Below are 56530 nucleotides of genomic sequence, written 5' to 3'. Positions count from 1 at the left end.
GCACCAACGCACAGCTGCCGGGACGTGAGGTGGCCGGCAAGACCGGTACCACCGACGGCAACAAGTCCGCGTGGTTCGTCGGCTACACCCCGCAGCTGTCGACCGCGATCAGCATGTTCCGACTGGACGACAACGAGAACAGCAAGGCGCGCACCTTCCTCGAGATGTACGGAACGGGTGGCCAGAAGAAGATCCACGGCGCCTCGTTCCCGTCCGAGATCTGGCACGACTACATGCTCCAGGCACTGGAGGGACAGCCGGCGGTGGACTTCCCGGCGCCGAAGCCCATCGGTGTGGTCCTCAACGCGCCGACGCCGACCCCCACCCCGTCGGTCACGCAGAGTCAGAAGGCAAGCCCGACCCCCTCGCCCACGCCGAGCCGGACCCGGACCAGCCCGTCGCCTTCACCGAGTGACACCTGCGGGTTCTTCGGTTGCAGCGACGGCGGCAACGGCAACGGCGGCAACGGGAACGGCGGGACGGACGGGGGCATCACCCCGTCACCGTCGCCCAGCTTGTCCACCGGCGGAAACGGCGGGAACACCCGAGGCAACGGCAACGGAGGATTCTTCGGCGGCTCGGCCGGTTAGACCGGACCGAAGGTAAGGACTGCAAGCGAAGATCGAGAACTCGGGCCCCGGAATATTCCGGGGCCCGAGTTCTCGTGTGCAGACTGTGGTCTGGCCGGCCAGCTCGTCGTCGGCTGTGCCGAAGTCGGCTGTCCGGCCAAGGCACCTCGCCGTTGACGGCGAGGCCACCCAGGGTCTGAAATATCAGCTTTATTCGAGCTTCCCACTGATTGTCGGCACTCGCTCACATTATTGCCAAGGGCAGCCTCACATGTGTTTCCTTGAGATGCCCGGATATGCGCTTGACATGTCGCAGACAGTCTCTCTAAAGTCACAAAAAAGGTCAGTTGGGACGTCTAAAGACTCTCATTGTCTGGAGCGCGCCGCTGTTTTGGGCCAGACCGAGGTCCCGACGCGGCAACGACGCTGGAGGCTCCCAATCTGCATCACCGCGAGAAGGTTGAAGAAGTGACGAAAATCAAGACTGCAAAGTTTCTCGCCGTTGGCGTACTCGCGTCCACAGCTATCGGTCTTGTTGCCCCCAACGCGCTTGCCAGTAACGAGCCCAATTGGACGAAGGGCTGCCGTGGTTACTGGTACAGCACATCCGGGCACGGCTACTGCAAGGGCGCGACTGCCAATGGGTACTACAACGCAAAGTACGACTGTGCGAGTGAAGCGGACTCGAACGTCGGAGCCGTCCTCGGGCAAGGGTATGTGGGTAAGTTCAGTTCGTTTGAGTGCATCTTCTCCATCAATAGGACCACAGTTACCTACGGCTGAGCTGAGTCGGTAGTCAAACTCCTGGGGGCCGCTCCGGGAGCGGCCCCCCGCTGTCTGGAGACGTGTATTGTCCCCCACCTTCGTACGGCTCGAAGGACTTAGCCAAGGCTACGGCCGTCGCCGAGTCATTGACGGGCTGAATCTGACCATAGGTCCTGGAGTAACTGGCCTGCTCGGTCCCAACGGCGTTGGCAAGACCACGCTGCTGCGCACGCTCAGTACCGTCACGCCGCCTAAAGCCGGAAGCCTAGAGCTTTTCGGCGAGGAAATAAGGACAGAGGCAGCGGCGCGCCGCGCCCGTCGGAAAATTGGCTATCTTCCGCAGGATTTCGGCTACTATCCGAATTTTTCAGTTGCCGATTTCGTATACTATTGCGCATGGTTGCGTGAGATACCCGATAAACAGGCTGGGGAGGCCACTGATCGTGCGATAGCTTCAGTGGCTCTCGGTGATCGTGCCAGAGAAAAAATGAAGTCGCTTTCCGGTGGCATGCTCCGGCGTGCAGGAATTGCCGCTGCCATCGTAGGCGCCCCCCCACTGGTGCTTCTCGATGAGCCCACTGTGGGACTCGACCCTGAACAGCGACTGGACTTCCGAGAACTCATTCGTTCGCTCGCGCGTGAGGGAGTTGGGGTGTTGCTCAGCACCCATTTGGTGGAAGACGTGGGTGCGGCATGCGATAAGGTGCTCGTCCTGCACGGGGGGCAGATCAGGTATCAAGGCACCCCGAAGAAACTGGCTGAGATCGCTGTGGAATCAGCCCCTGGTGACAGTCCGCTCGAACGTGGATATATGACTGTTCTCGCGTCTGTTCGGGATGCCCAGAAAGCCGCTGTGTCGTGAAGGTCTATCGTATCGAATTGCGGCGCTCGCCGTTGCTAGCGGCTCTTCCCGTGCTCATTTTGGTGGACTTGGCAGTTCTGTTCGGCCGTTCACGCTATTGGATAGGTGTGTGGCCCGAAGCGAGTGTCGCCACCCAAGTCGTCACGTTGTTTCTCGGACCGGTTCTGGCAGCAGTCTCCGCATGGCAGGCGGGGCGAGCGTCACGTGCAAAGCTGCCCGAGTTCCTGCTTGCAGCTGCTCGCCCGTCCTGGCAGGTTGAGGCGGCTCGCTTGGCGGCCACTCTCACGATGGGATTCTTCTCCTACGTGCTCGGCGCCGTTGTGGCTGCGGTCGTTACATTTCCGGACGCCGGTGCAGGATTCCTCTGGCCGTCGTACTTTTTTCTGGGCGTTGCAACACTTACTTTGTTCGCTGCAGCGGGGCACCTCGCTGGCCGGTATTGGCCATCGCCTGCTTTCACACCCGTCATCTGTGCTCTAGGCGGGTTCGTGCTGCTGCTTTCCATCGGCCAAGGCTTCGGAATATTCGTGATCGCGGGTGCGCCGTCCGAGACGGTTCGTCCCCTACCTGTAGTACTGCGGCTATTGTTGGCGGCCCTGCTTGCTGCGTTGGCGGTCCTGGCTCCCGAACCGCCATACAAGACAGAGAAATTGAAAAGTCGTCCTCTTTCAGTCAGGCACCGTGGAGCCTTCTTTGGTGTCGCATCATGCTGTCTTGTCGTGCTTGCATCGTTCCCGATTGGTGGCCAGATACAAACGGAGAGGAAATCCGCAGAGGGGGAGATACTCTGTGATCGCGCGACGAGCACCGCACCCGAGGTGTGCGTCTGGCGGGAACACCGAAAATATCTCAGGGAGCTCACCGCAATGGCCGCGCGACTCCGCGGTGTACCTCAGTCCTGGGTGCGTACGCCCGCAACTTTTTATGAAGAAGGTCTCCGCCGAACGTCACACGGTGACCTTGGGTTTGACATTCCTGAAGGCCATGTGCGCGGTGCGGCTGTTGCCATGGCTGGGCAGGTTTCATCCCTCTCGTTCGGTGACTGTCTTCCTCCCGGGGACGCTGACCGAGCATGGGATGCGGTCAACCGCATCGACCTCTGGTTGGAGTACCGGGCCATGGGCGAGGATCCGCAGACGGCGGACGAAGGCATGCATGTGACAGGTGTTGGGGATGCCCAGGAGGCAGCGGCACATGCTGCTCAGTTGCCAGAGAATGATCAGCGCATTTGGGTTTCGCGGGAACGAGAGCAACTCCGGAAGGTTGGGTGCGCTGCTTGATACACCTGACACGCTCAACAGTTCTGCGGTACGTCCGGGCCCACCGGACAGCCCTGGCTCTCCTGGGGGTCACCGCAGTGGCTCTGCTCTCCGCGTTCCTGGGCGGGATTCGATTTTCAATCCCTTCCCTGGTCTCGGATAGTGCGTCGAGCGGAATCCCGTTCCGTCGCGAACTTCCTCTGCTTTCGGCTGTCTTTGTTGGTAGCTCACTGAACGGTGCCATGTCGGAGCAGGAAGTTATGGGTGGTCCGCGCATATACCGATTCCGAATGCTCTATTTCGCTGCCCTTACAGCAGTCGGGTGCGCTGTTTCATGGCTGATCGAATCCCTCGCGGTAGGCGCGGAACTCGGCGGCGTCTTCGTACGGTCGCTTCTTGTGTGGCTGGGGCTAGCTGTCGTTTCCGCGCGTCTACTAAGGCCGGAACTGATTTGGGTACTTCCGCTGGTTTCTGTATTCCCCATCGTGTGGTTGAGCGATGACGACGTATGGGATTGGACAGCAGCTTCTCTCACCAGTCCAATTGCCTGGACCACTGCCGTCCTTAGCCTGTTTACTGGGGTTGTGGCGTTTGAGGTGACGCAGTGGAGGATCCACGCTTTCCGGCTGCTCAGAAGTCGATGAGGGCAAGTGCCAACCTGTGTTCTGCGGTGAACACAGGCCGCAGCCGCATCGCCCCAGTGGCACAGTGAGATACGACGGCGCGCCAGGTGCGCCTCCAGCGCGTACGGCAGGATGTGCGACATGCCCAGTGCTGAATCGACGCAAGCGAGCGTGCACGAGCCCGACCCGGTGCGGCCGACCAGAGAGGACAAGGTCGCCGCGGCCGGGAGCGAGCTGATCGGCGGACCCGTCGGGCGGCGCGCCCTGCTCGGGACGTCCTGGTGGACTCCTGTACGGGTCGTCGCGCTGGTGGCGATCGGCATGTTCGCCCTCGGACTGGTCCAGAAGGCGCCCTGTTACCACAGTGGCTGGTTCTTCGGCGCCAGTTCGCAGTACACAAAGGCGTGCTATTCGGACATCCCGCACCTCTATCAGGGGCGCGGCTTCGCCGACGGGCTCGTGCCGTACTTCGACAAGCTCCCCGGCGACATGGACTACCTCGAATACCCGGTGCTGACCGGTGTCTTCATGGAGGTGGCCGCCTGGATCACGCCCGGCAGCGGCAGCATCCAGCAGCAGGAGCAGTGGTACTGGATGGTCAACGCTGGGATGCTGATGGTGTGCGCGGCCGTCATCGCCGTCTGCGTGGCCCGCACGCACGCCCGGCGGCCCTGGGACGGGCTGCTGGTCGCCCTGGCGCCGGCGTTCGCGCTGACCGCCACCATCAACTGGGACCTCCTGGCGGTCGCCCTGACGGCCGCCGCGATGCTGATGTGGTCCCGGAGCCGCCCGCTCGCCTTCGGCGTCCTGCTGGGGCTGGCCACCGCCGCCAAGCTCTATCCCGTCTTCCTGCTGGGACCGCTGCTCGTACTGTGCTGGCGGGCCGGCAAGTGGCGGGAGTACGGCAAGGCGGTCGGCGGCGCAGTCGTCGCCTGGCTGGTCGTGAACCTCCCCGTGATGCTGTTCGCCTTCGAGGGCTGGTCGAAGTTCTACCGGTTCAGCCAGGAGCGAGGCGTCGACTTCGGATCGTTCTGGCTGATCCTGGCCCAGAACTCCACCAACCCGCTCAGCACCGACACCGTCAACACCTTCGCCACGCTGCTCATGGTGCTGTGCTGCGGCGGCATCGCGGCGCTCGCCCTCATGGCCCCCCGGCGCCCGCGGTTCGCCCAGCTGGCCTTCCTGATCATCGCGGCGTTCATCGTGACCAACAAGGTGTACTCCCCTCAGTACGTGCTGTGGCTGGTGCCCCTGGCCGCGCTGGCCCGGCCGAAGTGGCGGGACTTCCTGATCTGGCAGGCGTGCGAGGTGGCGTACTTCCTGGGGATCTGGATGTACCTCGCTTACACGACCAGCGGGGACGCGCACAAAGGTCTGCCGACCGACGGCTACCACTGGGCCGTCGGCGTGCACCTGCTGGGAACGCTGTACCTGTGTGCGGTCGTCGTGCGCGACATCCTCATGCCGGAGCGGGACGTGGTGCGCAGGGCCGGGGACGACGATCCCTCGGGCGGTGTGCTGGACGGCGCGGAGGATGTCTTCGTCCTCGGCACCGCGGCCCATCCGCCGCGCCACGCGGCCCACTTCGCCGGACCGCAGGTGCAGTGGGGAAGTGGAGGCGGAGTGGCCTCGCCTGCAGAGCGTTCGCTCTGAGCGAACAGGCCTCCTGGCAGATCAAGTCGAAGGCCGTACACGAGGCTTGCCGTGTACGGCCTTTCGCGTGTCTGCGGGCTCTCAGCAGTCCATGAGGCGGTCGAACTGCGTCGTGGTGTGACGCAGATGGGCCACCAGTTCGTCGCCGACCTTCGGCTCCGGGGCGTCCGAGGGCACGAAGAGGATCGACACCTGCATGTGCGGCGGCTCCGCGAACCAGCGCTGCTTGCCACCCCAGACGAACGGAGAAAGGTTCCGGTTGACCGTGGCGAGGCCTGCCCGGGCCACACCCTTGGCGCGCGGCATGACGCCGTGCAGGGCCTTGGGGGCCTCCAGGCCAACCCCGTGCGACGTACCGCCCGCCACCACCACCAGGAAGCCGTCGGAGGCCGCCTTCTGCTGCCGGTAGCCGAAGCGGTCGCCCTTGGCGACCCGCGTGACGTCCAGGACGGCGCCGCGGTACTCGGTGGCCTCGTGGTCCCCGAGCCACAGTCGCGTGCCGATACGGGCGCGGAAGCGGGTCTGCGGGAACTGCTGCTGGAGCCGGGCGAGTTCCTCGGCCTTGAGGTGGCTGACGAACATCGTGTGCAGCGGCAGCCGGGCCGCGCGCAGCCGGTCCATCCAGCCGATGACCTCCTCGACGGCGTCAGAGCCGTCGGTGCGGTCCAGCGGCAGATGGATCGCGAAGCCCTCGAGCCGGACGTTCTCGATCGCGGCGTGCAGCTGCGGCAGCTCCTGCTCGCTGATGCCGTGCCGCTTCATCGAGGACATCACCTCGATGACCACACGGGCGCCCACCAGGCCGTAGACCCCGTCGATCGACGACACCGAGCGGACCACCCGGTCGGGCAGCGGCACCGGCTCCTCGCCGCGCCGGTACGGCGTCAGCACCAGCAGGTCACCGCCGAAGAAGTCCTTGATGCGCGCGGCCTCGTACGTCGTGCCGACGGCGAGGATGTCCGCGCCCAGCCGCGTGGCCTCCTCCGCCAGCCGCTCGTGCCCGAAGCCGTAGCCGTTGCCCTTGCAGACCGGGACGAGCCCCGGGAACTGCTCCTGCACGTGCTTGTGGTGCGCCCGCCAGCGCGCGGTGTCGACGTAGAGCGTGAGCGCCATGGCCGGACCTGGAACCTTTCTCGTGGCTGCGGTGTGTCACAGGGGTGGAAACTGCCGACGGTGTCGAAGCGGAGGACGCGAGCTCAGCGGCGCGACATGTAGATGTCGAGCGCCTTGTGGAGCAGCTTGTTCAGCGGGAAGTCCCACTCGCCGAGGTACTCGGCGGCCTGACCGCCGGTGCCCACCTTGAACTGGATCAGGCCGAAGAGGTGGTCGGTCTCGTCCAGCGAGTCGGAGATGCCGCGCAGATCGTAGACCGTGGCGCCGAGCGCGTAGGCGTCGCGCAGCATCCGCCACTGCATCGCGTTCGAGGGCCGGACCTCGCGCCCGATGTTGTCGGAGGCACCGTAGGAGTACCAGACGTGCCCGCCGACGATCAGCATCGTCGCGGCGGCGAGGTTCACGCCGTTGTGCCGGGCGAAGTACAGCCGCATGCGGTTGGGGTCCTCGGTGTTGAGGGCCGTCCACATGCGCTGGAAGTACGACAGCGGGCGGGGCCGGAAGTGGTCGCGCACGGCCGTGATCTCGTACAGCCGCTGCCACTCGGCGAGGTCCTGGTAGCCGCCCTGGACGACCTCGACACCGGCCTTCTCGGCCTTCTTGATGTTGCGGCGCCACAGCTGGTTGAAGTTCTTGTGGACCTCTTCCAGGGAGCGGTTGGCAAGGGGCACCTGGAAGACGTAGCGGGGCTGCACGTCGCCGAAGCCGGCGCCGCCGTCCTCGCCCTGCTGCCAGCCCATACGGCGCAGCTTGTCGGCGACCTCGAAGGCGCGCGGCTCGATGAAGTCGGCCTCCAGGTCACGCAGACGCTTCACATCGGGGTCCTGGATGCCCCTCTTGATGGTGTCGGAACCCCAGCGGCGGATCACGACCGGCGGGCCCATCTTCACCGAGAAGGCGCCCTGCTGCTTCAGGTGCGCCAGCATCGGCTGGATCCAGTCGTCGAGATTCGGCGCGAACCAGTTGATGACCGGGCCCTCGGGCAGGTAGGCGAGGTAACGCTTGATCTTGGGCAGCTGCCGGTAGAGGACGAGACCCGCGCCGACCATTTCACCGGTGCGGTCGTCGAACCAGCCGAGGTTCTCCGAGCGCCACTCCGCCTTGACGTCCGCCCATGCCGGAACCTGCATGTGACTCGCCGCGGGCAGGCTCTGGATGAAGGCCAGATGCTGCTCTCGACTGATGGTCCTCAGGGTCAGACTCATTCGGGGCGCTCCTCGGGCTGGCGTGTCCCCATGGGTACAGGGGCTCCGGCTCTCGCGCGAAGCCTACTGCGCCCGGGGTGCACCCCGACTGGCCGCACACCACCTTCCCCCCCGGCCTGCCGACCGTCGGGAGGGTGGATGTGCGGGATGGAGAAGGTCGGTATGTGTGGCTCAGCCGATGAGGCCACCCCATGCGATGCCGAGCCCGAAGCCGACCGCCGAGGCGCCGAGACCGATGATCAGCCCGAAGCGCTCACGTGTCGTCTCCGAGATCCACTGGCCGTACGCGCCGGTGAGGATGCCCACCAGGCCGGCCCAGGAGCTCAGCACGTGCATGCTGGGGAACCACGCCGCGATGACAGCCGTCAGCCCCAGCGCCAGGGTCACCGCGAGCAGGGTGTCCTGGAGCGGATGGGGCTTGCCGTCCGTGGCGAGCAGGCCGCCACCGGCGGTGTTGGGTCGCATCGTCTGTGCCATGGGGCACCTCCTGACGAAAGGCGGCGCATCGTAGCGCCATACACACCCGATGTGTCCAGGTTGACGGGTCCGGCGGCCCGATTTCAACCGGAAGCGGGTGTGCGGGTACTCTGTACCCTCTGCACCGGTGTCTGTCCAGGCGAGCCAAGGCGAAGCCTGGTGATTCCGTCGGCCGCCCCCGATTGTCAGTGGCGGCTGATTTACTTACGGGCACTGTTGCGTACGCATCACAACCCTCCTGCCACGGAACGACCGTGGCCGCTGAGTCCAAAGGAGGTGGGTTCCACATGCGTCACTACGAGGTGATGGTCATCCTCGACCCCGATCTCGAGGAGCGCTCTGTCTCCCCGCTGATCGAGAACTTCCTTTCTGTCGTCCGTGACGGTGGCGGAAAGGTCGAGAAGGTCGACACCTGGGGCCGTCGTCGTCTCGCGTACGAGATCAAGAAGAAGCCCGAGGGCATCTACTCGGTCATCGACCTGCAGGCCGAGCCTGCGGTCGTCAAGGAGCTCGACCGCCAGATGAACCTGAACGAGTCGGTCCTCCGGACCAAGGTCCTCCGCCCCGAGACCCACTGAGCCCTCCCGCTCGGCTGATCCCGGGATTCGAGTAGCAGCACAAGCAGCCAGCAGCACACCCGCCGAGAGGTTCCCCCATGGCAGGCGAGACCGTCATCACGGTCGTCGGCAATCTTGTCGACGACCCCGAGCTGCGCTTCACCCCCTCCGGTGCGGCGGTCGCGAAGTTCCGCGTCGCGTCCACGCCCCGCACCTTCGACCGCCAGACGAACGAGTGGAAGGACGGCGAGAGCCTCTTCCTGACCTGTTCTGTCTGGCGTCAGGCGGCGGAGAACGTCGCCGAGTCGCTTCAGCGAGGCATGCGCGTCATCGTGCAGGGCCGGCTGAAGCAGCGGTCCTACGAGGACCGCGAGGGTGTCAAGCGCACGGTCTACGAGCTGGACGTCGAGGAAGTCGGCGCCAGCCTGCGCAATGCCACGGCCAAGGTCACCAAGACTGCCGGCCGTGGTGGCCAGGGTGGTTACGGCGGCGGTGGCGGCCAGGGTGGCGGCCAGGGTGGCGGCCAGGGTGGCGGCGGCTGGGGCGGTGGCCCCGGTGGCGGCCAGCAGGGCGGCGCTCCTGCCGACGATCCGTGGGCGACCGGCGCTCCTGCCGGTGGCAACCAGGGCGGCGGCGGCTGGGGCGGCGGCTCCGGCGGCGGTGGCGGCTACTCGGACGAGCCCCCCTTCTAGGACTTCGGGCCGGTTCCTTCGGACCGGGCCGGGTCGAGGGCGGGTCGTACCCAAACTTCTTGATCACACAGGAGAAACACCATGGCGAAGCCGCCTGTGCGCAAGCCTAAGAAGAAGGTCTGCGCTTTCTGCAAGGACAAGGTCACGTACGTGGACTACAAGGACACGAACATGCTGCGGAAGTTCATTTCCGACCGCGGCAAGATCCGTGCCCGCCGCGTGACCGGCAACTGCACGCAGCATCAGCGTGACGTCGCCACGGCCGTCAAGAACAGCCGTGAGATGGCGCTGCTGCCCTACACGTCCACCGCGCGCTAAGGGAAGGGTGACCGACTCATGAAGATCATCCTCACCCACGAGGTCTCCGGCCTCGGCGCCGCGGGCGACGTCGTCGACGTCAAGGACGGTTACGCTCGCAACTACCTGATCCCGCGGAAGTTCGCTATCCGCTGGACCAAGGGTGGCGAGAAGGACGTCGAGCAGATTCGTCGTGCTCGCAAGATCCACGAGATCCAGACCATCGAGCAGGCCAACCAGGTCAAGGCTCAGCTCGAGGGCGTGAAGGTCCGCCTGGCCGTCCGCTCCGGCGACTCCGGCCGTCTCTTCGGTTCCGTCACCCCGGCCGACGTCGCCTCGGCGATCAAGGCTGCCGGCGGTCCCGAGGTCGACAAGCGCCGCATCGAGCTCGGTGCGCCGATCAAGACCCTGGGCGCCCACGAGACGTCCGTGCGTCTGCACCCCGAGGTTGCCGCCAAGGTCGCCATCGAGGTCGTCGCGGCCTGATCGCTGCGTCCGGCTGGAAAAGCTGGGAGGAGGGCCGTACCCGCTGGGTACGGCCCTCCTTCTTGCCTGCGGCGAGCCGGTCCGCGGCCCGAGGCGGCTGGGCGGACCGCATGTTTCACGTGAAACGGCGCGAATCCGGGGCGCTCTGATCGAGCGTTGAGACGGAAGCCGTCGCTGAGGCGGAAGACGTTGAGACGGAACCCGTCGAGACGGAAACTCCCGCTGGGACGGCAACCGCCGCCGTCGCGTTTCACGTGAAACGGTGCTCGCGTGCACCGGCGGCGGCTGGAGAAGCCTCAGGAGTCTCAGCGGGTTGCGCCCGTCACGAGCCACCGACCCGAGCGGGCGCGCAGCCAGAGCGTCAGCATCCGGATGGTCATCATCAGCGTCAATGCCGCCCAGAGTGCCGTGAGCCCGCCGCCGAGCACCGGTACGAGCAGGGCGGCCGGCGTGAACACCGCGAGGGTCAGCAGCATCGCCCAGGCCAGGTACGGGCCGTCGCCCGCGCCCATCAGCACTCCGTCCAGGACGAAGACGATGCCGCAGACCGGCTGGGAGAGGGCCACGACGATCAGTGCCGGGAGAGCAGTGCCCTTCACGGTGGAGTCGTCGGTGAACAGGGGAAGGAAGACCGGTCGGCTCACGATCACCAGAAAACCGAGCACCACGCCGACCGCGATGCCCCACTGCACCATGCGACGGCAGGCCTCGCGGGCTCCACGAGGGTCGTCGGCGCCGAGGTATCGCCCGATGATGGCCTGCCCGGCGATCGCGATGGCGTCGAGGGCGAAGGCGAGCAGGCTCCACAGCGACAGGATGATCTGGTGGGCGGCGATGTCCGCGTCACCGAGGCGGGCCGCGACGGCTGTGGCGATCATGAGGATCGCCCGCAGGGACAGAGTCCGGACGAGCAGAGGGACTCCGGCACGCGCTGAGGCCCTGATGCCGCCGGCGTCCGGACGCAGTGAGGCCGCGTGCCTACGGGCTCCGCGGACGACCACTACGAGGTAGACCGCGGCCATGCCGCACTGGGCGATGACAGTGCCCCAGGCCGAACCCGCGATGCCCAGACCGGCGCCGTAGACGAGGCCTACGTTGAGGGCGGCGTTGCCGACGAAGCCGGCGATGGCGACGTAGAGCGGCGTCCTGGTGTTCTGCAGTCCGCGCAGAACGCCCGTGGCGGCGAGCACGACGAGCATCGCCGGGATGCCCAGAGCGGAGATCCGCAGATAGGTGGTCGCGTACGGGGCCGCCGTGCGGGAGGCGCCGAACAGATCCACCAGCGCGGGAGCCGTGGGCAGGACGACCGCGATGACGGCGGCCCCCAGCAGCAGCGCCAGCCAGACTCCGTCCATGCCCTGACGGATGGCGGCCCGGAGGTCGCCTGCGCCCACCCGTCGGGCGACGGCGGCCGTGGTGGCGTAGGCGAGGAAGACGAAGACGCTCACCGCGGTCGTCAGGAGGGCCGAGGCCACGCCGAGTCCGGCCAACTGCGCCGTGCCGAGATGGCCGACGATCGCGCTGTCCGCCATGACGAAGAGCGGCTCGGCGACGAGTGCGCCGAAGGCCGGAACGGCCAGCGCGACGATCTCTCGGTCGTGTCGTCGCAGGGTGTCCGGGCGGCGGGCGGGAGCCAGTGTCATGAGCACCAATGTAATCGTCCACAGGTAAGAGATGCAAAGCCATACTGGCCCTTACTCGCGGTCTTGGTGCGTGCGCTTGTGCGCACCGTTCGAAGCGATCTTGGCCCGACTGGGGAAGTTTTTCTTCTGCACAGCCGGTGGATGGGAAATCCGCAGGTCAGGACGGCTCCGCTGAAAGTTGCGAGGGCTTGTTCACAGCGCTGTCCACCGAGTCGTGCACAGGTTTCGCGGAGTTCTCCACAGCATCCGGGCGCTCGTCCACATGGCCTGTGGATAACCAGATTGGCTGACGGTGCCGGGAGGCCTACCGTGGTCCGGCGCCCGCTCCGTCCGCCGGCTTCGAAACCGTCATAAACCTGACGCGCCAGAAGCGGAGCAGGGCCTCTCATTTGTCAGTGCCGTGCCGTAGAAAAGAGGGGCACGGCGAGGTCCGCTCGGCGGACGGGAGGAGGCCGCTCGGTGAGCATTTCCGAGCCCTTGGACGACCCGTGGGCCGACAGCGGACCCAGTGATCGTCTGCCCCCCTCCCGTCGGCACCCGGGCGGGGGCCGCGGCCGCGACGAGCAGCACGACCGGGGCCGGGACAACGGTGCGTGGGACGGCGCGAGCCCGTCCTTCGAACGGGTTCCGCCCCAGGATCTCGACGCCGAGCAGTCCGTCCTCGGCGGCATGCTGCTGTCCAAGGACGCCATCGCCGACGTCGTCGAGATCCTCAAGGGCCACGACTTCTACAAGCCCGCGCACGAGACCATCTACCAAGCGGTTCTCGACGTCTACGCCAAGGGGGAACCGGCCGACCCCATCACGATCGCCGCCGAGCTCACCAAGCGCGGCGAGATCAACAAGGTGGGCGGAGCCTCCTACCTGCACTCGCTGGTACAGACCGTGCCGACGGCGGCGAACGCCGCGTACTACGCCGAGATCGTCCACGAACGCGCCGTTCTGCGCCGCCTGGTCGAGGCCGGTACCCGCATCACCCAGATGGGATACGCGGCCGACGACGACGTCGACGAGATCGTCAACCGCGCCCAGGCCGAGATCTACGCGGTCACCGAGCAGCGCACCAGCGAGGACTACCTGCCGCTGGGCGACATCATGGAGGGTGCGCTCGACGAGATCGAGGCGATCGGCTCGCGCAGCGGGGAGATGACCGGTGTCCCCACGGGATTCACCGACTTCGACTCGCTGACGAACGGTCTGCACCCGGGGCAGATGATCGTCATCGCGGCGCGTCCCGCCATGGGTAAGTCGACGCTCGCGCTGGACTTCGCGCGGGCGGCGTCGATCAAGAACAATCTGCCGAGCGTCATCTTCTCGCTGGAGATGGGGCGGAACGAGATCGCGATGCGCCTGCTGTCCGCCGAGGCCCGCGTCGCCCTGCACCACATGCGGTCGGGCACGATGACGGACGAGGACTGGACACGGCTGGCCCGCCGGATGCCGGACGTCTCGGCCGCCCCGCTCTACATCGACGACTCCCCGAACCTGTCGATGATGGAGATCCGGGCCAAGTGCCGTCGGCTCAAGCAGCGCAACGACCTCAAGCTCGTCGTCATCGACTATCTCCAGCTGATGCAGTCCGGCGGCTCCAAGCGCGCCGAGAGCCGCCAGCAGGAGGTCTCGGACATGTCCCGTAACCTCAAGCTTCTCGCCAAGGAACTGGAGATCCCGGTCATCGCACTCTCCCAGCTCAACCGTGGTCCAGAGCAGCGCACCGACAAGAAGCCGATGGTCTCCGACCTGCGTGAGTCCGGTTCCATCGAGCAGGATGCCGACATGGTCATCCTGCTGCACCGCGAGGACGCCTACGAGAAGGAGTCGCCCCGCGCCGGCGAGGCAGACCTGATCGTGGCCAAGCACCGTAACGGCCCGACCGCGACGATCACGGTCGCCTTCCAGGGCCACTACTCGCGCTTCGTGGACATGGCGCAGACCTGATCGGGGCAGTCGGCCGTCCGTCCGGTGTGACGGTCCCGCCGCATCCGGGCACATGAGCTCGACGTACGCGGGCGCACCGGATGAACTGGGGGCATGACACCTCAGGATGAGCTGCTTCCCGCTACGCGCCGGGCCCTGTCGCACCGGATCGCCGTGGCCCAGACAGAAGGGCGGGCGCCGTCGCTCGTGGCGGCGGTCGTGCGCGAAGGCCGGACGGTCTGGCACGGCGCCCGGACGTCGGTGGACGGACATGGGCCCGACGAGAACACGCAGTACCGGATCGGCTCGATCACCAAGACCTTCACTGCCGTACTCGTCCTGCGGCTGCGTGACGAGGGCGTACTCGACCTGGGGGACCCGCTGGAGAAGCACCTGCCGGGCACCGGTGCGGGGGAGGCGACCCTCGCCGATCTGCTGGCACACACCGGCGGGCTGGCTGCCGAATCACCGGGCCCCTGGTGGGAGAGAACGTCCGGAGCGCTGCGGCCGGAACTCGTCGATGTACTGGGCGAGGATCCGTTCCGGCATCCCGTCGGTCGGAGGTTCCACTACTCCAACCCGGGTTACACCCTGCTGGGCGCGCTCGTCGAGGAGTTGCGCGGTGCTCCGTGGGAGGAGGTCCTTCGGCGGGAAGTGCTCCAGCCTCTCGGCCTGCATCGCACGACTGCGCGGCCCCAGGCGCCGCACGCGGGTGGCTGGGCGGTGCACCCGTGGGCCGATGTGATGTTGCCGGAACCCGCCGAGGATCTCGGCAGGATGGCTCCGGCCGGGCAACTCTGGTCGACGACAGGGGATTTGGCGCGCTTCGCGGCCTTCCTGGCCAAGGGCGACGACCGCGTGCTGAGCGCGGCGTCGCTGCGGGAAATGCGGACACCGGCGGCTGCGCACGAGACCCAGGACGTCGCGTCCGGGTACGCGTACTGCCTGGGGCTGGAGCTTCGGCGCTCGGGCGGACGGCTTCTTGTGGGGCACACCGGATCGCTGCCGGGTTTCCTCGCCTCGCTCACCATCTGCCTGGAAGACGATGTGGCCGCCGTCGTGCTGGCCAACTGCACGTCCGGGCCGATGCCGGCCGCGGTGGGCGCCGACCTGGTCCGAATCGTCGCCGAGGCCGAACCGCGCATCCCCGAACCCTGGCGGCCTCTGCGCCAGGTCGATCCGTCGGTCCTGGAGTTGACGGGCCAGTGGTACTGGGGGACGTACGGCTTCGCCCTCCGGCTGACCGCGAACGGGCTCGCTTCGCTGGAGCCGTTGTCCGGCAATGGCCGGCGTTCGCGGTTCCGGGCGAACGGTGACGGCACCTGGACAGGTCTGGAGGGGTACTACGCCGGAGAACTGCTGCGTCCCGTACGGCGATCGGACGGTTCCCTGAGCCACCTCGATCTCGGGTCGTTCGTTTTCACGCGTCAGCCGTACGACGAGAAGGCCGACGTGCCCGGGGGCGTGCATCCGCAGGGATGGCGGGGCATCGGGTAGGGCGGCCGGACGCACAATGGCCGGAGCGGTGGACGTTTCACGTGAAACGTCCACCCGGCACGTCAGAGCTTGAGTTTGAAGCCCACGTGTGACGCCGTGAAGCCGAGCCGTTCGTAGAAACGGTGGGCGTCGGTGCGGGTGTTGTCGGACGTCAGCTGGACCAGCCTGCAGTCCTGACGCCGTGATTCATCGATTGCCCACTCGATGAGCCGGGTGCCCAGGCCACTTCCGCGTTCGTCGGCGTGGATGCGCACGGCCTCGATGATCGAACGCGTGGCACCCCTGTGGGAGAGCCCGGGGATGAGTGTCAGCTGCAGGGTGCCGACGACATGGCCATCGCGCACCACCACCACGAGACGCTGGTTGGGATCCGCGGTCACCCGCTTCAGCGCCGCCAGGTACGGAGTCAGGTCGCCGGGTGACTCCCGTCGGGCGCCCAGGGGGTCGTCGGCGAGCATGTCCACGATCGCGGGGACATCCTCCGGGGTGGCGGGCCGTATCTCAAGATCCATGCTTCGCACCCTATGCGGCGGCAGCCGGGGTCGGCAGGGCTACGCGGACAGCGGTGCGTGGAGCGACTCCACCGCCCGCACCAGCGGTGCCAGTTCCGGGTTCTTCGCCGCCGCGTCGAGTGCCTCACGCAGAGCGGCGTCATTGGTCGGCCGAGCTTCCTCCAGGAGCTTCAGGCCCGCCTCGGTGACATTGGTGTAGATGCCCCGGCGGTCGGTGGGACACAGGTAGCGCTCGAGCAGCCCGCGGTCCTCCAGCCGGGTGACCAGCCGCGTGGTGGCGCTCTGACTGAGGACGACCGCGTCGGCGACCTGCTTCATCTGCAGATGACCTCCCTCGCCGTCGTGCTGCCGGCTGAGCACGTCGAGCAGGGAGTACTCGCGCACGCTCAGGTCGTGCCCGGCCTGCAGGGCGCGCTCGATGTGGGCCTCGATCCTGCCGTGCAGCAGAGCAAGGGCGGACCAGCCCTGGGCCAGGGCGGTGAGCGCTGGGTCCGTCGCTGTCATTGGCGTTTCCTCCGTCCCGGAGCGGCTGAATCCAGGATAGGGCAGCGTCGCAATAGCCTGCGTTTGCAGTTATACCGCGTCTGCAACTATTGTGGACGCACGCAAAGCGCACCTGCAATCTTCTGGGAAGGTGTACCCCCATGCCTCTCGCGCTTCTGGCCCTCGCGATCGGGGCCTTCGGGATCGGAACGACCGAATTCGTGATCATGGGCTTGCTGCCCGACGTCGGGAGCGACTTCGGGGTCTCCATCCCCACGGCCGGTCTCCTCGTGACCGGCTACGCGCTGGGCGTCATGTTCGGCGCGCCCCTGATGACCGCGCTCGGCAGCAGGATGTCCCGCAAGCGGATGCTGATGCTGCTGATGGCGCTGTTCGTCGTCGGAAACCTGGTGTCCGCACTCGCCCCCGCCTTCGCGGTGATGCTGATCGGCCGGGTGGTCGCCTCGCTCGCTCACGGGGCCTTCTTCGGCATTGGCTCGGTGGTCGCCGCCGGCCTGGTCGGCCCGGACAAGAAAGCCGGTGCCATAGCGATGATGTTCACAGGCCTGACCGTCGCCAACGTCGTCGGTGTCCCGCTCGGCACCCTGATCGGACAGTGGGCCGGCTGGCGCGTCACGTTCGGCATCGTCGCCGCCCTGGGCGTCGTCGGCCTGGTCGGCATCGCCCGGCTCGTCCCGGAGATGCCCAGGCCCCAGGGTGTCCACCTGCGCCACGAACTGGCCGCCTTCAAGAACGCTCAGGTCCTGCTCGCCATGGCGATGACCGTCCTCGGCTTCGGCGGTGTCTTCGCGGCCATCACCTACATCGCGCCGATGACGACCCACGTCACCGGCTTCGCCGACGGCTCCGTCACCTGGCTGCTGGTTCTCTTCGGCCTCGGCATGGTCGCGGGCAACCTCGTCGGTGGCAGGTTCGCCGACCGGGCGCTCATGCCCATGCTGTACGTCTCGCTGGGCCTCCTGGCCGTGGTCCTCGCACTCTTCACGGTCACCGCGCACAGCAAGGTGCTCGCGGCCGTCACGATCCTCCTGATCGGCGCCCTGGGCTTCGCCACCGTTCCACCGCTGCAAAAGCGCGTCCTCGACCAGGCACACGGCGCGCCGACGCTGGCCTCGGCCGTGAACATCGGCGCCTTCAACCTCGGCAACGCGCTGTCGGCCTGGCTCGGCGGTCTCGTCATCGCAGCGGGCTACGGCTACACCGCGCCCAACTGGGTCGGTGCCGTCCTCGCCGCGAGCGCCCTGGTCCTCGCCGTGGTCTCGGCCGCCCTGGAACGCCGGGCCGCCGCGCCCAGCACGGTCGTCGCCGGCGCCGCTGCGGCCGAACGGCCGGCCACCGTCCACCAGTGACCAAAGCCGGACCGGGCGCGGGGCCGAGGCCATCCCCGCGCCCGTCGGCTCGCCGCTTCCTCATGGCAATACCACCCCGCCACCCCGTCATGGCGACACCACAAGGAGAAACCCCATGAGCACGACCACCGCAGTCACCCCGCTGACCACCCAGGACGCCGAGCTCCTCATCACCGCCGCTCGTCGCGCCGCCGAGGCCTCCGGAGTCACGGTCAGCGTCACCGTGCTGGACGCCGGCGGCCACCTGCTCGCCTTCCGGCGCGACGACCGAGCCGTCCTGATCTCCGGGGAGACCAGCACCCGCAAGGCCTACACGGCCCTTCAGCTGGACACGCCCACGGCCGACCTCGTCGACGCCGTACAGCCGGGCGGCCCGTTCCACACGCTGCCCACCGCGCTCGACCGGCCGCTGCTGTTCATCGCGGGTGGTGTGCCCGTGCACCGTGGCGGTCGACTCATCGGCGCGATCGGCGTGGGCGGGGGCGCGCCGGAGCAGGACCACGCCTTCGCGGCCGCCGCTGTGGCAGCACTTGCCTGACACGGTGCTCGTGGCACGACCCTCAGCGACAGCAACGGCCGGGGCCGGCTCAGCCCGCCGCTACGGTCAGCGGAGCGAACCGGCGGGTCCAGTCGCCGGGCAGCTCGCCGATCCCGTACGTCATCACGTCGTTGAAGGCGACGGACTCAAGCCCGTGCTCCTTCACCCAGGCCAGCAGCTCCTCGTGGCGTACGTCGATGTCCGTGCGCAGCGGACGGCCGGTGTGGACGGCGAGCGAGGCAACGAGGGCCTTCGCCGTCTCGGTGTCCCGGGCGATCAGCGGGCCCACGACATGGGTGTCCATGTTGGGCCAGGCCGCCGCATAGCCGGTGATCCGGCCGCCGTCCTCGGCGACGCGCAGTTGTTCGGCGAACGCGGGCAGCCGGGTGATGAGAGGGGTGCGGTCGGTGCCGAACACCTCCTCGTCGAGGCGGATGATTCCGCCGAGGTCGTCGGCGGTGGCCGCACGCGTGTGAACATGTGGCTGCGGACCAGCAGGCGTGAAGCGGCCGCGCACCATCTGCGCCCGGCCGGTGACCTTGAAGCCGATTTCCTCGTAGAGCGGGCGGCCGTAGGGCGTCGCGTGCAGCGTCAGTGGTGTAGTGCCCATCATCGAGACGATGTGGTGCATCAACCGGCGTCCGACGCCTCGACGGGCGTGCCGCTCGGCGACGAGGACCATACCGATGGCGCCCAGGTCCGGACGGCCGTGCGGTCCGTACTCGGTGACGACGCATGCGGCGACGAGACCGCCGTCCGGATCGTCGATTCCGTATCCCGTCCCGGCCGTGAGGAGGAAGCCCCATTTGTGCTCCTCGCGCGGCCACCCCCGGTTCTCGGACAAGTCGGCGCAGGCGGTGAGATCGCGAAGCGTCAGACGGCGGATGGGCAGAGCGGCGGGCGAAGGAGTCGACACGCAGGTCAGGCTGTCCGACGGGTGCCCCCGGCGTCCACCTCTTTCGGAGGAGACGTACGTGGTTTTGGCCATGCCGTGGCCTTCGCCACAGTGCCTGGGCAGGTGGCGCCGTTTCACGTGAAACATTCCGGGCGGGCCCTGCCCGGTGCCCTCCGGCGTCAGCCCAGGTCAGGAGCGTGCATGGCCCGCACGCCCTCGATGTTTCCGTCCAGATAGTGCCGCAGCGACAAGGGGACGAGGTGGACGGAGGCGATGCCGACCCGGGTGAACGGCACCCGGACGATCTCGTACTCACCGGCGGGGGCGTCCACCTCGGGACCATGCCGGAGCGAGGTGTCCATGGACTCCAGATGGCAGACGAAGAAGTGCTGCACCTTGACGCCGGTCGCGCCGCCGTCCTCGGCGATGTGTTCCACGGTGTCCACGAAGCAGGGCACCACGTCAGTGATCTTGGCGCCGAGCTCCTCGTACACCTCGCGGTGCAGGGCGTCGACGACGGTCGTGTCCTCCGGCTCGACCCCACCACCGGGAGTGACCCAGTAGGGATCGACACCGGGCTTGGTGCGCTTGATCAGTATCAGGTCGTCACCATCGAGGAGAACGGCACGGGCGGTGCGCTTGACCACGGGTCGGACGGTCATGGGAAGAATGTGGCCCGGCAGGTTCCACGTGAAACATCGCGAAATGTCACCGGGTGAGCTCACCGGGTGACAGCCTTTCCGGCCGGGCTCAGCACCAGTCCGCGGCCGCCCGCAACAGCCACTCGTGGGCCCGGGCGATGTGCGGCATCGCCAAGGTGCCCGTGCGGGTCACCAGGAAGTACGTCCGCAACGGCGGTACCGCCGGTTCGTGCAGCGCCACGACGTCATGGCGCTTCAGAGCGGCGGCGCACAGATAGCGGGGCAACACCGCGAGCCCGGCGCCCGCGGCCGCACAGGCGAGGACCGCACGCAGGTCGGGAACGATCACGGTGCCCGAGGCGGTCGGCCGGGAGTCGAAGACCGAGGCCCAGTAGCGGGAGACGAGGGGCAGCGACTCGTGGACCTCGACCACGGGAACGCGGTCCAGGACGTGTGCGTTCTCGCGGTTCAGCTTCACCGAACCGATTTCCTCGGCCCAGTGCGGGGCGGCGACAAGGACGTGCTCCTCGTCGCACAGCGCAGTCGCCGTGAGCAGTGCGCCGCGTGGCCGTGCGGTGCTGATGGCAAGGTCGTGGTGTCCGGCGGACAGCCCCTCCAGGGTCTCCTCGGCGGTCCCGAAGGAGGCGCGTAACGCAAAGCCCTGTCCGTGGTCGCCGGCCGGCTCGGTCAGCGCGGGCAGCGCCCGCTCGGCGGTGAACTCCGGTGGTCCGGCCAGGTGCAGGGTGCGTAAGGAGGACTCGTCGTCCAGGCCCGACTCGGTGATCTCCACCAGGGCGTCCAGATGCGGTGCCGCTTTGTGGGCGAGTTCGTCGCCGATCGTCGTCGGGGTCACCCCGCGGGCCTGCCGCAGGAAGAGCGGGCGGCCCAGCTGCCGCTCCAGTGTGCGGATCTGCGAGGTGACGGCCGGCTGGGAGAGTCCGAGCAAGGCAGCGGCCCGGGTGAAGGAGCCCGCTCGGTGCACGGTCACGAACGTACGCAGCAACGCCAGATCCAAGGCGCGCCCTCCCCTCTTGCCGCCCTCTTTCCCGGCCCCCCGACCGCGCTCAACTATAAATATGTCGATAGGTCTCTGTCGCTACTGTGATTGGACACTGACACAGAGTCAACTAGCCTTGGTCGCGCGGTTCTTCGCGCGCGGAACCGAGGGCGGTCCGAGCCACGAGGGGGGAGGCTCGGACCGTCCGTTGTGCGTAGCCGGGCACCGAGCGAGGACCGGGAGATCGGTCAGCCGGCCGACTCCTCCAGCGCCCGCAGCACGTCCGCCACCAGGTCCTCGGTTTCCTCGGCGCCGACGGACAGCCGGATGAACCCCTCCTGAACCGCGTCCCCGCCCCAGCGCCCGCGCCGCTCGGCCGTGGAGCGCACCCCGCCGAAGCTGGTCGCGTCGTCCACGAGCCGCAGCGCGTCGAGGAAACGTTCGGCGCGGGTGCGCGTGGGCAGCGTGAAGGACACCACGCACCCGTAGCGCCGCATCTGCTGGGCGGCGATCTTGTGCGAGGGGTCGTCGGGCAGTCCGGGATATCGCAGCCCGGTCACCTCGGGGCGCCCGCGCAGCGCCTCGGCGAGCGCGAGAGCGGAGGTGTTCTGCCGGTCGACGCGCAGTTGCAGGGTGGCGATCGAACGATGCGCGAGCCAGGCCTCCATCGGCCCGGGGATCGCGCCGACGATCTTGCGCCAGCGGCGGACGGCAGTCATGGACTCGGCGTCGCGGCCGGTGACGTACCCCAGCAGGATGTCGCCGTGCCCGGTGAGCTGCTTGGTGCCGCTGGCCACCGAGAAGTCGGCACCGAGCTCCAGCGGACGCTGCCCGAGTGGCGTCGCGAGCGTGTTGTCGACGGCGACCAGGGCGCCACGCGCGTGTGCCGCCTCGGCCAGCCGCCGGATGTCGCAGACGTCGAGCCCGGGGTTCGACGGGGACTCGATCCACAGCAGCCGTGCATCGTCCAGCACGTCGAGCTGGGCGTCACCTCCGGTCGGCGCGGTGCGCACCTCGATGCCGTACGCCTCCAGCTGGGTGCGGAGCAGGGGCAGCGCCTGGTAGCCGTCGCTGGGCAGCACCACCGCGTCCCCGGCGCGTAGCTGTGAGAAGAGCACCGATGAGATGGCGGCCATCCCCGAGGCGAACACCAAGGTCTCGATGCCGTCCCGCCCGGGCGCCTCCAGCTCGCCGATCGCACGCTCCAGCAGCGTCCAGGTCGGATTCTCGTCACGGCCGTAGGTGTACGGACCCGTCGGGTCGCCCGGCAGATGGAAGTGGGCGGCGAACACCGGTCCCGGCAGGGTCGGTTCGTGCTTGACCGGCTCGGGCAGTCCCGCGCGCACCGCGCGCGTTCCGTCGCCGTCGCCGTCACGCGGAGCAACGGGATCGACGGGACCGACGGGGCCGGCGGGAAGACCGGTCTCCTTCCTCACACCGCCATCGCGGTGCCCAGCGGAATCGTTCATGCCGCTTGTCCCTCCACGTGCTCTCGTACCGCGGCGAGCAGGCCGGAGCTCGCCGCCTCCACCATCTCAAGGCACTCCTCGAAGCCGTCCATGCCCCCGTAGTAGGGGTCAGGTACGTCGAGATCGTCCGCGGCCGGGTCGTAGGAGCGCAGCAGCCGCACCTTGGCCGCGTCCTTCTCGTTGGCCGCGAGGCGGCGCAGCGCCTTGAGGTGGCCGGAGTCCAGCGCGATCACCAGGTCCAGGCGGGCGAACCAGGACTGCTGGAACTGCCGGGCCGTGTGGTCGCCGGCGTAGCCGTTCTCCTCGAGGACGGCGACGGTGCGCGGATCGGCGCCCTCGCCCTCGTGCCAGCCGTCCGTTCCGGCGCTGTCGATCTCGATCAGGCCGTCGAGCCCGGCCTCCTTCGCACGCGTGCGGAAGACGGACTCGGCCATCGGGGATCGGCAGATGTTGCCGGTGCAGACGAAGCAGACGCGGTAGGTCATCGGGGCCTCAGTCCTCGTCCGGCAGCACGAGGTGCAGCGCCCAGGAGACGACCGAGATGATCAGGCCGCCGACGACCGCGGTCCAGAAGCCCTCGACATGGAAACTGAGGTGGAGCTTTCCGCACACCCACGAGGTCAGCAGCAGCATCAGGGCGTTGACCACCAGGGTGATCAGGCCGAGCGTCAGGATGAACAGCGGGAGGGTCAGCACCTTCACGATCGGCTTGACCAGGAAGTTCACCAGGCCGAAGACCAGGGCCACGGCGATCAGCGTGCCGGCCTTCTTGGCGGTGTTGTCCCCGGTCAGGGTGATCTTGTCGAGCAGCCACACGGCGACCGCCAGGGCGCCTGCGTTGGCGATCGTCTTGACTACGAAATTCTTCATGTGTCTGATCGTGGCAGACGAGATCGGTGACGAGCGTGGGCGAGGACGATGAAAGCATTCCGGCTGGACGAACTGGAGGCGGAGCGAGCCGCCAACGAGGGCGCCTACCTTCAGTTCCTGCGGGAGCGGAACATGTCGGTCGGTCTGTACGCGCTCAACGCGGGCGAGCACGATCCGCAGAAGCCCCACCGCCAGGACGAGGTGTACGTCGTCGTCAGCGGGCGCGCATCGATCACGGTCGGCATGGAGACCACCGAGGTCGCACGCGGCAGTGTGGTGTACGTGCCGGCCGGGGTCGCCCACAAGTTCCATCACATCAGCGAGGATCTGCGGGTCCTGGTGGTGTTCTCTCCACCGGAAGCCTGAGGCGCCGTCTCGGGGTTCCCTAGGGGAACGGTCAGGGGAGGACAAGGGATGCGAGAGCCCCGCCGAGCCCTTCCCGGCCCTAGCATCGAGTGCAGGACATCGAAAGGGACCCGGCTCTTGGGAGTGCGGGACGCCGACAGGACCCGGCACCGGCAACGGGCGGAGAGGTAAGGACGAGAGCAATGGGAGAGATCTTCGCGGGTCTGCCGTGGTGGGTGAAGTGGATCGCCGTACCGGTCATCGCCCTGGTCGTCTTCGGTGGCGTGATAGCGACCGTGGTCGGCTTCGTGATCGGTCTGCTGTTCAAGGTGCTGGTCTTCGTGGCCCTGGTCGGCGGACTGATCTACGTCGTGCGGAAGTTCATGTCGAGCTCGTCGTCGCGCAGCGACTGGTGAGCAGCCAGGGACGCCGGTGACTCGGTAACAGGAATCACCGGTTCCCTCGCGGGAGGGAAGTTTGCCCAACCGGCCGCCTGCGAGCGGTGGCAGGCGGATAAGGTCCGGGAATCGACGCGGGGGCCGGCCCCCGCGGGCGGCGTACACCCCCACCCGTGTTCTTTCGCACGGGCTGCCCCTCGCGCTTCGGGAGTAACCCTTGGCCACGGTTGACACCGCACCCGCCCAACGGCAGGCGCCCGCCCCCCGGGCACCCTCCGCCGGGCTTCCCGCCCAGCCGCGCTCCGCGGCCCGTGTGGAGCAACCGCACCCCGCCGTTCCCGAGCAACAGCAATCCCAGACCCTCATCGGATCGGTGCAGCGGGCGATGCGCCTGCTGGAAACGGTCGCCCGGCACGAGCACGGAGCGCCCGCCAAGCAACTGGCCCGCGAGACCGGGCTCGCGCTGCCCACCGCCTACCACCTGCTGCGCACCCTCGTGCACGAGGGCTATCTGTACCGCGACAAGGGCCTGTTCTTCCTCGGCGAGGCGGCCGAGCGACTGAGTAGTAGCGCGGCACAGCAGAAACGTCGCAGCACGATCGTCGACGCGCTCGCCCAGTGGCGGGATTCGATCGGTGCCCCGGTGTACTACGCGATGTACCGCGACGGGGAGATCGAGGTCATGTGCGTCTCCGACGCTCCGGCCAATCCGGCGGTCGAGGAGTGGGCCGACTTCCGTGAGACCGGACACGCGCACGCGATCGGCCAGTGTCTGCTGTCCCAGCTGGACCAGGACGCCCGGCGCGACCACCTCGACCGCTACCCGGTGCAGTCCCTCACCCCCAACACCGTGCGTGATGATCACGCCCTGCTCAGGCGCCTGGAGCGGCTGCGGCGGATGGAGCCCGTTACCGAGCGTCAGGAATACGCCCTCGGCACGGTGTGCGCGGCGATTCCCATCACGGTGGGCGCCACGGCCGCGACGATGGCCCTGTCGCTTCCCGCGCACCAGGCGGACCGGCTGCTTCCCGCCGCACGGCAGCTGCAGAGCGAGGTGGGACGGCGTCTGGGGTCCCTCGCGCTCTCTATCAGTATGTGAAAACTCACTCCTTGTGATCTGTCGTGCACGTTCAGCAAGATGCCACCATTGTCATGAGGATGATTCCCGGCCAGTCGACGGCAGATGACGGGGTAGCGATGCGCGAGTCCGTACAGGCAGAGGTCATGATGAGCTTTCTCGTGTCCGAGGAGCTCTCCTTCCGCATCCCGGTGGAGCTGCGGTACGAGACCTGTGATCCCTATGCCGTGCGGCTGACCTTCCATTTGCCCGGAGACGCACCGGTGACCTGGGCCTTCGGGCGGGAGCTGCTCATCGACGGCGTGGGCACGCCGTGCGGGGACGGAGATGTGCGGATCTCACCCACCGAGACCGACTCGCTGAGCGAGGTTCTGATCCGGCTTCAGGTCGGCTGCGACCAGGCGCTGTTCCGCTCCTCGACCGCGCCGCTCGTGGCGTTCCTCGACCGTACGGACAAGCTGGTGCCCCTGGGGCAGGAGGGCGCGCTGGCCGACTTCGACGCCCATCTCGACGAGGCACTGGACCGCATCCTGGCCGAGGAGCAGAGCGCGGGCTGAACCGCTGCGGCAACGGCCGGGTGCGTGTGGTGGCGTAACGCTTCCTCGCGCCGGGACGGAGTGCACGGTAAGGCGACGGTCGGCGCCAGGCATATGCAGGAACGCTTCACCGCCCTCCTCGCCGCACGCAGGGCAGCGGTATGGGACCGGGACCGTGCTACCGCTTACGGCGTCGGCCCCTCCCGCCGCGCACCGCAGGCGCCTGGGCGGCTGCCGTGGCCGTCGCCTCCCGGCCCGGGCGGTCGGCCGAGACCACAAGGGCCGCCAGCAGCGTGGTGACCGGGACGGAGGCGACCAGGCCGATCGAGCCGACCAGCGTGCGCACGATCTCCTCGGCGACCAGCTCGCTGTTGGCGACCGTGCCCACACCGCTCTGCGCGATGGAGAAGAGCAGAAGCAGCGGCAGTGCGGCTCCGGCGTAGGCGAGGACGAGGGTGTTGACGACGGAGGCGATGTGGTCGCGGCCGATGCGGATGCCTGCCCGGTACAGCCCGCGCCAGCCCATCGTCGGGTTGGCGTCATGCAGCTCCCAGACGGCCGATGTCTGGGTGACCGTGACGTCGTCGAGGACGCCGAGGGAGCCGATGATGACGCCGGCCAGCAGCAGACCGCTCATGTCGATCTTCGGATACAGGCCGTGGATCAGGCCGGTGCTGTCGTCCGTGTTGCCGGTGAGGGCGGCCCAGCCGATGAACTGCGAACCGAGGATGCCGATCAGCGAGAGCGAGATCAGCGTGCCGAGTACCGCCACCGAGGTACGGGCCGACAGGCCGTGGCACATGTACAGGGCGATCAGCATGATGGCGCTCGATCCGACCACCGCCACGAGCAGTGGGTTCGAGCCCTGTAGGACCGCCGGCAGGATGAACAGGTTCAGCACCAGGAAGCTGATGGCCAGCGCGACCAGCGCCATCACGCCGCGCAGCCGCCCGACGACCACGACGGCGAGTGCGAAGATGCCGGCCAGCAACGCCATGGGGAAGCGGCGGTTGACGTCGGCGACCGAGTACTGCAGGTCCTTCGGCGCGGAGGGCTCGTAGGCGACCACGACCTTTTCACCCTGGTGCAACTGCCGTGGCTGGTCCGGCTGCACGATCTCGGTGAACGTACGGCCCTTGTTGTTGCCGGTGTCGACCCGGACCGTGGCCTTCTTGCAGGTACCGGACGCCTGCGCCTGCGCGGAGGAGCCCTCGGCGGTGGAGGTGTCTCCCGTCGGGGTCTCGCCCGAGGCGTTCACCGACTTGCAGCTCACCTCGATCACCGCGGTGACCGTGGCCTGCTGGGTCTGCCGGTCGAAGCCGACACCGGTGCGCTCGTGTGCGGGGGCGCCGCCGGGCCAGAGCACCGCGAGGCCGACGACCACGGCGCCGGCGAACGGGATCAGGACCGCCGCGATGACCTTGCGCAGGTGCTTGGAGACGGGAGTCGCGGGCCCGTGGCTGTGGCTGTGCGACTGGCCGTGGCCGCCGCCGGCTCCCGGACCGTGCCCGTGCCCGTGCCCGTGCCCGTGCCGACCGCCGATCTCGGGGTCGTGCCCGTGGAGTTCACCGGATTCGGGGCCGTGGTCGTGCGCGTCCGCGGTGCGTGGGGCGGGTGTCTCCCATGCTCCGGGTCCATGACGATGCTCGTTCCCGGGTCCTGCGCCGGGCCCGTCGGCCGAACCGTGCCCGGTACCTGGGCCGCGCCCGGCTTCAGCCCCGGGGCCGCGTCCGCGCCGTGGTTCGGGCGGCGGATAGGGGGACTGCTGTGTCGTGGTCACCGCCCGATCATCGCAAGAACAGCACAGGCCCACTGTTCATCGCGACACATATCACGCTAGCGTGGAGACACCTTTGCACACGCGGGAGCTCGGAGCACCGGGCTGAGAGGGCGCTGACCTCCGTCTTCGCGATGTTTCACGTGGAACGAGCGATGTTTCACAGGAACGTCTGCAGACGGGATCCGCTGCGTCGACCGCCGAACCTGTTACCGGGTAATGCCGGCGTAGGGAGTAGGTCTCATGACCAACAAGGACACACGCACGCCTGCCTCCACGGAGATCTCCAGCGGCGGGGAGGCCGGGAAGTCCATCGGCTGGCACAAGGGGTACGTCGAGGGCTCACGGCCCGACCTGCGGGTGCCGGTCCGTCAGGTGCACCTCACCAACGGGCAGTCGGTCACGCTGTACGACACATCGGGCCCGTACACCGATCCACTTCTGGACACCGACGTCCGCAGGGGGCTGCCACCGCTACGCGAGAACTGGATCATCGCCCGCGGCGACACAGAGGAGTACGCGGGCCGTCCCGTCCAGCCGGAGGACGACGGGATCAAGCACACGTCGCCGCGTGGCGGACTGCGCAACCTCGACGCGGTGTTCCCGGGGCGGCCGCGCCAGCCGCGCCGCGGCCGCGAGGGCACTGCGGTGACGCAGCTGGCGTACGCGCGCCGGGGCGAGATCACGCCCGAGATGGAGTTCGTGGCGATCCGGGAGAACGTCTCGCCCGAGGTCGTCCGCGAGGAGATCGCGGCCGGTCGCGCGGTCCTTCCGGCCAACGTCAATCACCCGGAGATCGAGCCGATGATCATCGGCAAGCGGTTCTTGGTGAAGGTCAACGCCAACATCGGCAACTCCGCGGTGACGTCCTCCATCGAGGAGGAGGTCGAGAAGATGACCTGGGCGACCCGCTGGGGCGCCGACACGGTCATGGATCTGTCGACCGGTCGCAACATCCACACCACCCGTGAGTGGGTGCTGCGCAACTCCCCTGTTCCGATCGGTACGGTGCCGCTCTACCAGGCCCTGGAGAAGGTGGACGGCAAGGCCGAGGAACTGACTTGGGAGATCTACAAGGACACTGTCATCGAGCAGGCCGAGCAGGGCGTGGACTACATGACGGTCCACGCCGGCGTACGCCTCGCCTACGTGCCGCTGACCGCGAACCGCAAGACCGGCATCGTCTCGCGCGGCGGCTCGATCATGGCGGCCTGGTGCCTGGCGCACCACAAGGAGTCGTTCCTGTACGAGAACTTCGAGGAGCTCTGCGAGATCCTCGCGGCCTACGACGTCACCTACTCGCTGGGTGACGGCCTCCGGCCGGGCTCGATCGCCGACGCCAACGACGACGCGCAGTTCGCGGAGCTGCGCACGCTCGGGGAACTCAACGGGATCGCCAAGCGTTTCAACGTACAGACCATGATCGAGGGCCCGGGCCACGTCCCGATGCACAAGATCAAGGAGAACATCGACCTTCAGCAGGAGATCTGCGATGAAGCTCCGTTCTATACGCTCGGCCCGCTGACGACGGACGTCGCGCCGGCGTACGACCACATCACCTCCGGCATCGGTGCCGCGATGATCGCCTGGTGGGGCACGGCCATGCTCTGCTACGTCACGCCGAAGGAGCACTTGGGCCTGCCCAACCGTGACGACGTCAAGACCGGCGTCATCACCTACAAGATCGCCGCCCACGCGGCCGACCTCGCCAAGGGACACCCAGGGGCGCAGGAGTGGGACGACGCGCTGTCCGACGCCCGCTTCGAGTTCCGGTGGGAGGACCAGTTCAACCTGGCCCTCGACCCGGACACGGCACGGGAGTTCCACGACGAGACCCTTCCGGCCGAGCCGGCCAAGACCGCCCACTTCTGCTCCATGTGCGGGCCGAAGTTCTGCTCGATGAAGATCAGCCAAACGATCACTGAGCGGTTCGGTGGTGCGGTGGCCGAGGACGCCACGGCCGAGGAGATCGCCGAGGGGATGCTGCAGAAGTCGAAGGAGTTCGCGGCCGGCGGCAACCGGGTGTATCTGCCGATTGCGGACTGACACCGACGAGGGGGCAGATCATCCGGCCTGCCCCCTCACCCTCGTCGACATCCACTCACCATGAAGGGACCTGTCCCCGATGGATGTCGGTCGGGCCGGGTGGGCGGAGGCCGCTGCCCGGTGGCGTCGGCCACCTCGGGGCGGGGCCGGGTACCGGGGATGGGCGCCCCGGTGAGGACGGTCACTCCGGCTGGTGTTCCGGTCCTCCGAAGTCCGGGCTGGTGAAGTCGGGGCTGGAGAAGCTCGGACGGGTACTCGGGGCTCCGTCGTCGGGGCTGCTGAAGCCGGGGCGGTCGTAGCCGAGTTGTGGGATACGGCCGGTCGGCGTCGACGGGTCCGTACGGTGCAGTACGGCGGAGCCGGGGTCGGCGAGCGCATCGCGCAGAAACGGCAGGATGCCCCGCTCCAGCAGGGCCTCGTGCCAGGACTCCCTGGCCCGCGCGACCTCTTCGCCGAGTTCGCCGGACGGTCCGCCTTCCAGCGAGGGACGGTTGCGCAGGGCGGTGAGCAGCAGCCCTACGGCGGCGACGAGGATCGCGGCCGCGGTCACGGCGCCGAACACCCAGCCGGCCGTGAGCATGGTCTGGGCGAACGCCGGTGCCGGGTCGAGCATCTTCAGGATGTAGCCGACGAGCAGGAAGATGGCCGCGGCGGTGCCGGCGAGGACCGGGGCCAGGACGGCCACGATGGCAACAGCGCCTGCGCCGGTGGTCTCGGCGACCTCTTCCATGGTGGTGGCGAGCCCCGCCGCGGCCGTGCCCGGCTCGGCGGAACCGGCCTCGTGGACGGACGATGGGGTGGACGGCGCCGGTCGGCGCAGTTCCTCGCGAACCTTCACGTAGTGCTGGTACTCGGCCGCCGCGGCCGCCGTGATGAACGCGGTGGCGTTGAGCGCCATGGTGCGCAGTTGTTCAGGGTTGAGCCGCTGTCCCACAGCGGCCAGTTCCGGGCGGTGTGGTGCGGAGCGCAGCGCCTCATCGAGGATCCGCTCGTAATCCTGGCGGTCCTCGCTCAGCAGGTGCTGCGGAACGCTGTTCATGTGCATCCCCCGATGCTCCGTAGGGCTTGGGGCTCGCACGCCGGCGAGCCGTCGGGCAGAAACGGAGGGGAGCCTGCTACGGATAAGCCGATGGTAGAGCCGTGACGGCGTGCGGTGACAGGGGGTTTCCACAAATTGCCTGCCCGCCTGCGCCGGCCCCGCCGGGGGGAGGCGCGATGGTCGAACGGTCAGGCGTCCAGGGGCAGTCGCTGGACCAGCAGCTTTCCGGCCATGGTCACTCCGCCGTCCATGGCGATGGCGAGCCCGTCGGCGTAGACATGCGGTCCTTCCACCACGGGGCCCGCGGCTTCCTCGCCGTCCTCGGAGCCGACCTCCCCCAGCAGGTAGGGAATGGGGCTGTGGCCGTGAACGATGCGGGTGCCGCCGTACGTATCGAGCAGGGAGCGCACGGCGTCGGCGCCGCCCTCGTCGCGGAAGGAGAACCGCTTGGTGAACTTGCGGAACAGATCCCACACCTCGTCCGCGTCGTTGCGCGTGAGGGTCTCGCGGATGGTGTCGTTCACCGCCTCGATCGAGTCGCCGTAGTCGAGGTAGGCGGTCGTGTCGGAGTGCACGAGGAGGAAGCCGTCCACCTCCTCGACGGCGTCGAGGCGGGCCATCCACTGCAGGTGGTGGTCCTCGAGGCGGTCCATGTCGCTCTTCTGGCCGCCGTTGAGCAACCACGCCGCCTGGAAGGTGGCGGTGCCCGCACCCGAGTTGACGGGCGTGTCGCCGAACCGCTTGGCGCCGAGCAGCAGGAGCTCGTGGTTGCCCATGAGCGCCTTGCAGTAGCCACCGGCCGCGGCGGCCTCGGCGGACAGCCGCATCACCAGGTCGATGACGCCGATGCCGTCGGGACCGCGGTCGGTGAAGTCGCCGAGGAACCACAGCCGCGCGGTCCCGGCACACCAGCGGCCGGCGGAGTCGATCAGCCCCTTCTCCTGCAGCGCCTGGACCAGCTGGTCGAGATAGCCGTGCACGTCCCCGACGACGTACAGCGGACCGGGGCCGTTGGCCGGCTGCGGAGCCGGTACGGAGGCCGGGTCGACGGTCACCTGAACCGTGTCACCCCGGTTGATGACGGGCAGGTCGCGCTCGGTGGGCGTGTACGCGTCCGGGTAGGCCTCCTCGGCCGGCCGGACGGTCTCGGCGGGGTGCGCACCATGGGCGTACGGACCGGTCTCGTTCACGTACGCGGGCACCCGGAAGTCGCGCAGCGTTGCCGTCCGCTCCACCTCGGGTCCCTGACCGGCCCCCTGAGTCATCGACCCCTCCACCATCGCGCCGCATCTGCACCGCTTCGGACTGCCTGGTCGCAGCGGCCCGCGGTGTCGTGGGCCCATCATAGGAATGCGGATCGCGCCATGTGATGACCCAGGGGTGGTGAATCGGAGCAAGACTCCGTTTCACTGCGGCTTTCGCCCCGATTGGGCGGGTCTTCGAAAGCCGCACGGACCCTTCCCTACCGCCCCTCCGGTGTCCGTGGCGGGCTGATCGTCGTACGCGGCGGGCGCCGCTGGGACGAGGTGCGCACGATCAGCTCCGTCGGTATGACCTGCTCGACCGGTTGTTCCGACTCGAGCCCTTCGATGGCGTCGATCAGCAGCTGGACCACCGCCGTGCCGATGCGGCGCGGCTTGAGGGAGAGCGTCGTGATGGCCGGCTCGGTGCTGGCGTAGACCGTCGATTCGCTGCAGCACACGAGCAGCAGGTCGTCCGGGACGCGCAGGCCGTAGCGGCGGGCGGCGGCGAGCAGGTCGGTGCCGTTGGGGTCGAACAGTCCGTAGACGGCGTCGGGCCGGTCGGGCCGGGCGAGCAGCCGGTCGGCGGCGACGGCGCCCGCGCACGGGTCGTGGGCCGGGTAGGCCTCGTAGACCGGGTCCTGGCCGACGCGCTCGCACCAGCGCAGGTAGGCGGTCGTCGACAGGTGGGTGTAGGTGTCCGTGGTGGTGCCGGTGAGCAGACCGATGCGCCGGGCGCCGGCCTCCGCGAGGTGGTCGAGGATGCCGAGTACGGCGGCCTCGTGATCGTTGTCCACCCAGGCGGTGACCGGGAGCGAGCCCGCCGGGCGGCCGTCGCTGACGACCGGTAAGCCCTGGCGGACCAGTTCGCTGACGACCGGGTCCTGGTCGGAGGGGTCGATGACGACGGTTCCGTCCAGGGCGACGTTCGACCACACGTCGTGGCGGGAGGTCGCGGGCAGGATGACGAGCGCGTAGCCGCGGGCGAGCGCGGCCGAGGTGGCGGCGCGGGCCATCTCGGCGAAGTACGCGAACTCGGTGAAGGTGAAAGGTTCATCCCCGTACGTCGTCACGGTCAGGCCGATGAGGCCCGACTTGCCCGTACGGAGGGTACGGGCCGCGGCCGAGGGCCGGTACCCGAGCCGGTCGGCGACCTCGCGGACGTGGCGTCGGGTGGCGTCCGGGAGCCTGCCCTTGCCGTTGAGGGCGTCGGAGACGGTCGTGATGGAGACTCCGGCGGCGGCGGCCACGTCTCTGATGCCCGCCCGGCCCGGCCGGCTGCCTCGCCGTGAGGTTTCCGCGCGGCTCACCTGGTGCTTCCCTGCTGCTGTCATGGCGAGCCGATAGTAGGGCTCATGAGGTGGGGTAGGGCGGACGCATATGCACGCGTTGACAGGCACGTTTCTGCATGGTCATCGCTGGCAACTGCCTTAGAAACCAAGCAAGTTAAGCGATCCGATGGCAGGACGTGGCGTGGTGGCGCGCATGGGCCTGCCGACCCCGCGATGTTTCGAAGAGGTCTCAACTCACCTTCACGAGGGATGCGCGCCAGGGCGTGAGCTACCGGCGCGTAGATATATGTGCAGTGCGCCCCCTCATTCGTACGCCTTCGTACAGTGATGCCCCTGATGCCAGTGGGACCGGTGGGGTTGCGGGTCTCACGAGAGCGATGCGGCCCGACCCATACGCAGCGGCGCCGAATCCTCATAAGGTGAGCAGTATTCGAAAGCCGGTGGTGGTCACGAGGAGGACTGCGGTGAGCGAGACGAGCCCGAAGCTGCGCGCCGAGCTGGAGGGTATCCCCACCTACAAGCCGGGCAAGCCCGCCGCGGCGGGGGGTGCGGTGGCGTACAAGCTGTCCTCCAACGAGAACCCGTACCCCCCGCTGCCCGGAGTGATGGAGTCGGTGACCGAGGCCGCCTGCTCCTTCAACCGCTACCCGGACATGGCGTGCACGGCCCTGACGAACGAGCTGGCCGAGCGCTTCGGGGTGCCGGCCTCCCATGTGGCGACGGGCACCGGTTCGGTCGGGGTCGCCCAGCAGCTGATCCAGTCCACCAGCGGCCCCGGCGACGAGGTGATCTACGCCTGGCGGTCCTTCGAGGCGTACCCGATCATCACCCGGATCAGCGGCGCGAGCTCGGTCCAGGTGCCGTTGACGCCGGGTGATGTGCACGATCTGGACGCGATGGCGGACGCGATCACCGACCGCACCCGCCTGATCTTCGTCTGCAACCCGAACAACCCGACCGGCACGGTGGTGCGGCGGGCCGAGCTGGAACGCTTCCTGGACCGGGTGCCCGGCGATGTGCTGGTGGTGCTGGACGAGGCCTACCGCGAGTTCATCCGCGACCCCGAGGTGCCGGACGGCGTGATGCTGTACCGGGAGCGACCCAACGTCTGCGTGCTGCGCACGTTCTCGAAGGCGTACGGTCTCGCCGGGCTGCGGGTCGGCTTCGCGATCGCGCACGAGCCGGTGGCGGCGGCGCTGCGCAAGACAGCGGTGCCGTTCGGTGTGAGCGCGATCGCGCAGCAGGCGGCGATCGCCTCGCTGCGGGCCGAGGACGAACTGCTCGGCCGGGTCGGATCTCTGGTGTGCGAGCGCAATCGCGTGGTCGAGGGGCTGCACGCGCAGGGCTGGACGGTGCCCGAGACCCAGGCCAACTTCGTGTGGCTGCGGCTGGGGGAGCGCACTGTCGCCTTTGCCGAGGCGTGCGAGCAGGCGGGCGTGGTGATCCGGCCGTTCCCGGGCGAGGGCGTGCGGGTGACGATCGGGGAGGCCGAGGCGAACGACATCTTCCTGAAGGTGGCGGAAGGGTTCCGCAAGGAGGCCTGAGCGCCGCCCGCGGTTCCTGCGACGGCTGGGGCGGGCTCAGGGTCTCGCAAGGCGGCACTTCTCGCCTCGCGACCTCTGTGCCCGCTTGGGACCCCCCACCCCTCGGACCTCGAACGGCCATGCGTCATAATTGCTTGTGAATGTGAACGCGTTCACAAGCTCGGGAATTAATTGCTCCCGTGATGCGCGTTACGTCCGGTGCAGACCGTCACCGTGACCGCGGCGACGTAAGGAGAGTGACGACGTGAACCTGGCTTTGGCGCCGGAGACACTGGCGCGCTGGCAGTTCGGCATCACGACCGTCTACCACTTCCTGTTCGTTCCCCTGACGATCTCGCTGGCGGCGCTGACGGCCGGGCTGCAGACCGCCTGGGTGCGTACGGAGAAGGAGAAGTACCTCAGAGCGACCAAGTTCTGGGGCAAGCTCTTCCTGATCAACATCGCCATGGGTGTGGTCACCGGCATCGTCCAGGAATTCCAGTTCGGCATGAACTGGTCGGACTACTCCCGCTTCGTCGGGGACGTCTTCGGTGCCCCGCTCGCCTTCGAGGCCCTGATCGCGTTCTTCTTCGAGTCCACCTTCATCGGCCTGTGGATCTTCGGCTGGGACAGGCTGCCGAAGAGGATCCACCTCGCGTGCATCTGGTTGGTCTCGATCGGCACGATCCTGTCGGCGTATTTCATCCTCGCGGCCAACTCGTGGATGCAGCACCCCGTCGGCTACCGCATCAACAAGGCCAGGGGGCGCGCCGAACTCACCGACTTCGGGGCCGTGCTGACCCAGAACACCGCTCTCAGCCAGGCCTTCCACACCCTCTCCGCGGCCTTCCTCACCGGTGGCGCCTTCATGGTCGGAATCGCCGCCTATCACCTCGCGCGCAAGAAGCACGTACGCGAGATGAAGACGTCACTGCGGCTCGGCCTGGTCACCGTCGTCATCGCCGGACTGCTCACCGCGGTCAGTGGCGACGTCCTCGGCAAGGTCATGTTCAGGCAGCAGCCGATGAAGATGGCGGCCGCCGAGGCGCTGTGGGACGGCCAGAAGCCGGCACCCTTCTCGATCTTCGCGTACGGGGACGTGCAGAAGGGGCACAACACCGTTGCCGTCGAGATACCGGGCCTGCTGTCCTTCCTGGCCAACGACGACTTCAGCTCCTATGTCCCCGGCATCAACGACGTGAACAAGGCCGAGCAGCAGAAGTTCGGGCCGGGCGACTACCGGCCCAACATCCCCGTCGCCTTCTGGGGCTTCCGCTGGATGATCGGCTTCGGCATGGCGTCCTTCGGCATCGGCCTGGCCGGCCTCTGGCTGACCCGCAAGAAGTTCATGCTGCCGCGGCATCTGCGGGTGGGCGAGGACGAGGTGCCGCACCTGGTCCTGCTCCCGAACAAGGCACTGGGCCCCCAGCTCACCACCTGGTACTGGCGGATCGCGGTCTGGACCCTGGCCTTCCCGCTGATCGCCAACTCCTGGGGCTGGATCTTCACCGAGATGGGTCGCCAGCCGTGGGTCGTCTACGGCGTACTGCAGACCCGGCAGGCGGTCTCCCCCGGTGTCTCCCAGGCCGAGGTCCTCACCTCGATGACCGTCTTCACGCTGCTCTACGCCGCCCTGGCCGTGGTCGAGGTCAAGCTGCTCGCGAAGTACGTCAAGGCCGGTCCGCCCGAGCTGACGGAGGCCGATCTGAACCCGCCCACGAAGATCGGCGGCGACTCCCGTGACGCCGACAAGCCGATGGCCTTCTCGTACTAGGCCGAGGGAGCTGCACAGTCATGGAACTGCACGACGTCTGGTTCGTCCTCATCGCCGTCCTGTGGACCGGCTACTTCTTCCTGGAGGGTTTCGACTTCGGCATCGGCATCCTCACCAAGCTGCTGGCCCGGAACCGGCCCGAGAAGCGCGTGCTGATCAACACCATCGGCCCCGTCTGGGACGGCAACGAAGTCTGGCTGCTGACCGCGGGCGGCGCGACCTTCGCCGCCTTCCCCGAGTGGTACGCCACGCTCTTCTCCAGCTTCTACCTGCCGCTGCTGACCATCCTGGTCTGCCTGATCGTGCGGGGCGTCGCCTTCGAGTACCGGGCCAAGCGGCCCGAGGAGAAGTGGCAGCGCAACTGGGAGACCGCGATCTTCTGGTGCTCGCTCGTGCCGGCGTTCCTGTGGGGCGTGGCCTTCGGCAACATCGTGCGGGGCGTGAAGATCGATCAGCACTTCGAGTACGTCGGGAACGTGGGGGACCTGTTCAACCCGTACGCGCTCCTCGGCGGACTGGTGACCCTGACCCTGTTCACCTTCCACGGTGCCGTGTTCACGGCTCTCAAGACCGTCGGGGACATCCGGGAGCGGGCGCGGGCACTGGCGTTGCGTGTGGGGCTGCTGACGGCCGTCGTCGCGCTGGCCTTCCTGCTGTGGACACAGGCCGACACGGGTAACGGCAGGAGTCTGGTGGCGCTGATCGTGGCCGTGGTCTCCCTGGTGGCCGCGCTCGTGGCGAACCAGGCAGGACGGGAAGGGTGGTCGTTCGCCCTGTCCGGCCTCACCATCGTGGCCGCCGTGGCCATGCTCTTCCTGTCGCTCTTCCCGGACGTCATGCCGTCCTCGCTGAACGAGCAGTGGAGCCTGACCGTCACCAACGCGTCGTCGAGCCCGTACACCCTGAAGATCATGACCTGGTGCGCGGCGATCGCCACGCCGATCGTCCTGCTCTACCAGGGCTGGACCTACTGGGTCTTCCGCAAGCGGATCGGCACACAGCACATCGCCGAAGCCGCGCACTGAGTCCGACCGGGGTGCGTTTCACGTGAAACGCACCCCTTGGACCGAAGGGCATGTTTCACGTGAAACCGATCGATCCGCGTCTCCTCCGGTACGCCCGTGCCACCCGGTTCTTCCTGACGGCGGTCGTCGGCCTGGGTGCCCTCGGCGCGGGACTGGTCATCGCGCAGGCCATGCTCATCGCCGAGGTGGTGGTCGGTGCCTTCCAGCACCGGATGCCGGTTGCCGAACTGCGCACTCCCCTACTGCTGTTGGCGGCCGTCGCCTGCGGCCGTGCGCTGGTCGCCTGGCTGACCGAGCTCGCCGCGCACCGGGCGAGCGCGGCCGTGAAGTCCGAACTGCGGGGACGGCTGCTGGAGCGTGCCGCGGCGCTCGGTCCAGGATGGCTGGGCGGGCAGCGGACCGGCTCGCTGGTCGCCCTGGCCACGCGGGGCATCGACGCCCTGGACGACTACTTCTCGCGCTACCTGCCGCAGTTGGGCCTCGCCGTGGTCGTCCCGGTGGCGGTGCTGGCCCGGATCGTCACCGAGGACTGGGTCTCGGCGGCCATCATCGTCGGCACCCTGCCGCTCATTCCGCTCTTCATGGTGCTGATCGGCTGGGCCACCCAGTCCCGGATGGACCGGCAGTGGCGGTTGCTGTCTCGGCTGTCGGGCCACTTCCTGGACGTGGTCGCGGGACTGCCCACCCTCAAGGTGTTCGGCCGGGCCAAGGCCCAGGCGGAGTCGATCCGGCGCATCACCGGCGAGTACCGGCGGGCGACCATGCGGACCCTGCGGATCGCCTTCCTCTCCTCGTTCGCGCTGGAACTGCTCGCCACGCTGTCCGTGGCCCTGGTCGCCGTGACGATCGGCATGAGGCTCGTCGACGGCGACATGGACCTGTATGTCGGCCTGGTGATTCTCGTGCTCGCGCCCGAGGCGTATCTGCCGCTGCGGCAGGTGGGCGCGCAGTACCACGCGGCGGCGGAGGGGCTGGCCGCGGCCGAGGAGATCTTCGCCGTACTGGAGACTCCGGTGCCGCAGTCGGGCACCAAGCCCGTTGTCCCGGGAGCCGTGGCCTTCGAGGGCGTGACCGTCCGGTACCCCGGGCGGTCCGCGGCCGCCGTGACGGACGTGTCCTTCACCGTAGAGTCCGGCGAGGCGGTCGCGCTCGTCGGGCCGAGCGGCGCGGGCAAGTCAACGCTGCTGAACGTGCTCCTCGGCTTCGTCCGGCCCACCGAGGGGCTCGTCCGGGTCGGCGGAGCCGATCTCGCCGAGGCCGACCTGGAACAGTGGCGGTCCCGCGTCGCCTGGGTGCCGCAGCGGCCGCACCTGTACGCCGGGACGATCGCCGGGAACGTACGGCTCGCAAAGCCCGACGCGGACGATGCCGCCGTACGGCGGGCGCTCGACGATGCCGGGGCGCTGGAGTTCGTCGACGCCCTGCCCTTGGGCATGGACACCGTGCTCGGCGAGGACGGGGCAGGGCTGTCCGCCGGACAGCGGCAACGGCTCGCGCTCGCCCGGGCCTTCCTCGCGGACCGGCCCGTCCTGCTGCTCGACGAACCGACGGCGGCACTGGACGGGGCGACCGAGGCCCAGATCGTGGAAGCGGTGCGGCGGCTGGCGGCCGGGCGCACGGTGCTGCTCGTGGTGCACCGGCCGGCGCTGCTGGGTGTGGCGGACCGGGTGGTACGGATCGAGGACGTCGAGTCCCACGCTCCCCTGCGGACGGCGACCAGGGGCTCCCAGGCGCGCTCGGTCGAGGTGGAGCCCGGTGGCGTCGCCACGTCGTCCGAACCCGGGGTCGCCACGTCGTCCGAACCCGGGAACGAGGTCACGACGGCCGCCCGTGGCGTGCTCGCCCGGGTTCGCGCGATGTCCGGCCCACGGAGGGGGCGTCTCGCCCTCGCGCTGCTGCTCGGCAGCCTGGCACTGGGCTGCGCCGTCGGCCTGATGGCCACCTCCGGCTGGCTGATCTCACGGGCCTCGCAGCAGCCGCCCGTGCTCTATCTCATGGTGGCCGTCACCGCGACCCGGGCCTTCGGCATCGGCCGGGCCGTCTTCCGGTACGCCGAGCGGCTGGTGTCCCACGACGCGGTGCTGCGGATGCTGGCCGACACCCGGGTGGCCGTCTACCGGCGGCTGGAGCGGCTGGCGCCCGCCGGGCTGCGCGGGACCCGACGGGGTGATCTGCTGACCCGGCTGGTCGCCGACGTGGACGCGCTGCAGGACTACTGGCTGCGCTGGCTGCTGCCCGCAGGCGCCGCGGTGACCGTGTCGGCGTCCTCCGTCGCCTTCACCGCCTGGCTGCTGCCCGAGGCCGGGGCGGTGCTCGCCGCCGGACTGCTTGCGGCCGGGGCCGGTGTCCCGCTGGTCACGGGTGCCGTTGCCCGGCGTGCCGAGCGCCGACTGGCCCCCGCACGCGGGGCGCTGGCGACCCGGGTGACCGACCTGCTCACGGGGACCGCCGAACTGACCGTCGCCGGCGCGCTGCCCGCCCGTACCGGCGAGGCGCGGCAGGCCGACACGGTGCTCACCCGGATTGCCGCCCGGGCCGCTGCCGCCACCGCCCTCGGCGACGGGCTCACCGCGCTGGTCTCCGGGCTGACCGTCGCGGCGGCGGCTCTGGTGGGCGCCCGGGCGGTCGCCGACGGGCGGCTGGGCGGCGTGGCCATGGCCGTCGTGGTACTCACCCCCCTGGCCGCTTTCGAGGCAGTTCTCGGCATGCCGCTCGCCGTGCAGTACCGGCAGCGGGTGCGCAGGAGCGCGGAGCGCGTGCAGGAGGTCCTGGACGCCCCCGAGCCCGTCCGCGAGCCGGAGCGGCCCCGGCAGGCACCCGTCTCGCCGTTTCCGCTCACCGTCAAGGGCCTGACCGCCCGGCATCTCGGACAGGAACGGGACGCGCTCGCCGGGGTGGACCTGACGCTTCGGCAGGGCCGCCGGATCGCCGTGGTCGGGCCGTCCGGGTCGGGCAAGACGACGCTCGCCCAGGTGCTGCTGCGCTTCCTCGACGCGGAGGCGGGCGCCTACACACTGGGCGGGGTCGACGCGTACGCCGTGGACGGCGACGACGTACGACGGCTCGTAGGACTGTGCGCTCAGGACGCGCACCTCTTCGACAGCTCGGTGCGGGAGAACCTGCTCCTGGCGAAGCGGGACGCGTCCGAGGCCGAGCTGCGGGACGCCCTCGCGCGGGCCCGGCTGCTCGACTGGGCCGACACTCTGCCCGACGGACTCGACACACTCGTCGGGGAACACGGCGCGCGGCTGTCCGGCGGACAACGGCAGCGGCTGGCGCTCGCCCGTGCGCTGCTCGCCGACTTCCCGGTCCTGGTGCTCGACGAGCCCGCCGAGCATCTCGACCTGCCGACGGCCGATGCGCTCACCGCCGATCTGCTGGCCGCCACCGAGGGCCGTACGACGCTCTTCATCACGCACCGGCTGGCGGGGCTGGAGGCCGTCCACGAGGTGATCGTGCTGGACGAGGGGCGCGTGGTGCAGCGGGGCCCGTACGCGGAGCTGGCCACCGTGCCGGGACCGCTCCTGGGGATGATCGAGCGTGAGAGGGAGACCGAGCTGCTCGCGGGGACGCGCTGACTCCGGGCGACCCGGCTGCTGCGCCACGCCGACGGCCTGGAGCGGAGCCGAGCGTCCCTGGGTCAGAGCCGATCGGCCAGCATTCGTTCGATCACGACGGCGACCCCGTCGTCGTTGTTGGCGACGGTACGGCCGGACGCTGCGGCGATGACGTCCGGATGTGCGTTGCCCATGGCGTAGGACCGGCCTGCCCAGGTGAGCATCTCGACGTCGTTCGGCATGTCTCCGAAAGCGACGACCTCCTCGTGTGAGATGCCCCGCTCGGCACAGCACAGGGCGAGTGTGCTGGCCTTGGAGACTCCGGGGCCGCTGATCTCCAGCAGGGCGCTGGGGCTGGACCGGGTGATCGTGGCCCGGTCCCCGACGGCGAGGCGCGCGAGGGTGAGGAAGGCGTCGGGGTCGAGCGTGGGGTGGTAGGCGAGGATCTTCAGGATCGGCTGACCGGCACCGGCCCCGCCCGGCGCCAGCAGTTCCTCGGCCGGAGCGAGGCTGTCCGGTATCTCCATGTGCAGCTTCGGATACTCCGGCTCCTGGTAGAAGCCGTAAGTCTGCTCGACCGCGTACACCGTGCCCGGCGCCGCCTCGCGGACCAGCCGCACGGCGTCCAGGGCGTTCTCCCGTGCCAGGTCCCGCACCTTCACGAAGCGGTGGGCGCTGGGGCCGCCGTGCAGGTCGACCACGGCGGCGCCATTGCCGCAGATCGCCAGGCCGTGGCCGTGCACATGGTCGCTGACCACGTCCATCCAGCGGGCCGGGCGACCGGTGACGAAGAAGACCTCGATGCCCGCCTCCTCGGCGGCGGCCAGGGCGGCGATCGTGCGGGGGGACACCGACTTGTCGTCCCGCAGCAGAGTTCCGTCGAGATCAGTGGCGATCAGCCGCGGCGGAAGAGCGGCGGGCGGGGTCTCGGGCTGTCGAGTCGCTGAGGTCACCCGGCCATTGTCACGTATGCGCCTGCACGGCCGTGCGCGACTCCGCACAGGTGAGAGGTCACCCCAGCTGGGCGACGGCCTCCATGGCGATCTGCTCGAACACCTTCTCGTCGGCGGCGAAGTCCGAGTCGGGGATCGGCCAGTGGATCACGATCTCGGTGAAGCCCAGCTCCTGGTGCCGGCCTGCGAAGTCCACGAAGGCGTCGAGGGACTCCAGCGGACGCCCGCGGTCCGGCGTGAAGCCGGTCAGCAGGATCTTGTCGAGAGAGGAGACGTCCCGGCCGGTCTCGGCACACGCCTGGGCCAGCTTTTCGGCCTGCCCGTGCAGGGCCTGGACCGACTGCTGCGGGGTGCCGTTCTTGTACAGCTTCGGGTCGCCCGTCGTCACCCATGCCTGCCCGTACCGCGCGGCGATCCGCAGGCCGCGCGGGCCCGTGGCGGCCACGGCGAACGGCAGCCGGGGACGCTGTACACAGCCGGGGATGTTGCGCGCCTCGTGCGCCGAGTAGAAGGTGCCCTCGTACGACACCGCGTCCTCGGTCAGCAGCCGGTCGAGCAGCGGAACAAACTCGGCCAGGCGGTCGGCCCGCTCACGCGGACTCCACGGCTCCTGACCGAGCGCGGTCGCGTCGAAGCCGGTACCGCCCGCGCCGATGCCGAGGTTGATCCGGCCACCGGAGATGTCGTCGAGAGAGATCAGCTCCTTGGCGAGGGTGACCGGGTGCCGGAAGTTCGGCGAGGTCACCAGCGTCCCCAGGCGCAGCCGGTCGGTCACGGCCGCGGCGGCGGTCAGCGTCGGCACCGCGCCGAACCACGGGCCGTCCCGGAAGCTGCGCCAGGACAGGTGGTCGTAGGTGTAGGCGGTGTGGAAGCCGAGCTGTTCGGCACGCGTCCATGCCGAACGGCCGCCCTCGTGCCAGCGGCGGTACGGGAGGATCACGGTGCTCAGACGCAGACTCATGAGCCCGAGCGTAAGTGCCGTAGGTGTTTCACGTGAAACGGTCACCGTGTGCGACGGCTCAGCCACGGAGTGAGCGTGATCACCGGGATCCGTTCCTTGTGCGCGCGGTCGCCGGGCATCGGCACGACCAGCTGACAGCCCGGTGGGAAGCGGCGCACCTTCACGTACGCCAGGTCCCCGAAGACGGAGCGCAGAAAGGCGGGTACATCGTCGCGGGGCAGATCCGGACACTCGACGCCCTCGACGGTGATCAGGGCGTCGTCCTCCGGGTAGAGGCGCACGGTCACCCGCGGCACGCCGCCGAACTCGACGAACGCCTCGTGCGGGAGCGAACCGTCCGGGTCGGTCGTGACGCCGACTCCCGCGGCGCTGCGGCGTGAGGTCTGGTCCGCGCCGATGTCGTGGGTCACCTCGATCTCGCGCGCGTACCCGACGGCGATCGCCCGGCAGGCGGTGACGGCGGCTTCGGTGGTCGGCAAATGGTCCATACCGCTGATCACGACGGAACGGGGTCAGCGGTTGCGGGGAAACCGCAGGTACTGCGGGGGCACCGCCTTTGTCAGCCAGACTCCGTTGGCGCTCACGTGGAAGACATGGCCGTCGCGGTGCATGGCGGCGGCGTCCACGCCGAGCACGACCGGGCGCCCGCGGCGGGCGCCCACGCGGGTGGCGGTCTCCCGGTCGGGCGACAGATGGACGTCGTGGCGGTTCATCGGCCGCAGCCCCTCGGCACGGATCGCCGCCAGGCCGCCTGTCACGGTCCCGTGGTAGAGGTACGGCGGCGGGGTCGCCGCCGGCAGTCCGAGGTCGACCTCGGTGCTGTGGCCCTGGCTGGCGCGGATCCGGCCACCCTCGATCGCGAAGCGCCGCTTGTCGTTGGTGGCGACCACATGGTCCAGTTCCTCGCGCGTGAACCGGAAGCCGTGGGCGGCCGCCGCCGCGATCAGGGAGTCGATCCCGACCCAGCCGCCCTCGTCCAGGGTCAGTCCGATGCGCTCCGGCTGGTGGCGCAGGTGCTTCGACAGGTATTTCGACACCTTCACGGTGCGTCTTTCGTCCATCCCACCAGCCTGCCGGGAGAGACGAGGGTCACGCAGTTCATTTATCCGCGGAGGTTTGGTCCACAACAAACGGGGGTTATCCACAGGTGAATCGCTGAAACTGTGGACAACCGCCGCTCTTCTCAAGGCAGTTGTCACCGTGGCCGACGGAGTCGGTCCCGGCAGTCGATCACAACGGCGGCTCCATGCGTGCCAGCCTTCGCAGCGCCCGTGGGCTGAAGCGGGACAGCGCGTGGAAGACACGGGCCTCGGGCGTCACCGGTACCACCGCCTCGTTGCGGGCGACCGCGCGCAGGATCGCGGCGGCGACCTTTTCCGGAGGGTAGTTGCGCAGCCCGTACAGCCGCGCGGTGCGTTGCTGCCGGCGCTTCTCCTCCTCGGCGTCGACACCGGCGAAGCGTGCCGTCGAGGTGATGTTGGTGTTGACGAAGCCAGGACAGATGGCGGTCACGCCGATGCCCTGCCCGGCCAGTTCGGCGCGCAGGCACTCGCTGAGCATCAGCACCGCCGCCTTGGAGGTGCTGTACGCGGGCAGCGCCTTCGAGGGCTGGTAGGCCGCCGCGGAGGCGATGTTGACGATGTGCCCGCCCTGCGCGCGCTCGGCCATCTGCCGTCCGAAGAGGCGGCAGCCGTGGATGACGCCCCACACGTTGACGTCGAGGACCTTCTTCCAGTCCTCCGGGGTGGTGTCGAAGAACGAGCCGGAGAGGCCGATGCCGGCGTTGTTCACCAGCACGTCCACCACGCCGTACTCGGCGGCGACCTTCTCGGCGAGCTTCTCCATGGCCTGCTCGTCGGACACGTCGGCCGGTTCCGCCCAGGCGGCCGGCGCACCGGCCTGCCGGGACAGCTCGGCGGTGCGGGCCGCGGCCTCCGCGTCCCGGTCGACGGCCACCACGCGCGCCCCGGCCTCGGCGAACGCCAACGCCGTGGCCCGCCCGATGCCGCTGCCCGCGCCGGTGACCAGCACGAGCCGGCCGCCGTAGCGGTCGGCGTACCTGCCGGTGGCGGCGGGCACCGGCCGACCGCCCTCCGCGGCGGTCGCGAACTCCGTGATCCAGGCCGCCAGCTGGTCGGGACGGGTGCGAGGGATCCAGTGCTGGGCGGGGAGCGTGCGGCGCACCAACTGCGGCGTCCACCGCTCCAGGTCGTCGTAGAGCTTCTCCGACAGGAACGCGTCCTGCAGCGGTGTGATGAGCTGCACGGGCGCGTGCGCGTAGGCGTCCGTGCGCGGCCTGCGCAGCCGGGCCCGCACGTTGTCCCGGTACAGCCAGGTGCCGTGCGCTGCGTCCTCGGGGAGCGACGAGGTCGGGTAGTCGCTGCCGGGAACCTTCTCGACGCGCCGGAGGATCTTCGGCCAGCGCCTGCCCAGCGGACCGCGCCAGGCCAGTTCGGGCAGCGCGGGTGTGTGCAGCAGGTACACGTACCAGGACTTGGCGCCCTGGCCGAGGAGCTGGCCGACCCGGCGCGGGGTGGGGCGCTTCAGGCGCCGGTCGATCCAGTGGCCGAAATGGTCGAGAGACGGCCCGGACATCGACGTGAAGGAGGCGATCCGGCCCTCGGTGCGCCGTACGGTGACGAACTCCCAGGACTGCACCGAGCCCCAGTCGTGCCCGACCAGGTGCACCGGCCGGTCCGGGCTGACGGCGTCCACGACCGCCAGGAAGTCGTCCGTGAGCTTCTCCAGTGTGAAGCCGCCGCGCAGCGGCCGGGGTGCCGTGGAACGCCCGTGTCCCCGGACGTCGTAGAGCACGACGTGGAAGCGCCCTGCGAGGCGCTCGGCCACCTCCGACCAGACCTCCTTGCTGTCCGGATAGCCGTGCACCAGGACGACCGTCGGCTGCCTCGGGTCCCCCAGCTCGGCCACGCACAGCTCGACCCCGCCGGTCCTCACCCAGCGTTCCCGCGCGCCCTTCAGCGTCGTCACATCTCCTCCGCCCAGCGCCGCATGTGCGGCATCGTCGTCCGCAAAGAAGGCGTTCTCCTGGATCCGGGAGTCGGTCAGGTCCGGATCCGGGAGTCGGTCAGCTCCGGATCCGGGAGTCGGTCAGCTCCCGATCCCGGAGTCGGTCAGCTGCGGATCCCGGAGTCGGTCACCACCAGGATCTCCTGGAACTTCGCGCCCGTGCCGCTGTTTCGCTGTCGGACCCGGACGGCCCTGGCGACTGTTCCAGTTGTTAGACCACGCGTCAATAGTGGTGCATGGCAGGCCGGTGGTACCGGGAGCGCGTGAGACCTGAGGGTGTGACCCCTAGGGCCCCCGTAATACTGGAGTCGGACTCCAAGACGGCTCTGCGGTCTGACGACTGGCGTGGCCCGCGTCACTACTGTCGAAGATGTGACTGTGATCGCGACCGAAAGCCTGAGCAAGCGGTTCCCCCGGGTGACCGCACTTGACCGGCTCTCTGTGGACGTCGGACCCGGTGTGACCGGACTGGTCGGCGCCAACGGAGCCGGCAAGTCCACACTGATCAAGATACTGCTGGGTCTGTCCCCCGCCACGGAGGGCCGCGCCGAGGTGCTCGGCCTGGACGTCGCCACCAAGGGCGCCGCCATCCGCGAGCGTGTCGGCTACATGCCGGAGCACGACTGCCTGCCGCCGGACGTCTCGGCCACCGAGTTCGTCGTCCACATGGCGCGCATGTCCGGCCTGCCGCCCACCGCCGCGCGCGAGCGCACTGCGGACACGCTGCGCCACGTCGGCCTGTACGAGGAGCGCTACCGCCCCATCGGCGGCTACTCGACCGGCATGAAGCAGCGGGTGAAGCTGGCCCAGGCCCTGGTGCACGACCCGCAGCTGGTCTTCCTGGACGAGCCGACCAACGGCCTGGACCCGGTCGGCCGCGACGACATGCTCGGCCTGATCCGCCGTATCCACACCGACTTCGGCATCTCGGTCCTGGTCACCTCACATCTGCTGGGCGAGCTGGAGCGCACCTGCGACCACGTCGTCGTCATCGACGGCGGCAAGCTCCTGCGCTCCAGCTCTACCACGGACTTCACACAGACCACGACCACCCTCGCCGTCGAGGTCACCGACAGCGACGAGCACCCGGACGGCACCCGCGCGGTGCGCGACGCGCTCCACGCGCGCGGGGTGACCACCGAGGACGGCAGCGGACTGCCCGGCGCGGGCCACATGCTGCTGCTGACCGCCCAGGGCGAGGAGACCTACGACCTGGTGCGCGACGTGGTCGCCGAGCTCGGCCTCGGCCTGGTGCGCATGGAGCAGCGACGGCACCACATCTCGGAAGTCTTCAAGGACAGCGACGCCCAGCGGAAGGAGGCCGTCGGCCATGGCAGTTGAGCACACCGCAGCGACCCCGCCGGGTGACCAGACCCGCATCCACAACATCGGCTACCGCACCTACGACGGCCCCCGTCTCGGCCGCGCCTACGCCCGCCGCTCGCTCTACTCGCAGTCGCTGCGCGGTGCCTACGGCCTCGGCCGCTCGGTGAAGTCGAAGGTGCTGCCGATCCTGCTGTTCATCGTGATGTGCGTGCCCGCGGCCATCATGGTGGCCGTGGCCGTCGCCACCAAGGCGAAGGAACTGCCCGTCGAGTACACGCGCTACGCGATCCTCATGCAGGCCGTCATCAGCCTCTACGTCGCCTCGCAGGCACCCCAGTCCGTCTCGCGGGACCTGCGCTTCAAGACGGTGCCGCTGTACTTCTCGCGCCCCATCGAGACCGCCGACTACGTCCGCGCCAAGTACGCGGCGCTGGCCTCGGCGCTGTTCATCCTGACCGCCGCCCCGCTGCTGGTGCTCTATGTGGGCGCGCTGCTGGCCAAGCTCGACTTCGCGCACCAGACCAAGGGATTCGCCCAGGGGCTCGTCTCCGTGGCACTGCTCTCACTGCTCTTCGCCGGCATCGGCCTGGTCATCGCCTCGGTCACCCCGCGCCGTGGCTTCGGCATCGCGGCCGTCATCGCCGTGCTGACCATCTCCTACGGCGCGGTGTCCGTGCTCCAGGCCATCGCCGACGCGCAGAGCAACACCGGCGTGATCCCCTGGATCGGCCTGTTCTCGCCCGTCACGCTCATCGACGGTTTGCAGTCGGCCTTCCTGGGCGCGACCGCCCGCAACCCCGGGAGCGTCGCCCCGACGACCGCGGAAGGCGTGGTCTACGTCCTCGTCGTCCTCGGTGTCATCGCCGCCAGCTACGGCCTCCTCCTGCGCCGCTACCGGAAGGTGGGACTGTGACCACGCTCTCCATCGACCACGTCTCCCGCTGGTTCGGCAACGTGGTCGCCGTCAACGACATCACCATGACGATCGGCCCCGGCGTCACCGGCCTGCTCGGTCCCAACGGCGCCGGGAAGTCCACCCTGATCAACATGATGGCCGGCTTCCTCGCCCCCTCCGCCGGCACCGTCACGCTCGACGGGCAGCCGGTGTGGCGCAACGAGGACATCTACCGGCACATCGGCATCGTCCCCGAGCGGGAGGCGATGTACGACTTCCTCACCGGTCGCGAGTTCGTCGTCGCCAACGCCGAGCTGCACGGCCTGGGCGCCAAGGCCGCCCAGCGGGCGCTGGCCACGGTCGAGATGGAGTACGCGCAGGACCGGAAGATCGCCACGTACTCCAAGGGCATGCGGCAGCGCGTGAAGATGGCCTCCGCACTCGTGCACGACCCCTCCCTGCTGCTGCTCGACGAACCGTTCAACGGCATGGACCCGCGCCAGCGCATGCAGTTGATGGACCTGCTGAAGCGGATGGGTGACGAGGGCCGCACGGTGCTGTTCTCCTCCCACATCCTGGAGGAGGTCGAGCAGCTCGCCTGGCACATCGAGGTCGTCGTCGCGGGGCGGCACGCGGCCAGCGGCGACTTCCGCAAGATCCGCCGGCTGATGACCGACCGCCCGCACCGGTACCTGGTGCGCTCCAGCGACGACCGCGCGCTGGCGGCCGCGCTGATCGCCGATCCGTCGACGTCCGGCATCGAGGTCGACCTCGCCGAGGGCGCCCTGCGCATCCAGGCCGTCGACTTCGGCCGGTTCACCGCCCTGCTGCCCAGGGTGGCCCGGGACCACGGCATCCGGCTGTACACGGTCTCGCCGTCCGACGAGTCGCTTGAATCCGTCTTCTCGTACCTGGTCGCGGCGTAGGAGGCCAAAGATGTACGACCCCACAGTCGCCCGGCTCACCTACCGGGCCCTGCTCGGCCGTCGCCGGGCCCTCATCCTCGGCGCGCTTCCGCTGCTGCTGATCGTCATCGCCGTCGCAGTGCGTGCCCTCGCCGGCGCCGACGATCAGACGGCCGTGAACGTCCTGGGCGGACTCGCGCTCGCCACCATGGTGCCGATCATCGGCGTCATCGCGGGCACCGGCGCGATAGGGCCCGAGATCGACGACGGTTCGGTGGTATACCTGCTGTCCAAGCCGCTGAAGCGGCCCACGATCATCTTCACCAAGCTGATCGTGGCGATCGCGGTCACGATGGTGTTCTCGGCGGTGCCGACGTTCGTCGCCGGACTGATCCTCAACGGCAACGGCCAGCAGATCGCAGTGGCCTACACCGTGGCCGCACTGGTTGCCTCGATCGCCTACGCGGCGCTCTTCCTCCTGCTCGGCACGGTCTCGCGGCACGCGGTGGTCTTCGGACTGGTCTACGCACTCGTCTGGGAGGCGCTGTTCGGCTCGCTGGTGCCCGGCGCGCGCACGCTCAGCGTGCAGCAGTGGGCGCTGGCCGTGGCCCACAAGGTGGCCGGCGGGGATCTGGTGACCTCGGACGTCGGGCTGCCGACGGCGACCGTGCTGCTGGTGACGGTGACCGTACTGGCCACCTGGTACGCCGGGCAGAAACTGCGGTCGCTGACGCTGGCCGGCGAGGAGTGACGGTCCCGGTGGGAGCCGATGGGCTCCCACCGGCCTTGACGGGGACTTCACCTCTGTCCGGGCACACTGGGCAATGCGGACGGACGGCCAGGAGGACGGAGATGGCAGGCGAGATACCGGAGAGCGACGGTCGCGGGCGGGCCGGGGACACGTGGGACGACGTCGTCCTGGACGAGGGTTTCGTGCGGTCCGCCGAGACCGCCGAGCCGTCCGCGCGGGCACGGATGCTCGCCGCGCGCTGGCGCCGTGAGGAGCCCGAGCCGCAGCCGTGGCGTTCCGACGAGCCGCCCGCCGGGTGGTTCTTCAGCAAGGTGCGTCGGCGCAGGTGGCGGCGGGGCTGACCCGGCTCGGAAGCAGGCTAATTCGGTGGCGCCGAAGTCGTTGTGACGGCACAGTGGTGGTGTCCACGACGCCGGATCGGACCGGCGCCACGTACAGGGAGTGGAGCCGGGCGATGTCCATGCACGACAGTACGCCCAGCTCCCGTCAGGGCAGCCCGCGGCGGGCTCCGGAGTAGTCGTTACCCTCCGTCGAGCCCGCCCCGCACGGGGAGCTGCCCGGGGCGGCCGCTTCGAGCACGCGATGCGTTCGTCGCGTGGGCCGCCCACCCGGAGGATTGGCCGAGTGGCAAGGCACCGGCTTGGTTCAAGCCGTGGTCGGGGTGATCCCCGCGCACGTTCGATCCGTGCATCCTCCACGAGACGCTGTCGCCGTGACCTTGACCGGGTACTCGGCTCGGGTCACGCGTGCCGCGCCGGGTGACGGCGACGGTGCGTAGCGGACCCGGGGTGATCCGAACGACACCCCCTAGCCCAGCAGCCGCTCCAGCACCACCGCGATGCCGTCCTCCTCGTTCGAGGTCGTCACCTCGTCGGCCACCGCCTTCAGTTCCTCATGGGCGTTGGCCATCGCCACGCCGCGCGCCGCCCAGGCGAACATCGGGATGTCGTTGGGCATGTCGCCGAAGGCGATGGTGTCCGCGGCCCTGGCCCGCAGGCGGCGTGCCGCCAGGGACAGGCCCGTGGCCTTGGACAGGCCGAGGGGGAGGAGTTCGACGATGCCCTCGCCCGCCATGGTCACCGTGACGAAGCCGCCCGCGGTCTGCCGGGCCACCTCGGCCAGTTCGTCGTCCGTCAGGGTCGGGTGCTGGACGTAGATCTTGTTCAACGGGGCGCTCCACAGGTCCGACGCCTCGGTGAACGGGGTCGCCGGGAGCTTGCCCGTGAGCGCGTAGCCCGGTCCCACCAGGACCTCGCCGTCCAGACCGTCGCGGCTCGCCGCCAGGTACAGCGGGCCGACCTCCGCCTCGATCTTGGCCAGGGCCACACCCGCCAGCTGACGGTCCAGGGTCACCGATGTCAGCAGACGGTGTTCCCCGACGTCGTACACCTGGGCCCCCTGGCCGCACACCGCGAGACCCCGGTAGCCGAGTTCGTCCAGGATGTGCCGGGTCCAGGGGACCGCACGCCCGGTGACGACGATGTGCGCGGCACCCGCCGCGGCGGCCGCCCCGAGCGCCTCACGGGTGCGCCCCGACACCGACTCGTCGCCACGCAGGAGCGTTCCGTCGAGGTCGGTCGCGATCAGTTTGTAGGGGAACGCCGGGGCGGCGGCGCTCACTTGGCCACCGGTTCCAGGACCTCCCGGCCGCCGAGGTAGGGACGCAGCACCTTCGGCACGTACACGGAGCCGTCGGCCATCTGGTGGTTCTCCAGGAGCGCGACGATCGTGCGGGGCACCGCGCACAGCGTGCCGTTGAGCGTCGCCAGCGGGCGGACGGTCTTGCCGTCGCGGGCCCGGATGTGCAGGCGCCGGGACTGGAACTCGCCGCAGTCCGAGGTCGACGTCAGCTCGCGGTACTTGCCCTGGGTCGGGATCCAGGCCTCGCAGTCGAACTTGCGCGTGGCCGAGGCGCCCAGGTCACCCGAGGCGACGTCGATGACCCGGAACGGCAGCTCCAGTGACGACAGCCACTGCTTCTCCCACTCCAGCAGCCGCCCGTGCTCCTCCTGCGACTCCTCCGGGTTGACGTAGGAGAACATCTCGACCTTGTCGAACTGGTGCACGCGGAAGATGCCCCGCGTGTCCTTGCCGTGCGAGCCGGCCTCGCGGCGGAAGCAGGGCGAGAAGCCCGCGTAGCGCAGCGGCAGCCGGTCGGCGTCGATGATCTCGTCCATGTGGTACGCCGCCAGCGGCACCTCCGACGTGCCGACCAGGAAGAGGTCGTCCTTGTCGAGGTGGTAGACGTCCTGGGCGGCCTGGCCGAGGAAGCCCGTGCCGGCCATCGCCTGCGGGCGGACCAGCGCCGGGGGCAGCATCGGGGTGAAGCCGGCTGCCGTCGCCTGGGCGATCGCCGCGTTCACCAGGGCCAGCTCCAGCAGGGCGCCGATGCCGGTGAGGAAGTAGAAGCGGGAACCGGAGACCTTGGCCGCGCGCTCCACGTCGATCGCGCCGAGGAGCTGGCCGAGCTCCAGGTGGTCCTTGGGCTCGAAGCCCTCGGCGGCGAAGTCGCGGATCGTGCCGTGGGTCTCCAGCGTGACGAAGTCCTCCTCGCCGCCGACCGGGACGTCGGGGTGGACGAGGTTGCCGAGCCGGAGCAGGAGCTCCTGGGTCTCGGCGTCGGCCGCGTCGCGCTCGGCGTCGGCCGCCTTGACGTCGGCGGCGAGCTGGCCGGCCTTCTTCAGCAGCTCGGCCTTCTCGTCCCCGGTGGCCTTGGGGATCAGCTTGCCGAGCGCTTTCTGCTCGGCGCGCAGCTCGTCGAAGCGGACGCCGGACGACCTGCGCCGCTCGTCGGCAGACAGGAGAGCGTCGACGAGCGCGACATCCTCTCCACGGGCGCGCTGCGACGCGCGCACACGGTCGGGGTCCTCACGGAGCAGGCGAAGGTCAATCACGCGGTCAAGGCTACCGGTGCCGCGTTCCACGCCACGACTCAGTATTCCGAACCAGGGCTTACCTACCGTTATGGAGGAATTGCGCAACGTGTCAATAAAAGGTCACCTGCTCCCTGGAACGGGGCACGCGACGGGCGCCGGGTTGACCTGATTCCCTTGTGCGGGAAGGGACTTGGCGGCCTGGTTGTCCACAGGAATCCACACCCTCCGGAGAGTTATCCACAGGCTGTGCGGAAGGTCTGTGGATTTCGGAATTGATCACTCCGGAAGCTGTGGCCAGTGAGAAGAATTCCCAGCCCAAACCCGGTCGAAGCCCACTTTTGAGTGGAAAAACGTCGCCCCAAAAGATGAATCAAAGGAAACGGGTGGACGAAGGGTGATGCGCGGTTCGGTGGCCGCACCAGGGGGTCGCAGGGAGATTTGTCGACCGAGTGGTGATCCATTGTCGACTTGTCCCCAGATCGAGATGGGCACCTGTGGATAACGCCTGTGGATAACGAAGATCTGCAGGTAGGACCGGTCAGGAACGTTCACGTCCGGCTAGAAACGGCCATCCTGGCAGCGCGCCACCCAGTCCGCCGCCCCCGCGAACTCCGCGTCCGAGGTCCCGGTCAGCGGAGGCCGTACGTCCGTCACGCCGATGTCCGCGCGCGGGTACGAGCCGAGATACCGCACCTGGAGACAGATCCGCTTCAGCCCCATCAGCGCCTCGGCCATCCGGCGGTCGCTGATGTGGCCTTCGGCGTCGATGCAGAAGCAGTAGTTGCCGATTCCGGCACCCGTCGGGCGGGACTGCAGCAGCATCAGGTTGATGCCCCGGGTGGCGAACTCGCCCAGCAGGTCGCGCAGCCCGCCGGGGTGGTCGTCGCGCTGCCACAGGACCACGGAGGTCTTGTCCGCGCCGGTGGGCGCCGCGGGCCGGGCCGGCCGGCCGACCAGCACGAACCGGGTCTGCGCGTTCTCGGCGTCGTGGATCCCCGTCTCCAGGGGTTTCAGACCGTACCGGGCGGCCGCGAACTCACCCGCGAAGGCGGCGTCGTAGCGGCCCTCCTGCACCAGACGGGCGCCGTCGGCGTTGGAGGCGGCCGACTCCCAGGTGACGTCCGGCAGGTTGGCCTTCAGCCAGTTGCGCACCTGGGGCTGGGCGGCCGGGTGGGCGGTGACCGTCTTGATGTCGGACAGCTTCGTGCCGGGCCTGACCAGCAGAGCGAAGGTGATCGACAGCAGCACCTCGCGGTAGATCATCAACGGCTCGCCCGCGACCAGTTCGTCGAGCGTGGTGGTGATGCCGCCCTCGACGGAGTTCTCGATCGGCACGAACGCCGCCTCGGCCTCGCCGGCGCGCACCGCGTCCAGCGCGGACTGCACGGACACGTAGGGGACCAGTTCCCGGGTGGCCGCCTCCGGAAGCGTGCGCAGGGCGACTTCGGTGAAGGTGCCCTCGGGGCCGAGGTACGCGTAGCTGGCTGGCATGACCTCACCCTAATGGGCGCCCGGGAACACGGCCCGTGCGTCTCACCGACAGCCGCCCCAGTGAGTGAACCGGCGCGTGACCTCGGCCCTCGGCCCTCCGCCCTCGGCCTTCGGACTTCCGCCCTCCGCCCTCAGCCCTCCGCCCTCAGCCCTCCGCCCTCGGCCCTCCGCCCTCGGCCTTCGGACTTCCGCCCTCCGCCTTCCGCCCTCGGCCCTCGGACTTCCGCCCTCCGCCCTCAGCCTTCGGCACTCAGCCCTCCAGCAGCCGCTGCCCCACGTACTCGCCCGTTGCCGCCCCGCCCGGGACCGCGAACAGCCCGCTGGCCTCGTGCCGGATGAACTGCGACAGCGCGTCGCCCCGGTCGAGCTTGCGCTGCACCGGGACGAAGCCGCGCAGCGGGTCCGCCTGCCAGCAGACGAACAGCAGACCCGCGTCCGGTACCCCGTTCGCGTCGAAGCCGTCGTGGTACGAGAAGGGGCGGCGCAGCATCGCCGCGCCCCCGTTCTGGTCGGGGCGGGTGATTCGGGCGTGTGCGTTGAGGGGAACGACGAGGTTGCCCCGGGAGTCCGTCTTCTCCAGGTCCATGGCGGTGGTCTCGGTGCCCCCGCTCAGCGGCGCGCCGTCGGACTTGCGGCGCCCGATGACGTTCTCCTGGTCCGTGGGCGACAGCTTCTCCCAGTCGTCCAGGAGCATCCGGATCCGGCGGACGACGGCGTAGGAGCCGCCTGCCATCCAGGCCGGGTCGTTCGAGCCGGACGCGGGCACGAAGATCCGTTTGTCGAAGTCGGTCTCGGACGGCTTCGGGTTGCGGGTGCCGTCGATCTGGCCCATGAGGTTGCGGGCCGTCATGGGGTGGGCGGTGGCACCCGGGCTGCGGTTGAAGCCGTTCATCTGCCAGCGGATGCGGGCGGCGCCGCCCGTGTCCTTCTGGAGCGCGCGCAGGGCGTGGAAGGCGACCAGCGCGTCGTTCGCGCCGATCTGCACCCACAGGTCGCCGTTGCTGCGCGCCTTGTCGAGCCGGTCGGAGGAGAAGTCCGGCAGCGGGTCGAGGGCGACCGGCCGCTGCTTCTGCAGGCCGGTGCGGTCGAAGAAGCTGTGGCCGAAGCCGAAGGTTACCGTCAGGGACGAAGGCCCCGCGTCACGGGCGACGCCGGTGTCGTCGTGGGCGGCCGCCTCGCCCGCCATCAGCCGCTCGGCCGTCGCCGACCAGCGGCGCAGCAGTGCGACCGCCTCCTTGCGGCCCGCACCCGCCGCCAGGTCGAAGGCGACCAGGTGGCCGCAGGACTGCAGCGCGTCGGTGATGCCGGGCTGATGTTTCCCGTGAAACATCGCGCGGTCCGAGCCCAGCGAGGTGAGCGGGACGGCGGCCGAGGGGGCGGCCGCGTACCCCACGCCCGCACCCGCCGTGCCCAGCACAAGACCGGTGGCACCGGCGGTGCCGAGCAGCCGCCGCCGCGACACACCCTGCGCTTCGGTGGCGTTGTCGGCGGCTCCGTCCCTGGGGGCGATCACCGTGGGCCGGGACTTCGGGCGGGCGGCCTCCGGGGTGGACTGGTCAGCCATGGTGGGGTTCAGCCGATCTGCGCGTTCTTGGTGACGGTCACTTGGTCGATGTCGGAGGTCCGCACGGTCACGGCGATCTTCCAGTCGCCCGCCATGGGGATCTGCACTGCGCTGGCCGCCCAGTGCCCGGTGGTGATGTGGTCGGGTGCCACGGGCAGGGGCCCGATCTTCCTGGCGTCCAGGGTGAAGGCAACCTTCACCTCGGGGACGTCGAAGGCGCGGCCGTTGGGCCGCTGCACATAGACGTGCATCTCGTTGCCGCCCACCCGCGCGGGGTCCAGGTCGAGCCGGATGATGCCCTTGCCGTCCTGGCCGCCCGTGTCGAAGGGCATGTCGAGGGTCACCGCGCCCGACGACGAGGTGGACGAGGACGACTGCGAGGACGAGGTGGCCGCCTTGGCCGCCTCCTGCGTGCGCCCAGGCTCGGTCTGGGTCAGCACGGTGGTGACGGCGAGCAGCACGACCGCGACGCCTGCCTCCGCCAGCACGGAGCGGCGCAGCCCGAACCGGTCGGCGTCGGCGTCCCGCAGCCGCTTCTGCCGTGCGGCGGCCATGGCCGCCTGCTGCCGGGCGAGCTGGGCGGCCCGCCCGGAGCCGTCGGTGGATGCCTTCCCGCCGCCGGCGCTCCTGCGTGCGGCGGCGGGTTCCTTCTCCTTCGTACGGGGCCTGGCCTCCGCCTCGGCGGCCACGGTCTCCGTCAGCCGCCCGGTCCACCGGCGGGAGGTCGAGGCGATGCCGACGAGCAGCATCACCAGAGCGA

The 56530-nt window shown here is 69.1% G+C and carries 52 protein-coding genes, 1 tRNA gene and 1 riboswitch (2 of these 54 cut by a window edge); of the genes, 27 read left to right on the top strand and 26 right to left on the bottom strand.

Translation table 11 applies throughout. The features are described 5' to 3' along the window. The 4 genes from AB0A61_RS00515 to AB0A61_RS00500 all read left to right on the top strand — a co-directional run. Positions 1-590: the 3' portion of a transglycosylase domain-containing protein gene (locus tag AB0A61_RS00515; RefSeq protein WP_361283789.1), read on the top strand. It extends 2092 nt beyond the left edge of the window; 590 of the gene's 2682 nt are visible here — the last part of the coding sequence; the start codon falls outside the window, past its left edge; the stop codon is at positions 588-590. Between the two features lie 829 nt (positions 591-1419). Beyond that, the gene (locus tag AB0A61_RS00510; protein ID WP_361283786.1) at positions 1420-2196 is read left to right on the top strand and encodes an ATP-binding cassette domain-containing protein; all 777 of its coding nucleotides are present in this window, start codon (positions 1420-1422) and stop codon (positions 2194-2196) included. Then, on the top strand, positions 2193-3476 hold the full coding sequence (locus AB0A61_RS00505) for an ABC transporter permease (protein WP_361283783.1): 1284 nt from the start codon (positions 2193-2195) through the stop codon (positions 3474-3476). Before AB0A61_RS00510 ends, AB0A61_RS00505 begins: the two co-directional genes overlap by 4 nt. Positions 3477-4219: 743 nt before the next feature. Then, positions 4220-5731: a glycosyltransferase 87 family protein gene (locus AB0A61_RS00500; RefSeq protein ID WP_361283780.1), complete on the top strand. Its 1512-nt coding sequence runs from the start codon at positions 4220-4222 to the stop codon at positions 5729-5731. Between the two features lie 81 nt (positions 5732-5812). Here the strand turns inward: AB0A61_RS00500 and AB0A61_RS00495 are convergent, their stop codons facing one another. The 3 genes from AB0A61_RS00495 to AB0A61_RS00485 all read right to left on the bottom strand — a co-directional run bounded on the left by AB0A61_RS00495 (position 5813) and on the right by AB0A61_RS00485 (position 8526). After that, entirely contained in the window at positions 5813-6844 is a 1032-nt protein-coding gene (locus AB0A61_RS00495) for an alanine racemase (RefSeq protein WP_361283777.1), read from the bottom strand. Between the two features lie 83 nt (positions 6845-6927). After that, complete coding sequence (gene femX, locus AB0A61_RS00490; RefSeq protein ID WP_361283774.1) at positions 6928-8049, bottom strand: peptidoglycan bridge formation glycyltransferase FemX; 1122 nt, start codon at positions 8047-8049, stop codon at positions 6928-6930. Between the two features lie 171 nt (positions 8050-8220). Beyond that, complete coding sequence (locus AB0A61_RS00485; protein WP_361283771.1) at positions 8221-8526, bottom strand: hypothetical protein; 306 nt, start codon at positions 8524-8526, stop codon at positions 8221-8223. Between the two features lie 287 nt (positions 8527-8813). On the opposite strand from AB0A61_RS00485, the gene rpsF reads away from it, so the two are divergent. The 4 genes from rpsF (at position 8814) to rplI (ending at position 10558) form a co-directional block, all read left to right on the top strand. Beyond that, the gene (gene rpsF, locus AB0A61_RS00480) at positions 8814-9104 is read left to right on the top strand and encodes a 30S ribosomal protein S6 (RefSeq protein WP_009189556.1); all 291 of its coding nucleotides are present in this window, start codon (positions 8814-8816) and stop codon (positions 9102-9104) included. Positions 9105-9181: 77 nt separating this feature from the next. Beyond that, on the top strand, positions 9182-9775 hold the full coding sequence (locus AB0A61_RS00475) for a single-stranded DNA-binding protein (protein WP_361283768.1): 594 nt from the start codon (positions 9182-9184) through the stop codon (positions 9773-9775). Between the two features lie 81 nt (positions 9776-9856). Next, positions 9857-10093, top strand: coding sequence for a 30S ribosomal protein S18 (gene rpsR / locus AB0A61_RS00470; RefSeq protein ID WP_003949403.1), 237 nt, complete (start codon positions 9857-9859; stop codon positions 10091-10093). 18 nt (positions 10094-10111) lie between these two features. After that, positions 10112-10558: a 50S ribosomal protein L9 gene (gene rplI / locus AB0A61_RS00465; RefSeq protein ID WP_361283765.1), complete on the top strand. Its 447-nt coding sequence runs from the start codon at positions 10112-10114 to the stop codon at positions 10556-10558. Between the two features lie 305 nt (positions 10559-10863). Here the strand turns inward: rplI and AB0A61_RS00460 are convergent, their stop codons facing one another. Next, entirely contained in the window at positions 10864-12201 is a 1338-nt protein-coding gene (locus AB0A61_RS00460; protein ID WP_361283762.1) for an MATE family efflux transporter, read from the bottom strand. A gap of 459 nt (positions 12202-12660) precedes the next feature. Here AB0A61_RS00460 and dnaB point away from each other — a divergent pair, with 459 nt between their 5' ends. Both dnaB and AB0A61_RS00450 read left to right on the top strand, forming a co-directional pair. Further along, the gene (gene dnaB / locus AB0A61_RS00455; RefSeq protein ID WP_361283759.1) at positions 12661-14139 is read left to right on the top strand and encodes a replicative DNA helicase; all 1479 of its coding nucleotides are present in this window, start codon (positions 12661-12663) and stop codon (positions 14137-14139) included. A gap of 93 nt (positions 14140-14232) precedes the next feature. After that, the gene (locus tag AB0A61_RS00450) at positions 14233-15615 is read left to right on the top strand and encodes a serine hydrolase domain-containing protein (RefSeq protein WP_361283756.1); all 1383 of its coding nucleotides are present in this window, start codon (positions 14233-14235) and stop codon (positions 15613-15615) included. Positions 15616-15677: 62 nt separating this feature from the next. On the opposite strand, the gene AB0A61_RS00445 is transcribed toward AB0A61_RS00450, so the two are convergent. Together AB0A61_RS00445 and AB0A61_RS00440 are read right to left on the bottom strand one after the other, a co-directional pair. Continuing rightward, positions 15678-16127 (bottom strand): GNAT family N-acetyltransferase, encoded by a 450-nt coding sequence (locus tag AB0A61_RS00445; RefSeq protein WP_361283753.1) that lies wholly within the window; start codon positions 16125-16127, stop codon positions 15678-15680. Positions 16128-16166: 39 nt separating this feature from the next. Continuing rightward, positions 16167-16631, bottom strand: a complete 465-nt coding sequence (locus tag AB0A61_RS00440; protein ID WP_361283750.1) for a MarR family transcriptional regulator — start codon at positions 16629-16631, stop codon at positions 16167-16169. Between the two features lie 140 nt (positions 16632-16771). Here AB0A61_RS00440 and AB0A61_RS00435 point away from each other — a divergent pair, with 140 nt between their 5' ends. After that, the gene (locus AB0A61_RS00435; protein WP_361283747.1) at positions 16772-17980 is read left to right on the top strand and encodes an MFS transporter; all 1209 of its coding nucleotides are present in this window, start codon (positions 16772-16774) and stop codon (positions 17978-17980) included. 115 nt (positions 17981-18095) lie between these two features. Further along, positions 18096-18518 carry a heme-binding protein gene (locus AB0A61_RS00430; RefSeq protein ID WP_361283744.1) on the top strand — a complete coding sequence of 141 codons (423 nt, stop codon included), beginning with the start codon at positions 18096-18098 and terminating at the stop codon, positions 18516-18518. Positions 18519-18567: 49 nt separating this feature from the next. Here the strand turns inward: AB0A61_RS00430 and AB0A61_RS00425 are convergent, their stop codons facing one another. The 6 genes from AB0A61_RS00425 to AB0A61_RS00400 form a co-directional block, all read right to left on the bottom strand. Next, complete coding sequence (locus AB0A61_RS00425) at positions 18568-19434, bottom strand: GNAT family N-acetyltransferase (RefSeq protein WP_361283741.1); 867 nt, start codon at positions 19432-19434, stop codon at positions 18568-18570. A gap of 158 nt (positions 19435-19592) precedes the next feature. After that, positions 19593-20075 (bottom strand): NUDIX hydrolase, encoded by a 483-nt coding sequence (locus AB0A61_RS00420; RefSeq protein ID WP_361283738.1) that lies wholly within the window; start codon positions 20073-20075, stop codon positions 19593-19595. A gap of 88 nt (positions 20076-20163) precedes the next feature. Continuing rightward, positions 20164-21069 (bottom strand): LysR family transcriptional regulator, encoded by a 906-nt coding sequence (locus tag AB0A61_RS00415; RefSeq protein ID WP_361283735.1) that lies wholly within the window; start codon positions 21067-21069, stop codon positions 20164-20166. A gap of 230 nt (positions 21070-21299) precedes the next feature. Further along, positions 21300-22520 carry a cystathionine gamma-lyase gene (locus tag AB0A61_RS00410; RefSeq protein ID WP_361283732.1) on the bottom strand — a complete coding sequence of 407 codons (1221 nt, stop codon included), beginning with the start codon at positions 22518-22520 and terminating at the stop codon, positions 21300-21302. Then, positions 22517-23005 carry a low molecular weight protein-tyrosine-phosphatase gene (locus tag AB0A61_RS00405; protein ID WP_361283729.1) on the bottom strand — a complete coding sequence of 163 codons (489 nt, stop codon included), beginning with the start codon at positions 23003-23005 and terminating at the stop codon, positions 22517-22519. The genes AB0A61_RS00410 and AB0A61_RS00405 overlap by 4 nt, the downstream gene beginning before the upstream one ends. Positions 23006-23012: 7 nt before the next feature. Continuing rightward, complete coding sequence (locus AB0A61_RS00400; RefSeq protein WP_361283726.1) at positions 23013-23390, bottom strand: phage holin family protein; 378 nt, start codon at positions 23388-23390, stop codon at positions 23013-23015. 48 nt (positions 23391-23438) lie between these two features. On the opposite strand from AB0A61_RS00400, the gene AB0A61_RS00395 reads away from it, so the two are divergent. From AB0A61_RS00395 to AB0A61_RS00380, 4 genes are all read left to right on the top strand, one after another. Next, a complete protein-coding gene (locus AB0A61_RS00395) occupies positions 23439-23756 on the top strand; it encodes a cupin domain-containing protein (protein ID WP_361283724.1) in 318 nt (105 codons plus the stop codon). A 182-nt stretch (positions 23757-23938) separates the two neighbouring features. Continuing rightward, on the top strand, positions 23939-24151 hold the full coding sequence (locus AB0A61_RS00390) for a DUF5326 family protein (RefSeq protein ID WP_361283721.1): 213 nt from the start codon (positions 23939-23941) through the stop codon (positions 24149-24151). A 295-nt stretch (positions 24152-24446) separates the two neighbouring features. Continuing rightward, the gene (locus AB0A61_RS00385) at positions 24447-25232 is read left to right on the top strand and encodes a helix-turn-helix domain-containing protein (protein WP_361284949.1); all 786 of its coding nucleotides are present in this window, start codon (positions 24447-24449) and stop codon (positions 25230-25232) included. 98 nt (positions 25233-25330) lie between these two features. Then, a complete protein-coding gene (locus AB0A61_RS00380; RefSeq protein WP_361284946.1) occupies positions 25331-25768 on the top strand; it encodes an SsgA family sporulation/cell division regulator in 438 nt (145 codons plus the stop codon). A gap of 157 nt (positions 25769-25925) precedes the next feature. Here the strand turns inward: AB0A61_RS00380 and AB0A61_RS00375 are convergent, their stop codons facing one another. Then, positions 25926-27527 (bottom strand): YibE/F family protein, encoded by a 1602-nt coding sequence (locus AB0A61_RS00375; protein ID WP_361283718.1) that lies wholly within the window; start codon positions 27525-27527, stop codon positions 25926-25928. 71 nt (positions 27528-27598) lie between these two features. Continuing rightward, a riboswitch (TPP riboswitch) is annotated at positions 27599-27775 on the top strand. On the opposite strand from AB0A61_RS00375, the gene thiC reads away from it, so the two are divergent. Continuing rightward, positions 27768-29570 (top strand): phosphomethylpyrimidine synthase ThiC, encoded by a 1803-nt coding sequence (gene thiC / locus AB0A61_RS00370; protein WP_361283715.1) that lies wholly within the window; start codon positions 27768-27770, stop codon positions 29568-29570. (Overlaps the previous riboswitch by 8 nt.) Positions 29571-29751: 181 nt before the next feature. Here thiC and AB0A61_RS00365 read toward each other — a convergent pair whose 3' ends face one another. From AB0A61_RS00365 to AB0A61_RS00355, 3 genes are all read right to left on the bottom strand, one after another. Continuing rightward, positions 29752-30615, bottom strand: a complete 864-nt coding sequence (locus tag AB0A61_RS00365; protein ID WP_361283712.1) for a hypothetical protein — start codon at positions 30613-30615, stop codon at positions 29752-29754. A 182-nt stretch (positions 30616-30797) separates the two neighbouring features. Then, complete coding sequence (locus AB0A61_RS00360) at positions 30798-31889, bottom strand: metallophosphoesterase (RefSeq protein ID WP_361283709.1); 1092 nt, start codon at positions 31887-31889, stop codon at positions 30798-30800. Positions 31890-32071: 182 nt separating this feature from the next. Further along, complete coding sequence (locus AB0A61_RS00355; RefSeq protein ID WP_361283706.1) at positions 32072-33184, bottom strand: LacI family DNA-binding transcriptional regulator; 1113 nt, start codon at positions 33182-33184, stop codon at positions 32072-32074. A 422-nt stretch (positions 33185-33606) separates the two neighbouring features. Here AB0A61_RS00355 and hisC point away from each other — a divergent pair, with 422 nt between their 5' ends. The 4 genes from hisC to cydD all read left to right on the top strand — a co-directional run bounded on the left by hisC (position 33607) and on the right by cydD (position 41042). Then, positions 33607-34686: a histidinol-phosphate transaminase gene (gene hisC / locus AB0A61_RS00350; RefSeq protein WP_361283703.1), complete on the top strand. Its 1080-nt coding sequence runs from the start codon at positions 33607-33609 to the stop codon at positions 34684-34686. A 244-nt stretch (positions 34687-34930) separates the two neighbouring features. Then, positions 34931-36439 carry a cytochrome ubiquinol oxidase subunit I gene (locus tag AB0A61_RS00345; protein ID WP_361283701.1) on the top strand — a complete coding sequence of 503 codons (1509 nt, stop codon included), beginning with the start codon at positions 34931-34933 and terminating at the stop codon, positions 36437-36439. 20 nt (positions 36440-36459) lie between these two features. Next, positions 36460-37464, top strand: coding sequence for a cytochrome d ubiquinol oxidase subunit II (cydB, locus tag AB0A61_RS00340; protein WP_361283699.1), 1005 nt, complete (start codon positions 36460-36462; stop codon positions 37462-37464). A gap of 50 nt (positions 37465-37514) precedes the next feature. After that, positions 37515-41042 (top strand): thiol reductant ABC exporter subunit CydD, encoded by a 3528-nt coding sequence (gene cydD / locus AB0A61_RS00335; RefSeq protein ID WP_361283696.1) that lies wholly within the window; start codon positions 37515-37517, stop codon positions 41040-41042. Positions 41043-41104: 62 nt separating this feature from the next. On the opposite strand, the gene AB0A61_RS00330 is transcribed toward cydD, so the two are convergent. The 5 genes from AB0A61_RS00330 to AB0A61_RS00310 form a co-directional block, all read right to left on the bottom strand. Next, positions 41105-41974: an HAD-IIB family hydrolase gene (locus AB0A61_RS00330; RefSeq protein ID WP_361283693.1), complete on the bottom strand. Its 870-nt coding sequence runs from the start codon at positions 41972-41974 to the stop codon at positions 41105-41107. A gap of 58 nt (positions 41975-42032) precedes the next feature. After that, the gene (locus AB0A61_RS00325; RefSeq protein ID WP_361283690.1) at positions 42033-42935 is read right to left on the bottom strand and encodes an LLM class flavin-dependent oxidoreductase; all 903 of its coding nucleotides are present in this window, start codon (positions 42933-42935) and stop codon (positions 42033-42035) included. A 41-nt stretch (positions 42936-42976) separates the two neighbouring features. Beyond that, the gene (locus AB0A61_RS00320; protein WP_361283687.1) at positions 42977-43423 is read right to left on the bottom strand and encodes a hypothetical protein; all 447 of its coding nucleotides are present in this window, start codon (positions 43421-43423) and stop codon (positions 42977-42979) included. A gap of 24 nt (positions 43424-43447) precedes the next feature. Continuing rightward, on the bottom strand, positions 43448-43996 hold the full coding sequence (locus AB0A61_RS00315) for an RNA 2'-phosphotransferase (RefSeq protein ID WP_361283685.1): 549 nt from the start codon (positions 43994-43996) through the stop codon (positions 43448-43450). A 169-nt stretch (positions 43997-44165) separates the two neighbouring features. Then, positions 44166-45923: an SDR family oxidoreductase gene (locus AB0A61_RS00310; protein WP_361283682.1), complete on the bottom strand. Its 1758-nt coding sequence runs from the start codon at positions 45921-45923 to the stop codon at positions 44166-44168. Between the two features lie 417 nt (positions 45924-46340). Here AB0A61_RS00310 and AB0A61_RS00305 point away from each other — a divergent pair, with 417 nt between their 5' ends. The 6 genes from AB0A61_RS00305 (at position 46341) to AB0A61_RS00280 (ending at position 50536) form a co-directional block, all read left to right on the top strand. Continuing rightward, entirely contained in the window at positions 46341-47303 is a 963-nt protein-coding gene (locus AB0A61_RS00305; RefSeq protein WP_361283679.1) for an ABC transporter ATP-binding protein, read from the top strand. Then, a complete protein-coding gene (locus tag AB0A61_RS00300) occupies positions 47293-48201 on the top strand; it encodes an ABC transporter permease (RefSeq protein ID WP_361283676.1) in 909 nt (302 codons plus the stop codon). The genes AB0A61_RS00305 and AB0A61_RS00300 overlap by 11 nt, the downstream gene beginning before the upstream one ends. After that, complete coding sequence (locus AB0A61_RS00295) at positions 48198-49109, top strand: ABC transporter ATP-binding protein (RefSeq protein WP_361283673.1); 912 nt, start codon at positions 48198-48200, stop codon at positions 49107-49109. The genes AB0A61_RS00300 and AB0A61_RS00295 overlap by 4 nt, the downstream gene beginning before the upstream one ends. A 10-nt stretch (positions 49110-49119) precedes the next feature. Next, positions 49120-49839: an ABC transporter permease gene (locus AB0A61_RS00290; protein ID WP_361283670.1), complete on the top strand. Its 720-nt coding sequence runs from the start codon at positions 49120-49122 to the stop codon at positions 49837-49839. A 101-nt stretch (positions 49840-49940) separates the two neighbouring features. Next, positions 49941-50180 carry a hypothetical protein gene (locus AB0A61_RS00285; protein WP_361283667.1) on the top strand — a complete coding sequence of 80 codons (240 nt, stop codon included), beginning with the start codon at positions 49941-49943 and terminating at the stop codon, positions 50178-50180. A gap of 269 nt (positions 50181-50449) precedes the next feature. Further along, positions 50450-50536 (top strand) — tRNA-OTHER (locus AB0A61_RS00280). Between the two features lie 110 nt (positions 50537-50646). Here AB0A61_RS00280 and AB0A61_RS00275 read toward each other — a convergent pair. The 5 genes from AB0A61_RS00275 to AB0A61_RS00255 form a co-directional block, all read right to left on the bottom strand. Beyond that, positions 50647-51459 (bottom strand): HAD family hydrolase, encoded by an 813-nt coding sequence (locus AB0A61_RS00275; protein WP_361283664.1) that lies wholly within the window; start codon positions 51457-51459, stop codon positions 50647-50649. Beyond that, positions 51456-52733, bottom strand: coding sequence for a serine--tRNA ligase (gene serS / locus AB0A61_RS00270; RefSeq protein WP_361283661.1), 1278 nt, complete (start codon positions 52731-52733; stop codon positions 51456-51458). The genes AB0A61_RS00275 and serS overlap by 4 nt, the downstream gene beginning before the upstream one ends. A 540-nt stretch (positions 52734-53273) precedes the next feature. Further along, complete coding sequence (gene pheA, locus AB0A61_RS00265) at positions 53274-54206, bottom strand: prephenate dehydratase (RefSeq protein WP_361283658.1); 933 nt, start codon at positions 54204-54206, stop codon at positions 53274-53276. Positions 54207-54456: 250 nt separating this feature from the next. Further along, positions 54457-55770, bottom strand: coding sequence for an iron uptake transporter deferrochelatase/peroxidase subunit (efeB, locus tag AB0A61_RS00260; RefSeq protein ID WP_361283655.1), 1314 nt, complete (start codon positions 55768-55770; stop codon positions 54457-54459). Positions 55771-55778: 8 nt separating this feature from the next. Beyond that, positions 55779-56530, bottom strand: partial view of a copper resistance protein CopC gene (locus tag AB0A61_RS00255; RefSeq protein WP_361283652.1) — the 3' portion only. Its footprint extends 1159 nt past the window's final position; 752 of the gene's 1911 nt are visible here — the last part of the coding sequence; its start codon lies beyond the right edge, outside the window; it ends in the stop codon at positions 55779-55781.

Origin of the sequence: Streptomyces sp. NPDC046197, assembly GCF_040646295.1 — a bacterium.
GTDB lineage: Bacteria > Actinomycetota > Actinomycetes > Streptomycetales > Streptomycetaceae > Streptomyces.
The sequence above is the reverse complement of the archived record's forward strand: the minus strand, read 5'-3'. Positions and strand labels throughout refer to the sequence as shown.

Excerpts from the sequence above, each read along its gene's own strand:
- AB0A61_RS00475 (WP_361283768.1), top strand. The coding sequence starts at position 9,182 with ATGGCAGGCGAGACCGTCATCACGGTCGTCGGCAATCTTGTCGACGAC.
- AB0A61_RS00440 (WP_361283750.1), bottom strand. The coding sequence starts at position 16,631 with ATGACAGCGACGGACCCAGCGCTCACCGCCCTGGCCCAGGGCTGGTCC.
- AB0A61_RS00460 (WP_361283762.1), bottom strand. The coding sequence starts at position 12,201 with ATGACACTGGCTCCCGCCCGCCGCCCGGACACCCTGCGACGACACGAC.
- AB0A61_RS00435 (WP_361283747.1), top strand. The coding sequence starts at position 16,772 with ATGCCTCTCGCGCTTCTGGCCCTCGCGATCGGGGCCTTCGGGATCGGA.
- AB0A61_RS00390 (WP_361283721.1), top strand. The coding sequence starts at position 23,939 with ATGGGAGAGATCTTCGCGGGTCTGCCGTGGTGGGTGAAGTGGATCGCC.
- cydB (WP_361283699.1), top strand. The coding sequence starts at position 36,460 with ATGGAACTGCACGACGTCTGGTTCGTCCTCATCGCCGTCCTGTGGACC.
- rplI (WP_361283765.1), top strand. The coding sequence starts at position 10,112 with ATGAAGATCATCCTCACCCACGAGGTCTCCGGCCTCGGCGCCGCGGGC.
- AB0A61_RS00360 (WP_361283709.1), bottom strand. The coding sequence starts at position 31,889 with ATGGTGGAGGGGTCGATGACTCAGGGGGCCGGTCAGGGACCCGAGGTG.
- thiC (WP_361283715.1), top strand. The coding sequence starts at position 27,768 with ATGACCAACAAGGACACACGCACGCCTGCCTCCACGGAGATCTCCAGC.
- AB0A61_RS00450 (WP_361283756.1), top strand. The coding sequence starts at position 14,233 with ATGACACCTCAGGATGAGCTGCTTCCCGCTACGCGCCGGGCCCTGTCG.
- efeB (WP_361283655.1), bottom strand. The coding sequence starts at position 55,770 with ATGGCTGACCAGTCCACCCCGGAGGCCGCCCGCCCGAAGTCCCGGCCC.
- AB0A61_RS00320 (WP_361283687.1), bottom strand. The coding sequence starts at position 43,423 with ATGGACCATTTGCCGACCACCGAAGCCGCCGTCACCGCCTGCCGGGCG.
- AB0A61_RS00290 (WP_361283670.1), top strand. The coding sequence starts at position 49,120 with ATGTACGACCCCACAGTCGCCCGGCTCACCTACCGGGCCCTGCTCGGC.
- pheA (WP_361283658.1), bottom strand. The coding sequence starts at position 54,206 with ATGCCAGCCAGCTACGCGTACCTCGGCCCCGAGGGCACCTTCACCGAA.
- cydD (WP_361283696.1), top strand. The coding sequence starts at position 37,515 with ATGTTTCACGTGAAACCGATCGATCCGCGTCTCCTCCGGTACGCCCGT.
- AB0A61_RS00430 (WP_361283744.1), top strand. The coding sequence starts at position 18,096 with ATGAGCACGACCACCGCAGTCACCCCGCTGACCACCCAGGACGCCGAG.
- AB0A61_RS00405 (WP_361283729.1), bottom strand. The coding sequence starts at position 23,005 with ATGACCTACCGCGTCTGCTTCGTCTGCACCGGCAACATCTGCCGATCC.
- AB0A61_RS00395 (WP_361283724.1), top strand. The coding sequence starts at position 23,439 with ATGAAAGCATTCCGGCTGGACGAACTGGAGGCGGAGCGAGCCGCCAAC.
- AB0A61_RS00445 (WP_361283753.1), bottom strand. The coding sequence starts at position 16,127 with ATGGATCTTGAGATACGGCCCGCCACCCCGGAGGATGTCCCCGCGATC.
- AB0A61_RS00315 (WP_361283685.1), bottom strand. The coding sequence starts at position 43,996 with ATGGACGAAAGACGCACCGTGAAGGTGTCGAAATACCTGTCGAAGCAC.
- AB0A61_RS00325 (WP_361283690.1), bottom strand. The coding sequence starts at position 42,935 with ATGAGTCTGCGTCTGAGCACCGTGATCCTCCCGTACCGCCGCTGGCAC.
- AB0A61_RS00365 (WP_361283712.1), bottom strand. The coding sequence starts at position 30,615 with ATGCACATGAACAGCGTTCCGCAGCACCTGCTGAGCGAGGACCGCCAG.
- rpsF (WP_009189556.1), top strand. The coding sequence starts at position 8,814 with ATGCGTCACTACGAGGTGATGGTCATCCTCGACCCCGATCTCGAGGAG.
- AB0A61_RS00500 (WP_361283780.1), top strand. The coding sequence starts at position 4,220 with ATGCCCAGTGCTGAATCGACGCAAGCGAGCGTGCACGAGCCCGACCCG.
- AB0A61_RS00300 (WP_361283676.1), top strand. The coding sequence starts at position 47,293 with ATGGCAGTTGAGCACACCGCAGCGACCCCGCCGGGTGACCAGACCCGC.
- AB0A61_RS00400 (WP_361283726.1), bottom strand. The coding sequence starts at position 23,390 with ATGAAGAATTTCGTAGTCAAGACGATCGCCAACGCAGGCGCCCTGGCG.
- rpsR (WP_003949403.1), top strand. The coding sequence starts at position 9,857 with ATGGCGAAGCCGCCTGTGCGCAAGCCTAAGAAGAAGGTCTGCGCTTTC.
- AB0A61_RS00355 (WP_361283706.1), bottom strand. The coding sequence starts at position 33,184 with ATGACAGCAGCAGGGAAGCACCAGGTGAGCCGCGCGGAAACCTCACGG.
- AB0A61_RS00410 (WP_361283732.1), bottom strand. The coding sequence starts at position 22,520 with ATGAACGATTCCGCTGGGCACCGCGATGGCGGTGTGAGGAAGGAGACC.
- AB0A61_RS00380 (WP_361284946.1), top strand. The coding sequence starts at position 25,331 with ATGCGCGAGTCCGTACAGGCAGAGGTCATGATGAGCTTTCTCGTGTCC.
- AB0A61_RS00485 (WP_361283771.1), bottom strand. The coding sequence starts at position 8,526 with ATGGCACAGACGATGCGACCCAACACCGCCGGTGGCGGCCTGCTCGCC.
- femX (WP_361283774.1), bottom strand. The coding sequence starts at position 8,049 with ATGAGTCTGACCCTGAGGACCATCAGTCGAGAGCAGCATCTGGCCTTC.
- AB0A61_RS00495 (WP_361283777.1), bottom strand. The coding sequence starts at position 6,844 with ATGGCGCTCACGCTCTACGTCGACACCGCGCGCTGGCGGGCGCACCAC.
- AB0A61_RS00285 (WP_361283667.1), top strand. The coding sequence starts at position 49,941 with ATGGCAGGCGAGATACCGGAGAGCGACGGTCGCGGGCGGGCCGGGGAC.
- AB0A61_RS00420 (WP_361283738.1), bottom strand. The coding sequence starts at position 20,075 with ATGACCGTCCGACCCGTGGTCAAGCGCACCGCCCGTGCCGTTCTCCTC.